Origin of the sequence: Streptomyces sp. NPDC015127 (genome assembly GCF_043080095.1) — a bacterium.
Lineage (GTDB): Bacteria > Actinomycetota > Actinomycetes > Streptomycetales > Streptomycetaceae > Streptomyces.
Genome location: NZ_JBIBVE010000021.1, coordinates 1 through 56,707 on the forward strand (window position 1 = coordinate 1; position 56,707 = coordinate 56,707).

The window sequence follows — 56,707 nt, forward strand, 5'->3', positions numbered from 1 at the left end:
GGGGGGGGGGGGGGGGGGGGGGGGGGGGGGGGGGGGGGGGGGGGGGGGGTGGGGGGGGCCCCCCCCCCCGCCCGCCGGGGGGGGGGGGGGGGGCGCGCCCCCCCGCCCCCCCCCCCCGCGACCCCCTTACGCCAGGGGCTCGATCCAGATGTTGCGGTACCGCACCTTGTTCCCGTGGTCCTGGAGGCGGATGGCGCCCGCCGTCGGTCCCTCGGGTGCGCCGGCGCCGGTCGCGCCCGTGATCGCCACGTCGTCGTGGACGGTCGTGCCGTTCCACACCACTGTGACGCGGGCGTCCTCGGTCTTCGCTCCCCTGTCGTCGAAGCGGGCCGCGCGGAAGGTGATGTCGTAGGTCTGCCAGGTCCCGGCCGGCTTGGCCGCGTTGGCGTCCGGGGCCTTCTGCCGGTAGATGGCGGCCGCCTCGTCGTCGGCGGGTGTGGTGTCGCCGTACGAGTCCAGGATCTGGATCTCGTAGCGCTCCTGGAGGTACACGCCGCTGTTGGCGCGGTTCTGGCCGGTCACGTCCGGCGGCAGCTCGGGCAGCCAGAACTCGACGTGGAGCCTGAAGTCACCGAACGCCTGCTTGGTGCGGATGTCTCCGCAGCAGACCTCCATCGCCCCGTCCGTCAGAGGCCACTGGGCGGCCCGTCCGTCGGTGTGCTGCCAGGGGCCGCGGTCCTCTCCGTCGAACAGGACGATGCGGCTGCCGTGGGGATGGACACTGATGAGGTCGAGGTTGACGTGGCCGGTGTCGCCGTCGTCGTGCCGGTAGGTGATCGTGTTGTGCCCGGCGCGCAGGGGCAGCCGCTCGGTCCGGGTGGACCAGCTGTTCCAGGCGCCTGTGCTGAGCAGCTTGGACTGCGTGACCTTCTCGCCGTTGACGTACACGCTCACGGACTTGGTGCCGGTGAACGGATGCGGCCCGTTGGCGTACCGCAGCCCGACGTCGTACGTGCCCTCCTGGTCCACCTCGACGTCGAACGCGGTGGCCGCACCCTTGCTCCCGTACCCGGCGACGAAACCGCTGCCGGAGTAGCCGGCGTGGTTCGTGGCGGTGCCGGCACCGCCCGCGAGGCGTGCCTCCTCCGCCTCGTAGAGGGTGGTCGGCGGCGTCTTCCCTGGCATGGCATTCAGTGTGTACCAGGCTTCGGTGCTCCACAGCGGCTCGCCGCTCGCGGAGCTGAAGGGGCGCGGCGAGCGCACGTGGACCACCCGGTCCGGTTTGAGGCCGGCGATGTCGAGGGTGACCTTCTTGCGGTCGTCGGACAGGGTGGCCGACCGCACGGCGAGGGGCTCCTCGTCGATCTTGGGGCCGCCGTACGAGGGCGTCGGGACGTACCGCCACTGCTCGACCTGGTAGCGGGCTGTCAGCGCGTCGGCCGTGGCCTGGGACAGCGGCTGCGTGTACTCCAGCTCGAAGCCGCCGGGCTTCGCACGCATCGCGAGGATGTCGAAGGCGTTGCCGCCGTTCGGCGTCAGTTTCTGCAGGCCGTGGGCGAGCTTGCCCTCCTGGCCCCAGTTGCCGCCCGCGCCGAGGCCGCCCGCGTAGATCGCGCCGTCCGGGCCGCGGCTGATCCGGTTGACGCCGGCTTCGAGTCCCTGGGTGTGCCGGAAGACGGCGCCCTGGTCCTGGCCCTTGACCTGTTCCAGGTAGGCGCGCTGGAGTCCGCCGTAGGTGACGTCGCCGAACAGCATCTGGCCGGCGAACGGTCCCTCGGTGAGATGGAGCGGTGTGCTGGGGGAGTTGGCGATCTCGTTCTGGGGCAGCCAGAGGACCGGTTTGGTCACCGGGTTCGTGTCGAACGGGCCGTCCGGGTTGGTGAAGTGGTTGAAGAAGCGGTCCTGCTTGATGCGCACCAGTTTGGACGCGGGTAGCCAGCCGCCCTGGTTGTCGGTGACGAAGATGTCGCCGCCGGGCCCCCATCCGATGCCGTTGGGGGTGCGCAGGCCGCCCGCGACGTACGCGATCCTTCCGGTCTTCCGGTTGACCTTGACGGTGGTGCCGCGGTTGGCCGCGGGCTGCGGATCGGTCGTGGCGCCGCCGTAGTTGATGGCCACCGACAGATTGAGGTAGAAGAATCCGTCCCGGTACAGCAGGCCGAAGGCGAACTCGTGGAAGTTGCCGCCGAAGGGCCAGGTCGCGACTGTCCTCGTCGCATCGACGACATCGTCCCCGTCGGTGTCGGTGAGCTCGGTCAGCTCGTGCTTCTGCGAAACGTACAGCTTGCCGTCGACGGCCTTGATCCCCATCGGCTCCTTGAGGCCGCCCGCCACCTTCTTGACCGTCACCTCGTCCGGGCCGGTGGTGCCGGTGACGTTGCCGAGGAGGTACACCTCGCCCTTCGTGTTGTCCGTGCCGCCCCAGGTGGTCACGGCCAGGCGGCCGTCCGGCAGCCAGTCCATCCCCGTGACCTGCGGCTCGAATCCGCGGGGGCGCAGGTCGGTCAGCCGGTAGCCGGGGTGGATGCCGGTCAGGGGCAGACCGTCGCCGGGGGAGTCGGTGCCGCTCTCGCACTCCTTGCGGCCGGGCGCCGTCACCCGTACGACACCGGCGTCGGTGCTCAGGACGGAGCCCGGGACGACGGAGAACTCCGAGGAGCCGGGCGGCCGCCAGGCCAGCGTGATCTGCTGACCGCCGGTCCGGTCGAAGTGGTCGATCCGCAGGGCATGGTGACCCTCGGTCAGATGAACCGTCCCGTCCTTGGGCTCGGCCGCGTGGAGGCCGTCGTGGTCGATGACCGGCTTGTCGTCGATCAGCAGGCGCGAGCCGTCGTCGCTGGTCAGCCGGAAGTCGTAGGAACCGTCCTGCGGGATGGCGATGTTGGCGGTCACCTGCGAGACGAAGTGGTCCTCGACACCGAAGTCGCCGGCCGCGCTCCAGTCGATGACGGGCATCAGCCTGTCGACGTTCGGGGTCTGTCCGGGCTTGAGGCTGCAGATCCTGCTCATGGGCAGCTGCACGTCGAAGACGCGCAGCGTGACGCCGGGCTCCTGCGGCGGCAGGTCACCCGCGGCGGAGTCCGCCGCGTACGACGGCGCCGAGGTGAAGCAGCCGGCGAGGAAGGAGACGACGACCAGGCCGGTCAGTCGTCTGCGAAGTCGGTGGTGCAGCCGTGCATGCATGCATCCTCCCGGGGCCCCCTGCGGGGAAGCGCGAAACGGTGACGGACGAACACGAGCGCGCCGCACACCCTAGGAGGCTTTCGCTTACGGTGTCCATACTTCGTCATCACAGTGCACAAAGTTCATGATGGGCAGGGCGAAGGCACGTCATTCCTGGCGTAGTTTGCTTTCAGGTCAACAAAGTTGACGACCTGTCACCTGCTGCTCGGTGCGGGGGGACGGGCACGGGCCTACGCGTGAGGGAACTCGCATGGCCTCTGTCCACCGCACCACCGTGACACCCACCAAGCCGGAGCTGCTCACCCGCCGGCTGCCGAAGCGGAGTTGGTACGCGGGCGACGCGGACACGCCGGAACTGGTCAAGGCCGGTGGGTTCCGTTCGGACGATCCGGAGGGTGCGGTTGGGATCGAGTTCATGGTGAGGGCGCAGTTGCGCGCCCTCCTGCGCGGTGAGGCGATACCGCAGCATCAGAGCAAGAGCGACACCCCTGACCTGACCGTCACCGTGCAGGGAACCGGCGCCGGCGGCGGGCTCGACGTCCAGGTCAACCGCGTCCTGCGGCCGGCGGAGGCCGCGCAGACGTCGTCCGCGCGCCTCGTCGCCGGGTGGACCTGGCCGGACGGAACGGCTGTACGTGGAGTACTGGCGGCCGTCGCGGCGCGATGGGACGTTGCGCGGATGCAGCCCGTTCCGCAGCCGAGATCCTTCACTTTGCCTCTCCGCGCAACCTCTTACTTGGTCTGGGCGATCTGGATCAGGTTGCCGCAGGTGTCGTCCAGCACCGCGGTGATGACCGGACCCATGTCCGCCGGCTCCTGGGTGAACTGCACACCGAGCCCGCGCAGGCGGGCGTACTCCGCGTGGACGTCGTCCACGGCGAAGGAGGTGAACGGGATGCCGTCCTTGGCCAGCGCGTCCTTGTACGGCTTGACGGCGGGGTGGCTGTCCGGCTCCAGCACCAGTTCGGTGCCGTCGGGGTCGTCGGGCGAGACCACGGTCAGCCACCGGTGCTCGCCGAGCGGGACCTCGGTCTTCTTCACGAAGCCCAGCACCTCCGTGTAGAAGCGCAGGGCCTTGTCCTGGTCGTCGACGCAGACGCTCGACAGGTGGATCTTCATTCTCCGGACTCCGGTGCATCGGGCTTGAGCCATCGGGCGACGATGCGCTCAAGCGGTTCGGTGGTGAGGTCGTGGAATTTGTAGCGGCCCTGGCGCCGTGTCCGGATCAGACCCGCCGATTCCAGCACGGCGAGGTGCTGGCTGATCGCCTGACGGGACGATCCCAGACCGTGCCTGGTCGTCAGCCGCGCGCAGATCTCGAACAGGGTCTGACCGTTCCGCTCCGTCAGCTCGTCGAGGATCTTTCTGCGGGTGGGATCGGCCAGGGCCTTGAAAACATCGTCCGCCACCACGCCACCATAGGCAAGCAGCGGCTTGCCTATCAAGTTGGGGGCCGGACCCACCAGGCGCCACCGCCCCGATGCCTATCCGGCGGTCGGCCGGGGTGGCGGCGGCGCCGTCGGGGGCGGGCGGTCCGGCCGGGACGCGGGGCGTCCCGGCCGGACGGATGTCACCGCCCCTTCGAGTAGGGCTTGTGGGACTTGACGGCGACGAACTGCGCGGTGCTCGGGACGCCGTTCTCGTCGAGCAGGAACAGCATGTAGTAGCCGGGCGGGGCGTCGTTGGCGGTCGGCGGGGCCTGGAGGGTCAGCTCGCCGCCCTCGCGGGAGACGATGCGCAGGTCCAGGTGGCGCTGGCTGAAGTTCACGGCGTGGGTCGCGGTCGTGGGCGCGAGCAGCACGGCGCGGTCGACGCGTTCCGGTGTCGAGGTGGTGACCTTGAAGCGGGCCCCGTGGGCGACCGGCCTCTTGGGGACGCTGTTGAGGACCGGGCGGGTGCCCTGGTGGAGGTAGGCGGGCTCGTAGATCTCGATGCTGCCGTTCATGCTGTCGGTGATGTCGGCGTCGTTGGCGAGCTGCTGGAGCTCGTCGCCGGTGAGCATGATGCGGCCGTCGGGCAGGACGACGGCGTTGGAGTGGTAGCCGCGCGGGAGCCGCTGGACCGGTCCGAGCTTCCACTCGCCGAGCGCGTCGCGCGTCTCGATCTGGCGGTACTTGAGGTCGGCCTCGGGGTTGTAGGGCCCGTTGCCGTAGTCGCGGATGTCGTAGGCGCCGTTGACGGTGAGCAGGCTCCCGTCCGGGAGGATCACGGTGTCGTCCTGCGTGCGGCCGAAGGCCCGGGGCTTCTCGGTCTCCCACTTGCCGTCGGCGAGCCGGTAGGTGTTGGGGTCGTCCCGGCTGCCGCCGAGGACGAGGACGGAGTCGGGACCGCGGAAGCCGGCCGGCAGGGGCACGGCGGAGCCGTAGTTGCGGCTGAAGTTGTCGGGCCGGTTCGGTAGGTCGCTGCGCGTCTCGGCAATGGGGTCGAAGACCCACTGCTCCTTGGGGTCACGGCCGAGGCCGTAGACCTTGCCGTCGCGCAGGGTGAACAGGTGCGGGTAGTCGCTCGTCGAGCTGAACGGGGCGTCCACCCTGAGCCGGTCCACGGGGACGTTCCTGGGGACGTCCGTCTTGTACCACGGCACGGGGTGGCTCTTCGCGGGGAAGCGCTCGACGACCGGAGTGGCGGTGCCCCACCCCTTCTCGGACTGCCCCGACATGATCAGCAGACGTCCGTCCGGCGCGGTGACGACGGACGGGTACCAGCGGCCGACCGACATGTCCTGGTTCAGCGACCAGCGCTCGGTCCACGGGTCGAACACGAGCGAGAGCTTGGCGCCACTGCCGCCCTTCCCGCCGAGGTTGCCGCCAAACACGCCGAGCATGCCGTTGGGCAGGAACGCGTGGCCCGCACAGAAGAACGGTGCCGGGCGGCTCTCGTTCTTGCCGTCGGGCATGATGACGTTCGGCGGTGTCACCTTCTTGAACGCCGCCGCGCTGGTTCCCTTGGCGGGATCCCACAGGTAGGCGCGGCCGGCGTTGGCCTTGCCGAGGGTGTCGGTGGGGGCCGGCTCCTGCGTCGGGTTCGACTCGATGCGCTCGAAGGAGAACAGCAGCACCTTGCCGGTGGGCAGCTGGGCGACGTGCGCGCCGAAGTCGGGGGAGGGGAAGTAGTCGGCGAACTGGCCGAAGACCTTGGGGTGGAACCGGGAGTTGGCCTCGGCCTGGGACGTGGCGAGGCTCTGCAGGCTCTGGATACGGGTCAGTTGCGAGTAGCCGTCCATGGCCTGGGCCTCGGAGCGGACGCGCGCGTGCGCCCGGGCGTGGTCCTGTCCGAGGACGGCGGCCTCGTCGGCGCGCACTCCGCCGCGGGTTTCGGACGCCGGGCCCGAGTCGTGGGCATGGGCCGGCAGCACTGTGGTCGTGAGCGCGCCGACCACGGCGCATGCCGAGATCACCGCCGACAGTCTCGTGCGTGACATGGAGCTCCTTGTGGGGGAAGGAACGGCGACAGGTCGCCAAAACGTTGACGGAGAGTGAGATTTCTTTGATCAATATCACTCATTGTCATATCTATGGCGATGTATGCGTCGCACGCACGTCCAAAAAATGGGCGCATGTTCGCCCGTCCGTGTGGCCGACCGGCTGCTGACCGCCGGGACGTCCCCTGCCGCCACTGGTAGATTTTCGCCATGACGGACACCCCCGGCACGGCACCCGGCCGGACGGTCGCACTCCGGCTGGACCGGCCGCCGCGCATCGCGAGCCTCGGTGTCGGAGTGCACGGCACGGCCGGCCTCACCGACGTCTTCCGCCTGCCGGACCTGTGGCAGCTCCATCTCTACGCGTACGACGGTGAACTCGTCGTGGACGGCGAGAAGTTCACGATCAGACCGGGCCGCGTCAGCCTCGTGCCGCCGGGGGCGCTCGTTCGCTACCGCTACCGGGGACGGTCGGAGCACCTGTACGTCCACCTGGAGCTGCCGGGAACGGGTGAGGCATGCCGGGTTCCGGTGATGCAGGACAGCGGTGCGCTGCTGCCCGTGCTCACGGACCTGCTGCGGCACGCCGTCTCCGCGGGGCCGGAACAGGCGGGCCGTGCGGCGGCCGACGTGTGGGCGGTGCTGTGGCGGGTGGCCGGACTGTCCTCGGCACCGGGCCCGGGCGGCGGCCCGCACCCGGCCGTCGCCGCGGCCGTCGCCCATGTGGAGTCGCATCTCGCGGGGCCGCTGACCGTCCCCGACGTCGCCGGAGCCGCGGGGATCTCGCACAACCACCTCACCCGGCTCTTCCGTGCCGAGACCGGGGACACCGTCGTGGCGTACATCAGACGCCGCCGGATGGAGCGGGCCCGGCATCTGCTGACGGAGTCCACCCTGACCATCCCGGCGATCGCGGCGGCGGTCGGTGTCGCCGATCTCCAGGCGTTCAACAAGGCGTGCCGGCGCGAACTCGGCGCCTCGCCGCGCGCCGTACGCGCCCGCAGCCGCCGGCGCGCCTGACGACGGGCCGGCGAGGGGCCGGCGTCAGGCCCGGCCGCTTCAGGGCCAAGCAGAGCTCCGGGGGAGCGGCCGGCTCCAGTCGCGCCCCGTCGGCCCCGCGGCCCGCACCGCTTCCGTCGCGGCCCGTGCGCCCGTCGGCCCCCGCGGCCCCACCGGCGGCGCGGCACCCGCGGCCCGCCCCGCCTCAGTCGCGGCCCGTGCCCCGGTACAGGTCGAGTTCACCGTCGAGTTCGACGGCCAGCACGGTCGCGTACGCGTCCACGTCCCGGGCCGCCGGAGCGTCGATCCAGGTCACGCCCGGTACCTCGGCCAGGCCGCCCACCACGCGATGCGTGAGCGGCGCGCCCGTGCCGAGCACCGAGACCCGCCGTACGCGATTGCGCAGCCCGCGCACGCCGACGCTGTCGCGCGGCGGATCGAAGCAGACCAGGTAGAGCGTGCGGCGGTCGGGCGACAGGGTGCTCGGCCCGTAGTGGTGCCCGGCGGGCAGCCCCGCGACCGTCCCGTACACGGCCTCGCGGTGCGCGGCGATCCACCCGCCGAGGCCCTCCAGGCGGGCCGCCTGCTCGTCCGTGATGGTCCCGTCCTCCCTCGGGCCCACGTCGAGCAGCAGGTTTCCGCCCATGCCGATCGTCTCCGCGAAGTAGCGCACCAACTGGCGCACCGACTTGTGGTTGGTGTCGCCGTGCTGGAACCCCCACGAGTCGTTGACAGTGAGGCACAGCTCCCAGGGGCCCTCCGGGGCCTGGAGCGGAACACCCTGTTCGGGCGTGGCGTAGTCCCCGTGGCCGAGCATGCGCGCGTTGAGCACCGTGTCGGGATTCCCGGCCAGGATGCGCGCGGCGAGCGCGTCCAGGCCCCACTGCTCCTCGGCCCGCTCCCACTCGCCGTCGAACCACAGCAGATCCGGGCGGTAACGGTCGACCAGCTCGCCGACCTGGCCGTCGCGGTAGGCCAGGTAGCGCGCCCAGGCCGCCGGGTCCTCGACCCCGTCCGCGGGCGCGACCCAGCGGCTGGTGTTCACGTCGTCGTGGGTGGGGCGGGGGTGCAGCACGCTCGCGTAGTCGGGGTGGTTCCAGTCCGAGTGCGAGTAGTACAGGCCCACCTTGAGCCCCTGCTCGCGCAGCGCGTCGGCGTAGGGGCCGACCAGGTCGCGGGCGGCGGGCGTGTGCCGTACGACGTCCAGATCGCCGAGCGCGGTGTCCCACAGGGCCACGCCGTCGTGGTGACGGGCTGTCATGACGGCGTACCTCGCGCCGGCCCGCGCGAACAGCGCGGCCGATTCCCTCGGGTCGTAGCGCGCGGCGGTGAAACCTTCGAGCTGCTTCATGTACTGCTCGTGGGACACCTGCCCGGTGTAGAACGACCAGGACTCGGGCACGCCGTCGACGGCGTAGATGCCGTAGTGGACGAAGATTCCGAGCTTCGCGTCGGAGAACCAGGACTGCAGGGGCATGAGGGCAACACCTCGGTCCGCGGTGACGGGAGGAGCGGCCGTGCGCCGCGCCGTGCCGACGCTATGCGGGACGCCGGTGCCTGCGCGTGGGGTGCGCTCACCTCAACTGGTCGATTTTCACCGAGGCAGAATCGCACCTGTCGCGCCGCCACACCGGGCGGGGACCGGGTGACGGCGCGCGGCCCTACTCGGTCAGCGAGGCGATCGTCGCGTCGAGGTCCGTGTCCTTGGGGCGGTTGTGGGGCAGCTTGGCCAGGACGTGGGCCATGCCGCAGGTGTCGGTGAGGGCGGAGAAGACCAGCCCGCCCGCGATGCCCGCGGACAGCAGCCGGGCGGCGGGCCGCATGCGGCCGAGGGCGAGACCTGCCAGGACCAGCGAGCCGGCCGCCAGCCGGACCTGCCGCTCCATGGCCCATGCCGTCCGCGCCCCTTCCGGACGGTGCAGGTCGTGACCGAGCTCGGCCCAGCCGCTGGTACCGCCGGTCAGCGTCGCCGCGCTGATGCCGTGGCCGGCGAGGGTCTCGCACGCCTGGGCCGAGCGGGTGCCCGAGGCGCAGACGAGGAGCAGATCGCCGCGGTCGGCAACGGTCCGCAGGGCAGGCAGCGCGCGGTCCAGACGGTCGAGCGGAATGTTGTGGGCGCCGGGCAGATGGCCGGAGGCGTACTCGCCCGGTGTCCGCACGTCGATGACGGTCAGCTCGTGCAGCCGGGGGCGGGCCTCGGAGGCGGTCAGGGAGGAGCTCGGCATGATCGGTTCCTTGTCTTCGGTGTCGGACGCAGCCGACCCGTACGGTACCCACGGCGGTGCCCGGGCCGACGCCACGGGCCGGATCCGTGAGCCCGCTCAGCCGGTCGGGGACGTGTCGATGCGGTAGCCCACCCCGGGCGTCGTCGTGATGACCGGCGGGCTTCCCAGCTTGCGGCGCAACCGGCCGATGGTGACGGTCACCGTGTTGGTGAACGGGTCGGCGTTCTCGTCCCACACCTGTTCCAGGAGTTCCTCGGCGCTCAGGAAGCCCGGACTGGCCCGCAGCAGCGCCTCCAGGACGGCGAACTCCTTGACGGACAGCCCCATCGGACAGCCGTCGCGGAAGGCGGTCCGGCGTACCGGGTCGAGTTCGAGGCCGGCGGCGCGCAGTGTGCGCGCCCGGGCCGCGGGCCTGCGGCGGGCCAGGGAACGGATGCGCAGGATCAGCTCCGGGAAGTGGAAGGGCTTGGCGAGGTAGTCGTCGGCGCCGAGGGTGAGACCGCTGACCCGGTCGCCGGGCGACCCGGCCGCGGTCAGCATCAGCACCATCGCGCGGTCGTCCCGCTCGGTGATCATCTGGCAGAGGGTGTCGCCGTGGATGCCGGGCAGGTCGCGGTCGAGGACCACCACGTCGTACGCATGGACGTCGAGCCTGGCGGCGGCGGCCAGCCCGTCGTGCGCGAGGTCGACGGCCATCCCCTGGTCGCGCAGCCCCTCGGCGACGACCTCGGCGAGCGACCGCGCGTCCTCGACGACCAGCACCCTCACGGTGTCGTCCCTTCGACCTGGTCGACATCTTCGAACCGGCCGCGTTCCGCATCGGCCGCCGGCGGCAACGCGGCCGTGACCCGCAGGCCGCCCTCCGGCCGGGCTCGGAGGGCGAGGCTGCCGCCGTGTGCGGCGGCGATCGCCGAGACGATCGACAACCCCAGGCCGGAACTCTCCTCCGACCCGGTCCGGTCGGCGCCCAGCCGCTCGAACGGCTGCCCCAGCCGGTCCACTTCGTCCTGGTCGAGGACGCGCCCGCCGGTCTCGACGACGAGATGTGCCGCGGTGTCGTCGTGACGGATGGCGATCCGGATCCAGCCGCCCTCGTCGTTGTGCACGATCGCGTTGTCGATCACGTTTTCCACCAGCCGCGACAGCAGGGCCGGACTGCCCCGCGTGAACGATTCCGGCCCCACCTCGTGGTGAACGGTGAGACCCTTCGCTGCAATGTCGGTGGCCCGGGCGGCCAGTGTTTCCCCGGCGAGTTCGCCGAGCGACACAACAGTCCGGTCGGCGAGGGCGCTGTGCTGGGCGCGGGCAAGGACGAGGAAGCCGTCCAACAGGCAGTCCACCCGGTCGAGTTCGGTCCGCAGGCGATGGGCGAGCGCCACGGTCGGTGCCGCGGGCTCCGGCTTGGCGACGGCCACGTCCAGCGACGCCCGCATCGTCGCCAGTGGAGTGCGCAGCTCGTGTGAGGCGTTGCCGACGAACCGGCGCTGCGCGGCGAATGAGGCTTCGAGGCGTTCCAGAAGACCGTCGATCGTGTCGGCGAGCTCCTTGACCTCGTCGGCAGGGCCGGTCACCGCAAGCCTTCGGTGCAGGTTCTCCGCGGAGATCCGCCGGGTCGCCGCGGTGATCAGCCGCAGCGGGCGCAGGACCCGGCCCGCGAGGGCCCGACCGAGCAGCAACGAGACGGCCGCCATCACCACCAGTGCGATCAGAGAGCCGACCAGCAGCTGGCGGGACTGCTGCGCATGCACGGCCGAGAGCTGCCCCTCCAGGTCGCGGATGTGCTGCTCGGCAGCGGCGAGGCCGGACCGGCCGGGCGGGGGCTGACCGGGAGCGACGCGGGTCGCCTGGCTGCCGGACAGCAGGTAGGTCAGCGCGAGGAGTCCCATTCCGGACAGGAGGAACACCACGGCGTACAAGAGCGTGAACCGCCGCCCGACCGTCCCATGCCGCAGCGTGCCCATGGTTGCTCCCCCTGTCGGTGCTGATCGAACCCAGGATGCCCCGCCGCACCTAACAACGACATGACAACAGCCGTTCGGACGGCGTGAGGGCCCGATCCGTAGAACCGGACCATGCCCTCGACCAAGAAACTGCTCCGTCAGGAGTGGACCACGTTCCGGCGTCCTGGCCGGCTGATCGCGATGGCGGCCGCGGCTCTGGTCGTCCTCGCCCTCGGTCTGCTCTACGCGGCCGGCAACCATGCGTCCTGCGACGGCTCGTGCGCGACCGACCCGAGAGGACCGGACGGCTCCCCGGTCAGCGACCAGTTCTTCTTCCTGCACCGGGATCTGGGCGAGAACGGCAGCATCACCGTCCGGATGACGTCCATGACCGGCACCGTCACCTACCCGCCGCCGGGCCATGACCAGATCGTCTCCGGGCTGGTGCCCTGGGCGAAGGCCGGGATCATCATCAAGGACGGTGTCCGTCGGGGATCCTCCTACGCGGCGCTGATGCTCACCGGCAGCCACGGCGTGCGGATGCAGCACGACTACCGCCATGACGTCGCCGGCCGCACCGGTGGGGTCTCGGCGCAGTCACCGCGGTGGCTGCGGCTGACGCGGTCGGGCGACACCATCACCGGCTACGAGTCCGACGATGGCAAGCAGTGGGCGAAGGTCGGCACGGCGAAACTGTCCGGGCTGCCCCCGACCGTACAGGTCGGCCTGTTCGCCACCTCCCCGGGCGACATGACGCTGCGGCGAACCGGCCTCGGCGGCGCCACCGAGCAAACACGCTTCACGCAGGCCGGCGGCGTCTTCGACCACGTGAGCCTGAAGGGCACGGATCCCGCCCAGGGCTGGAGCAGCGAGGCTGTCGGCGAGATGAACCGCTCCGACTGGGAGAAGTACCACAAGGCGTCGGAGGCGGTGGTCGGGACGAACGGCACGATCACCGTCACCGGCATCGGCGACATCGGTCCGACAGGGACCGAGGGCGGTCTCCCCGTGGAGCGTACCCTCACCGGCCTGACCGTCGCACTGCTCATCGTGCTGGTGGTCGCGGTGCGTTTTGCCGGCGCCGGGCACCACCGCGAACCCACCGGCGGCGCACCGGTCACCCGCCAGGTGCTCGCGGCGAAGGCGACCGTCGTCGGAGCCGTCACGTTCCTGACCGGTCTCCTCGCCGTGGGCACCGTGATCCCGGTCGGCCTGGCGATCCTGAGAGCGAACGGGATGCCCGTCATCGCGGTGTCCACGTCCACAGGAGTACGGGTCGTCGTCGGTACTGCCGCAGTGCTCGCCCTCGCGGCCGTGCTCGCACTCGCCCTGGGCGCCACGCTGCGCCGTGCCTGGCTCGCGATCCTCGTCGCCGTCTCGGCCGTCGTGGTCCCGTACGCCGTGGCCGCCGTCCCGCTGCTGCCCGACGGCCTGTCCCAGTGGCTGCTGCGGGTGACTCCGGCCGCCGGCTTCGCCGCCCAGCAGACCCTCACGGAATATCCGCAGGTCATCGCGCACTACGCGCCCTCCGCCGGATACTTCCCGCTGCCGTGGTGGGCCGGGATCGCCGTGCTGTGTGCGTACACGGTGATCGCCCTGGGTCTCGCTCTGCGCCGCCTGCCGCGCAGCGATGAGCGGGCCGCGCAGCCCGTCGACTGGAGATGACCCGTGACGGCGCAGGAGCCCGCGACCTCCTGCGCCGTCACCGGGGGCTCACCTGAACCAGGCGACGCGGTGGCCTGCACGCCGTCACCCGTACGGATGCCTCCGCATGGCACACGAGGCAGCCCCGCCCGACGCTCGAAACCCCGTGCGCGTCCGGCGTACGGCACCGTGCGAGGAGCGGATCATGAGCCAGCAAACGCCCCCGGTCGGCGCCACGCCGCCCGCACCCGACCCCGCCGCCGGCTGGGTGACCGGCGGAGTCGCCTTCGCGGGCGTGCTCATGCTCTGCGGCGGCGTCCTGGCCGTCCTCCAGGGCATCGCGGCGATCGTCGAGGACGCCTGGTACGTCAGGGTCGGTGACTACGCGTACCGGGTCAGTCTCACGGGCTGGGGCTGGATCCATCTCGTCATCGGGGTTCTCGTCGCGTGCACCGGCGCCGGGGTGCTCAAGGGCGCCGAGTGGGCCCGGCTCGCCGGCATCCTGCTCGCCTCCCTCAGCCTGGTCACGCAGTTCCTTTTCCTGCCGTACGCGCCGATCTGGTCGGTGATCATGATCGCGCTGGACGTCTTCGTGATCTGGGCGCTCGCCGCCTACCGCAGCCCCGGTCCGGTGCTCTGACCGGGGCCTGCGCCGCCCGGGACGCCGAACTCGCCTTCCCCCGGCCTCATTTCACTGTTGTGTCCTGCCCGAAGGGCCCCGTGTGCCGTGCACGCGCCCGGCGCGGACCGGGCGCGGCCCGGGCGCAATCCGAGGTCACAGATCGGTCCGAAGGGCTGCGGTCCGCGCTGGTACGGAGGGAATATGGGAGGTATCCCGTCATCCCGGTGTGAGGACGTGAGCGAACGGGCGTGCCTGTGCATCGTGACAGGGGAAGGAGCGATTGTGGGCAGCGCTGACGTGTTCCGTGCCGGCCTCGCAGGGGACCGTCGCGCGGACGTCGCGCTGTCGCCGCCGGGCGGGCTCATGGACGTGCTCGCGGTCGCCGCCGTCGTCCTCGACTCGCAGGGCCGCATCGTGCTGTGGAGCCCGCAGGCCGAGCAGCTCCTCGGCTACACCGCGCAGGAGGCCCTCGGACAGTACGCCGCCCAGCTGCTGGTCGCCGACGAGCACTTCGACCTGGTGCTGAGCCTGTTCCAGCAGGTCATGGAGAGCGGGCAGGGCTGGGAAGGCGTCTTCCGCGTCCGGCACAAGGACGGCTCCACCCGGCTGCTGGAATGGCGCAACATGCGCTTGCAGGACGACCTCGGCGGCTACTACGCGCTGGGGCTCGCCACCGACCAGGCGACGCTGCGCCGCGTGGAGCGCGACCTCGCGCTGTCCGTGCGCCTGGTGGACCAGTCGCCGATCGGGCTCGCGGTCCTCGGCAGCGACCTGCGGTACGTGGCGGTCAACCCCGCCCTGGAGCGGATCGGGGGGCTGCCGGCCGACGACCTGGTGGGCCGCAGCATCAGGGAGACCCTGCCGTTCGGCGACGCCGACAGCCTGGAGGCCTCGATGCACGAGGTCCTCGCCTCCGGCGCCCCGGTGCTCGACCGGCACGTGGTCGGCCGGGTCCTGGCCGATCCGGTCGGTGAGCGCGCCTGGTCGGTGTCCATGTACCGGCTGGAGGACCCCGGCGGGCGCGTCCTGGGGCTCGCCGTCTCCGTCGTGGACGTCACCGACCGGCACCGCGCGGCCACGGAGGCGGAACGCGCCCGCCGGCGCCTGGCCCTCGTCGCCGACGCATCCGTACGGATCGGCACGACCCTCGACCTGGAACAGACGGCCCGCGAGCTCGCCGACGTGGCGGTGCCGGAGCTCGCGGACGTGGCCGCCGTCGACGTCCTCGACAGCGTCCTCGCGGGCCCCGACGGCCGCCCGAACAGGGCTGACGACGGCCCGATGCTGATCCGCGCCCTCGCGGTGGCCGCCGCGTACCCCACCGTCGCCGTCGAGGCCGCCGACCGCCCCGGCGAACTCGCCCGATACGACGCCGGACGCCTGGTCACCCAGTGCGTCAACACCGCACGTCCCGTCACGATCCCGAGACTCGGCGAACAGGACCTGCGCGACGTCGCCCGCGACAGCAGGGCGGCGGGCATCCTCGCCGAGGCCGGTGTGCACTCCTACATGGCCGTGCCGCTGATCGCTCGCGGCGAGGTGCTCGGGGCGCTCGACCTCAAGCGGGCGCGCAATCCCGACCCGTTCACCGAGGACGACGTCCTGCTGGCGACCGAGTTCGCCGCGCGCGCCGCCGTCTGCATCGACAACGCACGGTGGTACCGCCAGCAGCGGGAGACCGCCCTCACACTCCAGCGCAGCATGCTGCCCGAGACGCCCGAGCATCTCGTCGGCCTCGAAGTGGCCTCCCGCTACCAGCCCGCGAGGGCGAACAGCGAGGTCGGCGGCGACTGGTTCGACATCATCCCCCTCGACAGGGAGCGCACCGCCCTCGTCGTCGGCGACGTCATGGGCAGCGGGATCAACGCCGCCACCGCCATGGGCCGGCTGCGCACCGCCACCCAGACCCTCGCCCGGCTCGCCCTGGACCCGGCCGTCGTGCTGCGCCACCTCGACGAGATCACCGCCGGACTCGACCCGTACATCGCCACCTGCATGTACGCCGTGTACGACCCGCACCGCGCGCAGTGCTGCATCGCCAACGCGGGCCACCTGCCCCCGGTCCTGGTGCGCAGCGGATGCGCGCCACGGCTGCTCGACCTGCCCACCGGCACCCCGCTCGGCGTCGGCGGCGTCGCACTGCGCAGCGTCACCGTCGGCATCGACCCCGGTGACGTACTCGTCCTGTACACGGACGGCCTCGTCGAGACGCGCGACCAGGACATCGACGTACGGCTGGACATGCTGCTCGGTCTGCTCCAGACCCCCGACGCGACGCTGGGCCAGACCTGCGACCGGCTGCTGCACGCTCTTCGCCGGCCCGACGCCTCGGACGACGTCGCACTCCTCCTCGCCCGCGTGACCGGCTCGTAGGCGCAGGTCACGCACGCGGCCGCCGTCCGGTTTCCCGTGGCCGGATGACAGGATGGCGGGGCGGTGCTGCGCCGACCACCGCCCTTTCCCCGTAGGCATGCACGACGCGAACGAGCAAGGAGGACGGGCCGTGCCCGCTCCCAGGATGAGCACGACACCCCTGCCAGGCATCGGAGTCCAGTACGACCTCACCACCCGCGAGCGACAGCACCTGTCGGTCATCGCCCACCGCGACGGCACCCGCTCGGTGAACGTCTACCGGCCCGACGACCCCGACGCCTGCGCACAGTCACTGCACCTGACGAGCGCCGAGGCGGCCTCGCTCATCGACGCCCTGATGCCCGACCACCACAGCCCCACCGTCCTGCACACCACCGACCTCGGACTGATCGCCGAACGCGTCGAGCTGTCCGCGCACTCGATGTGGAACGGGCGGGTCATGGGCGAGTTGCGGCTGCGGACCGAGACCGGTGCCTCGGTGGTGGCCGTGCTGCGCCGGGCCGAGGCCATCCCCTCGCCGGGGCCGGACTTCCGGCTGGCCGGCGGCGACACGCTGATCGTCATCGGCACCCGCGAGGGCGTCGAGGCGGCCGCGGCGATACTCGGACGGGAGTGATCGGTGCACTCCGCGGTCTTTCTCATCGAGTTCGGCGCCATCATCCTCGGCCTCGGCCTGCTCGGCAGATTCGCGGGACGGCTGCGGTTCTCGCCGATCCCGCTCTACCTGCTCGCCGGTCTCGCCTTCGGCACGGGCGGACTGCTGCCCCTGGGCGCGAGCGAGGAGTTCGTGGCCATCGGCGCCGAGATCGGCGTCATCCTGCTCCTGCTGATGCTCGGCCTCGAATACACGGCGAGCGACCTGGTCTCCAACCTCAGGACCCAGTACCCGGCCGGTCTCGTCGACTTCACCCTCAACGCCCTGCCGGGCGCGGCGGCGGCACTGCTGATGGGCTGGGGCCCGGTGGCCGCCGTCGTCCTCGCCGGCGTCACCTGGATCTCCTCGTCCGGCGTCATCGCCAAGGTGCTCGGCGACCTCGGACGGCTCGGCAACCGGGAAACGCCGGTGATCCTCAGCATCCTGGTCCTCGAAGACCTGGCGATGGCCGTCTACCTGCCGATCATCACCGCCCTGCTCGCCGGCGTCGGTCTCGCCACGGGCAGCGTGACGCTGGCGATCGCGCTGGGTGCCGCGGGGGCGGTGCTGTTCGTCGCCGTCCGCTACGGGCGGCTCATCTCACGCTTCGTCAGCAGCGACGACCCGGAGAAGCTGCTGCTCGTCGTGCTCGGCCTGACCCTGCTGGTCGCGGGTATCGCACAGCAGCTCCAGGTATCGGCCGCGGTCGGCGCGTTCCTCGTCGGCATCGCGCTGTCCGGCGAGGTGGCCGAGGGCGCGCACACCCTGCTGAGCCCGCTGCGGGATCTGTTCGCCGCGGTGTTCTTCGTCTTCTTCGGGCTGCACACCGACCCGTCGAGCATCCCGCCGGTGCTGCTGCCCGCGCTCGCTCTCGCCGTGGTGACGGCCCTCACCAAGATCGCCACCGGCTACTGGGCGGCGAAGCGTGCCGGTGTCGGACCCAAGGGCCGCTGGCGCGCGGGCGGCACGCTGGTGGCGCGGGGCGAGTTCTCCATCGTCATCGCGGGACTTGCCGTCTCGGCGGGGATCGAGCCGTCGCTGGGCCCGCTGGCGACGGCGTACGTCCTGATCCTGGTGGTCATCGGCCCGCTGACGGCGCGTTACACCGAGCCGGCCGCTGGCTGGCTGACATCCCGGCGCGCCAGGCCGGCTGCCGAGCCGGTCCCGGAGCCGGCGAAGGTGGAGGCCCGCGACTGAAGCGCCCTGCGCGGGCGGCGCTCCTTGCGCCGGGTCGCGGGCGGCGGCCGCATGGCTCCGCCAGGGACGGCGGCACCGCCTCGCGCGGGTCGGGGGCGGCGGCACAGTTCGTCGTCGCCCCACGCCGCGTCGTGGAAGACCAGGCCCAGTGAGCGGCGCAGGTCCGCGTGGACCGTGCTCACACCGTGGTGGACCTGGGTCGCGGACCAGCCGCGGCGGGCGACCGGGCGGTCCCGCGTCGTGAAGATCGGACCGTGGCCCTGTCACGAGCACGCGGACCGTGCCGCGGGACTGCGCCCGCGGGCGCTGCTCGACCAGGAGCAACTCACCGCCCGTGTAGTCGCGGTGCCAGGCGTCGGGAGCCCGGCAAGATCGGCGAGACACCCCCTAGCGCAGGAGAATCCGCGCGGACCGGTCCTGCCCCGCCGCGCGGCACATCGGTTGCCGCGTCAGAGCGCGCCCCACAGGTGCGCCCTGGTGCGCAGGTGGTCGTATACGAGTGCGAGCGGCGGGTGGATCAGCGCACCCGTGCGGACCGCGAGGTAGAGCGTGTTCAGCGGCGGTGCGGCCGGCTCGTGCAGCAGCTCCACCGACCCGGCGGCGAGGGCCGGTTCCGCCAGGTAGCGCGGGAGCGTGCTGACGCCCGCTCCCGCGACGACGGCGGCGAGTACGGCCCGCAGATCGGGGACGGTCACGGCGATGCCGTTCGGCGGACGCCGCCCGAACTCGCTCAGCCAGTAGCGCCGCACGATCGGCAGATCGTCCGCGTATGCGACGAGCGGCAGATGGGACAGTGCGCCGATCGGATCGGCGGCCAGCCGTACGGGGTCGATGCTGCGCGCCAGCGTCGGCGGCCCGATCAGGACGAACTCCTCGTCGACGAGCGGTGTGGCGGCGATCTCCTGCTGCGTCGGCCGCACGGCGGACACCACCAGGTCGACCCGCCCCGCCGACAGCGCATCCAGCAGGTCGGTGGCGAGTCCGAGCGTCACCTGCAGGCGCAGTCCGCGGGTGGTGAGCGGTGCCAGCGTGGGCAGGACGCGCATGGCCATCAGTTCGGCGGCGCCCGCGATGCGCACGGTGCCGACGTGGGCGGCGCCCTCGCCGGAGGTGTCCAGCGCGGCGCGGAGCTCGTCGAGATGGGTGCCGATGCGCGCGGCGAGATCGGCCGCCCGGGCCGTGGGCGTCGCCCCCTTGCGCGAGCGGACGAACAGCGGCTCGCCGAGCTCCTGCTCCAGCCGTGCGAGCTGGCCGCTGACCGCGGGCTGGGTCAGGCCCAGACGCTCGGCCGCAGCCGAGAGGGAGCCGCAGCGGTAGATCTCCAGGAATGTCGACAGCAGATCCAGTGCGGGCACGCAACCCTCATTCCATAAGAAAACTTATGACGTCCATGGTGCCCGTGGATGGTCCCGGGTGAAAGCTGTTGGTGTCCGCTTCGAGACCTCGAACAGCGTCGAGACCTCGAACAACCGACATCCCTCAGCGAAGGACCCCTTTCCCATGTCGAAGATCCTTATGGTCGTCTCCGGTGCCGACAGCCTGGAACTGGCCGACGGCTCCAGCCATCCGACCGGCTTCTGGGCCGAGGAGGTGGCCGCGTCGCACGAGGTGCTGCGCGCCGCGGGCCATGACGTGACCATCGCGACGCCGGGCGGCGTGCGGCCGACCGCCGACCCCATCAGCCTGGACGCGCGCGGCGGTGTCGAGGAGGCGGACGCCCGCCGCTTCGCCGCGTACCTGGAGGCGATCGACGGTGAACTCGCCGCGCCGCTCGACCTCGCGAAGGTCTCGGCGGACGACTACGACGCCGTCTACATCCCCGGCGGCCACGCACCGATGACGGACCTCGCCGACAACGCCGACCTCGGGCGCCTGCTGAACGACGCCGACCGCGGCGGCAGCCTCGTCGCGGCCCTCTGCCACGGCCTGGCGGCGCTGCTGAGCGCGCGCCGGGAGGACGGCTCGTTCACCTTCGCCGGCCGGGAGGTCACCTCGTTCAGCGATGAGGAGGAGCGCCAGGGCGGGCTCGGGGACCGGTCGCCGTACTTCGTCGAGTCGCGACTGCGCGAGCTCGGCGCGAAGGTCACCACGGGCCCGGCGTGGTCGAGCACCGTGGTCGAGGACGGCAACCTGATCAGCGGCCAGAACCCGCAGTCCAGCGCCGACACCGCACGGCGCGTGGTGGGCGCGCTCGCCGCGCGCTGACGCGGCCTACTCCGCGTCCGGAGCGGGCTCCAGCGTGAAGGAGTGACCGGCCGGGTCGGCGTAGACGCGGGCCCGGCCCGGACCCGGTCCGGCGCCGTTGTCCACGGGCACCGCCCCGAGGCCGACCGCCTCACGCTCGGCGGCGTCCAGGTCGCCCTCGGCCACGCGGATGTACAGGTGCGACTGCTGCGAGTCCTCGGGGCGCGGCCAGCTCGGCGGGGCGTACCCGTGGTCGCGCCGCACGGCGAGCCGCACGCCGCTGCGGCCGGCCACCTCCACGAGGTCGGGGTCGTGGCCGACGCGGACCTCCGCATGGAGCAACGCGGCGTAGAAATCGGCGAGTTGCCGGGGCTCTGCCGAGTCGAGGACGAGGACCGGTGTCTTCGTAACCGTCATGCGCTGCGTCTACCCCGACTGCTGCACCCCACACGACGGTCCCTGTCGCCACGACGCGGCCGGGACCGTCGTGTCATCGAGCGGAGGGGCGCCGGCGTTCACGCGGGGCTGCTCGGTGGACGCGCCCGCGGGTGTCATGCGGAGTGCCTCCGGTGCGGCGGGGCGGGGTGGCTGCGGGACGTCGCGGTCCGGTCGGCGCGGCTGCGGAAGCCCATCGCCGCCTCGCACCCGGGAGCGCGTACGACACGGCGGACGGCTCGGTCGCCTGCCGCGTGGGCGTGGGCTGGGGCGCGGCATGGCCGACGCGTCGAGTGCGTGGCGACCCGCCCCGTGCCCGGCCCAGCCGTCGCACGGGCCCTCGGTGCATGAAGCCCCATGGCCCGCCGGGGCGCGCCCGCGCCGCAGCTCCGCACCGGGGATTATCGATCCGTCGAGCGGGCACCCGCAGTGCGCACGGATCCGCACCCGCAGCCGGCCGTGGCGACACCGTCACATGGAGTGATCACAGGGCTAGCCTCTTCCCGCCGCACGGAGGAACATGGGTTCCGGGACGCGGCCAGCCAGGCGTCGGCGCCCCGATGACAGGTCCCAGCCGAGCCCACGACAGCCGGACATGGTGATGAACGACAAGACGACCCCGGCCCGGTCCGCGACCGCCGCGCAGAGCGCGGCGGTGTTCGGCGCACCCTGCTGGGTCAGCCTCATGGCCCGCGACCTCAAGGCCGCCCAGGACTTCTACGGCGCCGTGCTCGGATGGGAGTTCCGCAAGGGCAGGCTCGGCGAGGAGTTCAGCGTCGCCCTCGCCGACGGCGCGCCCGTCGCAGGTATCGGCGCTCTCGCCCCCCGGCTGACGGTCGCCGTCGCCTGGACCCCGTACTTCGCGGTCAGGGACGCCGACGAGGCGGCCGGACGGATCAGGGAGCGCAGCGGCACCATCGCGGTCGGCCCCCTCTCGCTGGCCACCGGCCGCGGGCTGCTCGCCGCCGACCGCGACGGCGCGGTGTTCGGCATCTGGGAGGGCGAGCTGGTCAGGGACTGGCCCGCCTGGCAGGACAACGCCCCCGCCTGGATCAGGCTGCTGGCCAGGGACGCCTTCGAATCCGCGATCTTCTACGGGGAGATCCTCGACTGGGCCACCGACAAGCCCGGGTGCTGCGAGGTCAGCTACGCGGAGGACGCGGTCCTTCTCCACCGTGCCGGACGCGTCCTCGCCCGGCTCACCTCCGGCGCCGACGGCACCGCGATCAACCCGCTCCTGCACCCGCGCTGGCACGTCCACTTCGCGGTCAAGGACGTCGAGGAGACCGCGCACACGGCCCGCAGACACGGTGCGACGCTGCTCGGCGAGCGCTCCACGTCCCGCGGGATGGAGGCCAGCCTGCGCGACCCGGACGGGGCGATCTTCACGGTCAGCTCGCTGGACGACACGGTGCCGGGCCCCGATCCGGACCTCGTCGGCCCATAGGCCGGAGGGGCGCCGCCCCGGCCCGGCAGACGCAGAGAGGCCCGCCATGGAACGAGCCGCCGTCTTCGACGTGGACGGGACCCTCGTCGACACGAACCATCTGCACGTCGTCGCCTGGTGGGAGGCCTTCCGGCAGGCGGGCCACCGCGTTGCCATGCACGACATCCACCGCGCCGTCGGCCTGCCGGGCGGCGACCTCGTGGCCCACCTGCTCGGCGACGACCGCGACAGCGCCCAGGACGATGCCGTCAAGGCTGCTCACAAGGCCCTGTACGCCACCTACTTCGACCGGCTGCCGACCCTGGAGCAGGCGGGGCAGTTGCTGCGTACCCTCTCCCGCTCCGGCTGGACCGTGGTGCTCGCGACCTCGGCGTCGGGCACGGAGCTCGCGGCCCTGCGGCGGGCCCTCGACGCGGACGACGCCGTCAGCGCCATGGCGAGCGCCGACGACGTCGCCGAGGGCAAGCCCGCGCCGGAGCCGGTCCAGCAGGCACTGGAGCTCGCCGGGGTGCCCGCCGAACGAGCCGTCTTCGTCGGCGACACGGTGTGGGACATGCGGGCCGCACGGCGCGCGGGCGTGCTGTGCGTCGGCCTCCTGTGCGGCGGCATCCCGCGCGCCGACCTCGTCGAGGCGGGTGCGGACGCGGTCCACGATCATCCGGCGGATCTGCTCCGCGCGCTGCACACCGGCCCGTTCGCGGAGATCGTGCGCCGCACCACTGGCTGAACCACCCGTGACGCGCACCCCACCACAGGGCGCGCCACGGTGCGGCCCGTGTCAGTGCGCCCGGTGACCCGCCAGCGGTGCCGTGTCCTCGCCGCTGCCCTCCCGCAGGCCCCGCAGGAACTCCTGCAGCGCCTCCACCGACGTGTGCTCCGGACGCCAGTCGAGCTCCTCCCGCGCACGCGAGGAGTCCATCAGCGGCAGACGCAGCACGGCGTCGAAGAGCTGGGGCGACGCCGGGACGAGGCGCATCGCCCAGGCCGCGGCCAGCGCGGCGTGCACGGGCCCCTTCGGCACCCGCACGACGCGCGCGTCGAGCAGTTCGCCGAGCACGTGCGCGTCGATCACCGGATCGGCGGTCAGGTTGAAGGCCCCGCGCGCGTCGAGCAGCACGGCGAGGAGATAGGCGCGCGCGGCGTCGTGGGTGTGCAGGACCTGGAACCGGAGCCCTTCGATGTCCGGCACCACGGGCACCAGCGACGGCCTGATCAGCGGGCCGGGCACGAAACGCCCGGCGAAGATGCGGCGCTGCTCGCTGGCGGAGCTCTCCTTGAACAGGAAGCCGGGGCGCATCCGCACCACCCGCACCTGCGGATGCCGCTCCTCGAAGGCGTCGAGCACCCGCTCCAGATATGCCTTCTCACGGCAGTACGCGGCCCCGGGCACGCCATGGGTGGGCCACGACTCGTCCACTCCCGGCGGGGACTTCGGCCCGGGGGCGTACGCGCCGACCGACGACGCGTGCACCAGCGCCGGGACACGCGCCGCGGCCACGGCGTCGAAGACCCGCAGCGAACCGAGGACGTTGCTCTGCCAGGTGGTGCCGGGATCGTGCGTGGGCTGGAACCGCCAGGCCAGGTGCACCACCGCATCGGCGTCCTCGAAATGCCGGGTGAGGTCGGCCGTCGCGTCCTCGGCCGCGAGGTCGACGGCGGCCCATTCCGTCCGGGACAGGCGCAGTCCGGGCGTGCGGCGCGCCAGCCCGAGGACCGATGCGATCCGCGAATCGTCCGAGAGCGCCCGCACCACACTCGTGCCGACGTTCCCCGTCGCCCCCGTGACCACCACTCGCAGCCCTGTCGTCGTACTCATGGGGCCTCCGTCGTGCCGTTGTTGAACAGTCGGATGTTCGGTGGCGTCCGAGTCCCCCCGGCGGTCCGGCCGAAACGGCCGGGATGCGCCCGGACTCGCCGGCCGGTCCCGCGAATGATCGGGATGAAAACCGCCGATGCGGGGCACCCGGGGATCACGGCCGGGCGACGACCGCCCGCACGAGACCCAGAGGTGGCGAGGATGGCAACGGCCGCGACGCCGGACAGGACTCTCTCGCCGGTGCTGCTGCGCACTCCGGGCGTGTACGTCCCGCAGAGGGACACGTTCCTGCTGGCCGACGCGATGGCGCGCGAGCCGCTGGGGCCCGGCGCCGACGTACTCGACGTCGGAACGGGCTCCGGAGCCCTGGCGCTCGCGGCCGCACGGCGCGGCGCCCGGGTGACCGCCGTCGACTCCTCCTGGCGTGCCGTGCTCACCACGCGCGCAAACGCGGTGCTCGCCGGTCACCGCGTCGAGGTGCTGCACGGCGACCTTCTCGCCCCCGCCGCCGGCCGCCGTTTCGATCTGATCGTCGCCAATCCGCCGTACGTGCCGGCACCCCGGACGCGGCCGCCCCGGCGCGGCCCGGCCGTCGCCTGGGACGCGGGCCCCGACGGGAGGGCGGTACTGGACCGGCTCTGTGACGGTGCCGCGGCGCTCCTGCGCCCCCGGGGGGCGCTGCTGATGGTGCAGTCCGCGCTGTGCGGCGTGGCGCCCACCCTGGAGCGGCTGCGGCGCACGGGGCTGGACCCGGTCGTCGTGGACCGCGAGCAGGTGCCGTTCGGCCCGGTGCTGAGGTCCCGTGCCGCATGGCTGCGACAGCGGGGGCTGATCGCCCCCGGCGAGGACAAGGAAGAGCTGGTGATCGTCCGTGCCGACAGGATCTGAGCGGCCCCGCCGCATCACGCCGACCCGTGAGGGCCCGCTGCTCGTCGAGGGCCCCGTCGAGGTCGTCCTCGACGACGGCACCGTCGCCACCTCGGACCGTTTCACGGTCGCGCTGTGCACCTGCCGTCGCAGCCGGGCCTACCCGTGGTGCGACACCAGCCACCGTCGACGGATGAGGGAGTGAGCGCCGTGCATGCCCCCACGCCCCTCGGACGGGGAACGACGGAGCGGGAACTGCCGCAGGCCCGCGGAGACCTGTCGGGTGCAGTCCTGGACGCCCTGCGCGGCGCGCCCGCCGTGGCCAGGCTTCCCGGCACCGGCGAGGCCGAACGAGCCGACCCGCTCGGCGACGACCTGCAACTCGCGCTCTACGCCTGTTACGAACTGCACTACCTGGGCTTCACCGCAGTCGACGCGGCCTGGGAGTGGGACCCCGACCTGCTGCGGCTGCGCGCGGCCATGGAGGAGACCTTCCTGTGCGCCCTGCGCGCCGGGACCACCGGCCACCCGGACCTCGCGGACGCGCTCGACGCCCTGCTCGTCGAGCCGGTCCGCGGCACCGGGGTCAGCCAGTACCTGCACGACGAAGGGTCGCTGTGGCAACTGCGCGAGTACGCGGCCCAGCGCTCCCTCTACCACCTGAAGGAGGCCGATCCGCACGTGTGGGTCGTTCCGCGTCTGCGCGGCCGGGCGAAAGCGGCCTTCGTCGCCGTCGAGTTCGACGAGTTCGGCGGCGGCCGACCCGAACGCATCCATGCCCGGCTCTTCGCCGACCTCATGACCGATCTCGGGCTCGACACCGCCTACGGCCGCTACGTGGACGCCGCGTCCGCGCAGATGCTGGCGACGGTCAACCTGATGTCCCTGCTGGGGTTGCACCGCGCCCACCGCGGCGCCCTGGTGGGGCACTTCGCGGCGGTCGAGGTGACCTCCCCGCCCGCCTCGCGGCGGCTGGCCGCGGCGATGCGCCGCACGGGGGCGGGCAGCGCGGCCCAGCGCTTCTACGACGAGCACGTCACCGCGGACGCCGTCCACGAACAGGTCGTACGCCGGGACGTCATCGGCGGGCTGCTCGAGGACGAGCCGTCCCTCGCGCCGGAGGTGGCGTTCGGCATCGCCGCCACGGCGTTCGTCGAGGACCGCTTCGGCGAGCAACTGCTGGGCGCCTGGCGGCAAGGGGCCACCAGCCTGCGGACGCAGGTGTGACGTGACACGGCGCTGCCGCGGGGTTCGGCCGTACGGATACGAACCACTACGCAAGGTGATCGTCTGCGTGGCGGACTTGGCTGCTCCGGATCACAATGAGGCACCGGACGGACGTCGATCCGCCGCGTGGCTGGGGGCCGCAGAAACCGGGAGACCACGATGCTGATGCCCGACACGAGCGTCATCACCAGGCTGATTGCCCGCTACCGGGCCCAGGAACACCACCTCCTCGCCGCTCCTCACGACGAGCACGCCCGAAGACGCTTCGAGGACACCGCGTACACGCTGTGCGTCCTGATGTGCGAGCGCACGGCCCGCGAGGCGGTACTGGCCGCCGAACGCTACGTACACCGCCGCATCCGCTCCGGCGCGCAGCCCATGGGCAAGCGTGCGGCGTCCGGCGGCTGCTGACGGAGCGGGCGTCCGCAGCGGCCGGCCGGACCGGCGAGGGAAGGCCGACCCGGCCCAGGAAGGACCAAGGTGCCCGAAGTCCGCAGAGCGCTTCCCGAGCCCGTCGTCGGTTTCGTGCGCCGGCGCAAGGAACCGGTCGTCACCCAGACTCTGCGCTCCACGGCGGCGGCGACCATCTCCTACGTCGTCGCCCTGCAGGCGGTCAGCAGCACCGCCCCGCCGCTGACCGCCCCCCTCACCGCGCTCCTGGTCGTCCAGGTCACCCTCTACTCCACGCTCACCACCGGTGTACGCCGGGTCAACTCGGTCGTCGTCGGTGTGCTCATCGCCATCGGGTTCAGCGTGCTCGTCGGACTGAGCTGGTGGAGCCTCGGACTGATCATCCTGGCGTCTCTGGTGATCGGGCACTTCGTGCGCGTCGACGAGTTCGTCCCCGAGGTCGCGATCAGCGCCATGCTCGTGCTCGGCGTGACCCAGGTCGCCGACACCGCCTGGGACCGGGTGCTGGAGACGCTGATCGGTGCCGTGGTGGGGCTGCTGTTCAACTTCGTCTTCGTACCGCCCGTGTGGGTCGAGACGGCGGGGAGCTCCATCGAGGACCTGGCGCGGCGCATGCGGCGGCTCCTGATGCTGATCGGCGAGGAACTGACCCGTCCCACGCCCGTCGAGCGGGCCGCGGCCCGTCTCCACGAGGCCCGCCGGCTCGACAACGACGTCGCCGACGTGGATGCGGCCCTGCGGCAGGCTGAGGACAGCCTGCGGTTCAACCCCCGGGTCAAGGAGGGGCTGCTGCACCGCATCGTGCTGCGCACCGGCCTGGACACGCTGGAGATCTGCGCGGTCGTCCTGCGCGTACTGGCCCGCACGATCACGGATCTCGCCAAGGAACGCAGGGACGAGGCCCTCTTCACGCACGAGGTGGGCGTCGCCCTCGAGGAACTCCTCGCGCATGTCGCCGACACGCTCGTCAGCTTCGCCGTCCTCGTCACCACCACGACCAGCGGCAGCGCGGACGCCGCCGAGGAGCGGCTGACCGGTGAACTCGCCGCCGCCCGTACCAGCCGCGACAACGTGGCCGAGCTGCTGCTCCAGGACGTACGGCAGCTGCCCCGCCACTGGCAGCTGTACGGCGCCCTGCTCACCGAGATCGACCGCATCCTCGACGAGCTCGATCTCGACCACCGCTCCCGACGCCTGATGGAGGAGCTCGACCGTCACACCCGGGAGCAGCGGGCGCGCCGTCCGAAGCTGTCCGCGTTGCTGGAGCGGGCGAGGGGCCGCGGGCCGAGCAGGTCCGCGGCCCGCTGACGCCGGTGTGTGTCAGTCCTCAGGGGCCGACCGCACGGTGATCACAAAGCCGTCCGCGGGGCGGGTGGGGATCCGGCTCAGCGGGATGGACAGATCCTGCGGCGGCACGTCGTACTCCAGCCGTGCCAGCCGTACCGCCAGCGTCGCGAGGAGCGCGACGGCGATGTCCTCACCGGGACAGCGGTGGCCGGTCGCCACGTCGCCGCCGCCCTGCGGAATGAACGTGTACGCGTCGGCGGGAGGGCCGTCGGCGAAACGCGCCGGATCGAAGATGTACGGATCGGGCCACAGTGCCGGGTCGTGCTGGTGGCCGTACACATCGAGGACGATCAGCGTGTCCTCGGGGATCTCCTCGCCCTCCCAGCGCACGTCCGACGCCGCCAGACCGGTCACGAAGGGCGTGAACGGGTAGAAGCGGCGCACTTCGTGGGTGAACGCCTCGGCGAACGCGGGACCGCCCGCGCGCAGTGCGTCGCGGTGCTGGGGCCAGCGGTGCAGCGCGTGCGCGGCGAACGTCAGGAACCAGGCGACGGCAGCCGTGGGGCGCAGGACGTTGAGGACTTCCACCGCCGCGGTGTGCGTGTCCAGCGGTTTGCCGTCTCCGTTCCGGTGCAGCGCGACGGCGCGCAGCGCCGAGCCGGGGTGGGCGCCGTCCTCGTCCGGGACCGCGTCCTGGCGCACCGCCTCGATCAGCTCCCCGACCCGGGCCTCCTGTCGGGCCCGGGCCTGCCGCGCCCGCCAGTGCCGGGGTCCCGGCGTCGCGAAACCGTCGACCATGGCCACCAGGTCGTCCGCGACGGCAGGGGCCTCGTCGTCGCCGAGCGGCATGCCCGCCCAGGAGGAGACCGCACGCGTGATCACCCGGGCGGCCTCGGTGAACAGCTCGGTCCGGGGCATCGCGGCCCACGACCGGGCCGCCAGGTCCCACTCGGTGCCGGCCTGCTCCGCGAGCGCGCTCACGGCTCTCTCATCCTTGAGGAGGGACACGAACAGTGCCTTGCGCACCCGGTGGCTCTCACCGTCCAGGGTGTGCACGGCCCCGTGCCCGAACAGTGTGTCGACCACGGGACCGGGCAGTGCCGTGCGGCGCTTGACGTGGCGTTCGTCGTAGAAGAAGCGTGCCGCGTCCCTACCGTGCAGGACGATGGCGCGGTGGCCCAGCAGGCGGGTGTGGACGGGCGCTCCGCCCTCCCGGCGCAGCAGGTCGGGGAGCCAGGCGTAACCCTGGGTCAGGACGGAGAGAGTGGCGTCGGGGCGCAGTGTCTCGCGGAGATCCATGCGCTCAGGGTTCCCCGGACGGTGGCCGGAATGCCCACTTTCGCGGCATTACCGCTCATGCGGCGTCCCGCATGACCTCGTTGCGCAGCTGGTCGCAGCAGCGGCTGATGAGCCGGGAGACGTGCATCTGCGAGATGCCGAGCGTCTGGGCGATGCTGCTCTGCGTCATGTCGCGGAAGAAACGCATGTACAGGATGTTCTGCTCGCGCTCCGGCAGCTTGCGCAGGCCGGGTTTGACCGCCTCGCGGTCGACCAGCACGTCGATGGCCGGATCGGCGGAGCCGAGGGTGTCCCCGAGTGAGTAGCCGTCGTCCGCGCCCGGCAGCTCGGCGTCCAGGGACAGGGCCGTGAAGCTCTCCAGGGCCTCCAGGCCGAGGAGTGCGTCCTCCTCGCAGACGCCGGCGCGATCGGCGATCTCGGCGACCGTGGGGGAGCGGCCCGAAATGGTCTGGGTCAGGTCCTGGCGTGCGAAGCGGACGCGGTTGCGCAGGTCCTGCACCCGGCGGGGCACGTGCAGGGCCCACATGTGGTCGCGGAAGTGACGTTTGACCTCACCGACGACCGTGGGGACGGCGAAACTCTCGAACGCCCCGCGCGAGGGATCGTAGCGGTCGACTGCCTTCACCAGGCCGAGTGCGGCGACCTGTTGGAGGTCTTCGAGGGATTCACCGCGGTTGCGGAACCGGCCCGCGATTCGTTCCGCCATGGGCAGCCACGCCGCGACGATCTCCTGCCGCAGCTCCTGCCGCTCCGGCCCGTCGTCCAGCTCGGCCATCTTCCGGAAGGCCTCTGTGGTGTCGGGGGCGTCGGAGTGCGAGTGCTTGCCTTGTGCCAGCGTGCGCATGATGTCGGGTCTTCCTGCAGGGTGTGGTGCCTTGAAGGATTCGACTCACCCGCAGAAACGGCTCTGGGCCGGTCTCCCGCACCCGGAGCTTCGGCTCCCGCGGGGCGTGCTTCCGTCCGAAGCACATCACGCGGCTGCCCGGGACTTCACGGCCAAAACGTGCCACACGGGGCACTTTCGCCGGGGGACCCGCTTACAGCACGGCCGGTGCGCGCACCGGCAGGTGGTACACGGCGAAGGCGTGCCCGATGACCGGCTGGGCGACGTTGCGCACCTTCACACCGCCGGCCGTCAGGCCGTGCTCCGTGCCCAGATGCGCGTGTCCGTGCACGGCGAGGTCGGCGCGACCCTCGTCCACCGCCTCGGCCAGCAGGTAGCTGCCCAGGAACGGGTAGATCTCCGGCGGCTCACCGGCGAGCGTGTCCGGTACGGGGGAGTAGTGCGTCAGCGCGATCCGCGCGGCGCAGCCGCGGTCCTCCAGCTCCAGCAGCGAACGGCACAGGTCCGCCGCGCACCGCCGGGTGTAGCGGACGAACGCCTTCATCTCCGGTTCGCCGAACTCGCCCGCGCTGCGCCCCGCGAACCCGCCGCAGAAGCCCTTCGTACCGGCGACCCCGAGCCGGGTGCCGTCGATGTCCAGCACGGTGCCCGAGCCCTCGAGCACCGTGACCCCGGCCCGCTGGAGGACCGTGGTGACCTTGTCCTCCTGGTCGCTCTGGTAGTCGTGGTTGCCCAGTACGGCGACGACGGGCACCGGCAGCCCCTCGACCTCCCCGGCCACGACCTCCGCCTCCTCCACCGTGCCGTGCCGGGTCAGATCACCGGCGAGCAGCAGGATGTCGGCGCTCTTGCCGAGGGTGTCGAAGGCCGGCCGCAGCGCTCCACGGCTGTCCGGGCCCAGATGGATGTCTCCGACGGCGGCTATGCGAATCACTCCAGCTCCTCGGGGCGTTCGGGGGCGGTCCCGGAGGCGATCACCAGATCGGCCCGCATCGGCAGTCCGGCGAGTTCGGCTTCGGCGATACGCAGGATCTGGGTCCTGCACGACGCGCTGGACACGGTGCCGTTCAGATGCACGTAGCCACCGCGCATGTCGATCTGGACGCCCAGTTCCGCGATGTCGTCCTCCGCGAGCCGCTCGCGCAGCCGCGCGATGCGGTACTCGGACGCCTCGAGGCCTTTCATGGCACACCTCCCGGGCCGCCGGTACGCGGCGAGATCACGTCGAGCCGTTCCAGCAGGTAGAGGAACGCGTCGGGCATCGGGGACCCACCGTGCTCACGGCGCAGCGCGTCCCAGTCGACCCGTTCCCGCAGGGCCCGTGCGACGGGCAGCAGCCGGCCGAAGTCGCAGTGGTGCTCGGACAGCGCCGCGAGCCTGCTGCTCATGAGGTCGGTCGGCGCCAGTACCGGCATGTGCACACTGTCCACCGGCAGGATCTCCGCCCGGTCCAGCATCTCCTTGGTGACCGGACGGTGCGCCAGCTCGAAGATCAGGTCGATCTCCTCTCCGCCGGTCCGCGCCTTCACGAGCCAGTCCTCCGGCGGGGACACGACCTCCACCCCTCCCCGGGTGAGGGCCTGGACGACGCCCTCCGCGTCCTTGCGCCGCAGACAGAAGTCCGAGTCGTGCTGCAGGCGCAACGGGACCCCGTACGCGTACACTGCGACGCTTCCGACCAGGGCGAACGGGTAACCCGACGCCTTGAGCAGCGCCGCCACCTCTTTGGTGGCCTCGAGGATGGCCTGGGTGTGGTCCTCGGGCAGCGGCGGGGGTTCCGTCCGGGACGCCGGGGCCCCCGCAGGGCCGCCCGCGCCCGCGACCCGGCCGGAGATCGGCCGCACCCGCGGAGTGCGGGGACTGTCCTGGATGGGGTTCATCGCCGGTGCTCCGTCCAACGTCGGGAACGTCTGGTACCCCTTCGGCGGCTGTTGACCCATGGTCCCACCAGTCCGGGTGGAATTGTCAGGGGACCGGTGTGCACGCGTCGCCGGCGGGTACCCGCAGCGTCTCCCGGTACGCCGTTCCCTGCCGGTCCGACGGCGTGGCGGCGCCAACGGGAGCGGTGGCCGCGACCGGTCGGCCGGGCAACAGTCGAAGAGCCGGAATCCGGCGCGAGGTGTCGAGGAGGCGGGAACCCATGGGCCCGGAAGCCACCACAGGGGCCGGGGACGAGGCGGCCGCCGGAGGCGGGCGGTTCTCCGTGACCACCGAGCGGCGGGCGGACGCCGTCGTCCTCACGCTCAGCGGCGAACTCGACCACGACACGGCCGAGCCGCTGCGCGAGGCACTGGAGCGGCACGTGCGCCAGGGAGCCAGGCGCATCCTCGTCGACTGCGGTCCCCTCGGCTTCTGCGACTCCACCGGCCTGAACATCCTGCTGCACGCGAGGCTTGCCGCGCAGGAGGCGGGAGGCCGTATCGAACTCGCAGGGCTGCGCCCGCCGGTGGCGCGGATGTTCGAGATCACCGGAGCGCACGCGGTCTTCCAGATGTACGCCGGCGTCGAGGAAGCGCTGGCGGACGAGCGGCCGGCATAGCGGGGGGCCCGATGAACACGACCCTCCGCGGCCCGGGCCAGACCCGGAGGCTGGCGCTGTACGGCACGCAGGGCGTGGTGAGCCGGTGCCGCGACTTCACGCAGGACGCGCTGTACGACTGGGGATGGACCGAGGCCAGGGACCTGATCGGACTCGACGACGAGAACGGTGAAGTCGTCGAGGACGTGCTGCTGCTCGTCTCCGAGATCGTGACCAACGCGTGCCTGCACGCGGGCGGCCCGCGGGAGCTCGTGCTCCACCAGGCCGGGCCGCGGCTGCGGATCGAGGTCGCGGACCCCAGCCCCGAGCCGCCGCGCCGCCGCGTGCCTAACGACCTCACGCAGCCCGGCGGCCACGGCCTGATCATCCTGGAACGTCTGGCCCACGACTGGGGCTCGGAACGCCGCGGCTCGGGGAAGGTGGTCTGGGTCGAGGTCCCCGTCCCCCCGCCCGCCCGCCGCGGCAGAGCAGCGGGCGGCGCGGCACCGACGGGACCGCTCGGGCCGTGAAACCCGTCGCGGCCGGTCAGGGCAGCCGGTCAGGCCATGATCCCTTCGCGCAGCGTGGCGAGGATCCGCGCGAGCAGGCGGGAGACGTGCATCTGCGAGATGCCCAGCCGCTCGCCTATCTCCGCCTGGGTGAGCTCCTCACGGAACCGCAGGGACAGGATGAGCCGGTCGCGCTCGTCCAGCATCGCGATGAGGGGCTTGAGCGCTTCCATGGACTCCACGATGTCGAAAGCGGGGTCCTCCACGCCCAGACGGCGCGAGACGCCGGTGGACGTGTCCTCCTCGTTGACCGCCGTGTCCAGCGACTGGGCGGTGTAGCCGTTGGACGCGCGCTCGCCCTCCAGCACCTCCTCCTCACTGACGTGCAGATGCGCGGCCAGCTCTGCGGTGGTCGGCCTGCGGCCGAGCTGCTGCTCCAGCACGTCGAGCGCCTTCGCGAGGTCGATGCGCAGCTCCTGCAGACGCCGCGGGACGCGGACCGACCAGCTGGAGTCGCGGAAGTACCGTTTGATCTCCCCGATCACGGTGGGCAGCGCGAAGGAGGCGAACTCGACCTCGCGGTGCACGTCGAACCGGTTGATCGCCTTGATGAGGCCGATCGTGCCGACCTGGATGATGTCGTCCATCGGCTCGGCCCGGTTGCCGAACCGCGCCGCCGCGAATTTCACCAGGCTCAGGTTGAGCTCGACCAGCGTGTTGCGGACGTACGCGTACTCCGCGGAGCCTTCGTCGAGCTCGGCCAGGCGCTGCAGAAGCGCCGTGGAGAGCGGACGGGCGTCCGCGGGACCGACAGCCCGCGGATCACGGATCTCCGGCAGCCCGGCCACCGCGGTGCGGGCGGCCCGTCCGGGCCACGGCGACGCGGCCGGTGCGTGGGGAGGCGGGGTTTCTGTGGGGCTGGACATCGGGTTTCCTTCGACGGGGGCGAGGCCGGCGCTGTCGGCTGCAGCGGGACCGTCGGGCGAATCCCTGTTCTGGTAGGCATTCCCCATTTTGCGTGCTTTGAAGCCGATTTGCTGGGCACTGGCACCGTATGGGAAGCCCACCGGAACTGAGCCCGGTCTCGACCGGCCGCCGGTTCGCCCTCGACGGCGGACCCGGGGTCGTGGCGCGCTGCCGCGACCTGACGCGCCAGGCCCTGTACGACTGGTTCCCGCTGACCCGGCCGGACGCGGCGGTGGCGGTCGGTGACGTGCTGCTGCTGGTGTCCGAGGTGGTCACCAACGCGTGCCGGCACGGTGGCTTTCCGTACGAGCTCGAACTCGACCGCGGCCCCGGCCGCATCTGGGTGCAGGTCAGCGACACCAGCGCGGTCCGACCCCGCCCCCTCCCGCACCGCGCGTCCCGCTCCTCGGGGCACGGCCTCTACCTGCTGGAGCGGCTCTCCGCCGACTGGGGATGGGCACGGCACGGCACCGGCAAGACGGTGTGGTTCGCCGTCGACCTCCCCGAGTGAGAGCCCCCGGCCGCGAGCACTCCCGCTGGGGTGTCCCGCCCATGCCTGCGTGCCACAGTGGAGGAAGCCGTAGACGACGCCGCCCGGCCGCATGGCCTGCGGTGCCGCGCCCCCCACAGCACGAGGTCTGCGATGGATGTGTCCGCCCCCACGCCCGGCCAGGACGAGGCCCGGCCACCGGCCGAGCTGAGCGAGGAGGGGCTGAGGAAACTGCTGGCCGGCCTCATCGCCGTACGCGACGGAGACCTCTCCGTCCGGTTGCCGAGCGATTCCTCGGGCCTGCTCGGTGAGATCGCGGGGATCTACAACGACATGGTCGAGCAGCTGTCGCTGGTGACCTCGGAGGTCACCCGCGTCGCCCGCGAGGTCGGCGGCCAAGGGCTGCTCGGCGGCCAGGCACGCGAACCGCGGGTCAGCGGAGCGTGGAGCGAGCTGACCTCCGGCGTGAACACCATGGCCGACAACCTCACCTCCCAGGTGCGCGCGATCGCCCAGGTCGCCACCGCCGTCGCCCGCGGCGACCTCACCCGCAAGATCGACGTCGATGCCCGGGGCGAGATCCTGGAGCTGAAGACCACCATCAACACGATGGTCGACCGGCTCTCCTCGTTCGCCGAGGAGGTCTCCCGGGTGGCCCGCGAGGTCGGTACCGACGGAAACCTCGGGGGACAGGCCACCGTCCACGGCGTCTCGGGCACCTGGAAGGACCTCACCGACAACGTCAACTCCATGGCGAACAACCTCACCAACCAGGTGCGCAACATCGCCGAGGTCACCACGGCCGTCGCCCGTGGCGACCTCACCCGCAAGATCGACGTCGATGCCCGGGGCGAGATCCTGGAGCTGAAGACCACCATCAACACGATGGTCGACCAGCTGTCCTCGTTCGCGGCCGAGGTCACCCGGGTGGCGCGCGAGGTCGGCAGCGAGGGCCGGCTCGGCGGGCAGGCGGAGGTGGAGGGCGTCTCGGGCACCTGGAAACGGCTCACCGAGAACGTCAACGAACTCGCCGGCAACCTGACCCGCCAGGTCCGCGCCATCGCCGAGGTCACCAGCGCCGTCGCCGAGGGCGACCTCACCCGCTCCATCACCGTCGAGGCCCCCGGCGAGGTCGGCGAACTCAAGGACAACATCAACGCGATGGTGGAGTCCCTGCGCGCCACCATCCGCGCCAACGAGGAGCAGGACTGGCTCAAGACCAACCTGGCCAGGATGTCCGGCCTGATGCAGGGCACCCGCAACCTCGACGTCGTCGCCGAACGGATCATGGAGGAGCTCCCGCCGCTGGTCCGGGCCCAGTACGGCGGCTTCTTCCTCGCCGAGGAGGGACCCGACGGGCCCGAGCTCGTCATGATCGCCTCGTACGGCTCTCCCGAGGGCCCGGACGCGCCGCCGCGCCGCTTCCGCGTCGGCCAGGGCCTCGTCGGCCAGGCCGCACGAAGCCGCCGCCCCGTCGAGGTGCACGACCTGCCGCCCGGCTACGCCACCGTCACCACCGGCACGGGCGGCACCGACCCGAGCCATCTGGTCGTGCTGCCCGTGGTCCTCGAGGAGCAGGTGCTCGCAGTCATCGAACTCGCCGCCGTCCGACCGCCGACCGTCGTCCACCGCGACTTCCTCGACCAGTTCATCGAGAGCGTCGGCGTCAACGTCAGCACCCTCCTCGCCAACACCCGCACCGACGAACTGCTGGAGCAGTCGCAGCGGCTCACCGCCGAACTCAGCGCGCGCTCCAAGGAGCTGACGGCACGTCAGGACGAGCTGCAGCGCTCCAACGCCGAGCTCAAGGAGAAGGCGGCCCTGCTGGCCGACCGCAACCGCGACATCGAGCGCAAGAACCTGGAGATCGAACAGGCCCGCCAGGAACTGGAGGCCCGCGCCCAGCAGTTGTCCCGGACCTCGATGTACAAATCGGAGTTCCTGGCCAACATGAGCCACGAACTGCGCACGCCGCTCAACAGCCTGCTCATCCTGGCCCAGCTCCTCGCGCAGAACGTCGAGGGCAACCTGACCGACAAGCAGGTCGACTACGCGCAGGTCATCCACTCCGCCGGCTCCGACCTGCTCCAGCTCATCAACGACATCCTGGACCTGTCGAAGGTCGAGGCCGGCAAGATGCCCGTCCACCCGGCCACTTTCGCGCTCGCGGACCTCATGGAGTACGTCGAGGCCACCTTCCGGCACGTCGCCGGGGAGCGCCAACTCGCCTTCGAGGTGATCGCGGAACCCGGCACCCCCGACCGGCTGACCACCGACGAGTCGCGACTGCGCCAGGTCCTGCGCAACCTGCTGTCCAACGCGCTGAAGTTCACCGAGGAGGGCCAGGTCGAACTGCGCGTCGCGAGCGTCCCCGCGGACAAGGTGCCCGCGCCCCTGCGCGGCACGGGGGAGGTCGTCGCCTTCCATGTCCGCGACACCGGCATCGGAATCCCCGCCGACCGCCTGGAGAGCATGTTCGGTGCCTTCCAGCAGGGCGACGGCACCACCTCACGCCACTACGGCGGCACCGGCCTCGGCCTGTCCATCAGCCGGGAGGTCGCCAGCCTGCTGGGCGGCGTGATCGAGGTGGACAGCACCCCGGGACGCGGCAGCTGCTTCACCCTCTACCTGCCGGTCCACGGGCGCGGTGGCTCGTCGGACGTTTCCACGGAGACCGGCACCGAACGGGAGGAGACCGGGGTGGCCGCCGCGGGCTCGCCGGCCGCCGGACACACGGTCCTGGTCGTGGACGACGACGTCCGCAACGTGTTCGCGCTCACCGAGATCCTCGAAAGGGAGGGCATCAGCGTCCTGACGGCGGGCAACGGCAGGGACGGCGTCGAACTGCTGCGGACCCACGACGAGATCGAACTCGTCGTGATGGACGTGATGATGGCCGGCATGGACGGATACGCCACGATGGCCGCCATGCGGGACCTCCCCCGCGCCGCACACGTGCCGGTCATCGTCGTCACCGCCAAGGCCATGCCGGGCGACCGGGCCGAGGCGCTCGCCGCCGGCGCGGACGACTACGTGGCCAAGCCCGTGGACGCCATCGAACTGCTGGCCAAGATCCGGACCCGGCTGGGACGCCCTCCCGGCGCGTGACCACGCGACACGAGCGGCGGGCCGTCAGCCCAGGCGGATGGCGATCAGGCTGGTGTCGTCGTCCGTGTCCCCGGTGGCGCCGCCGAGCAGCCGGTCCACCTGTTCCTCCACGGTGCACGGGCCGAGTTCCTCGGCGGTCAGCCGCAGGGCGTCCAGCCCCTTGTCCAGGCCGTCGTGCCGCCGCTCGATGAGGCCGTCCGTGAACATCAACAGCGTGTCACCGTGGACCAGTTGGGTCGTCCGCTCCTCGTACGAGGGCGACGGCAGGGCGCCCAGCAGGATGTCGTGCGGCGGTTCCAGCAGCCGCGCCCGGCCCTCGCGGACCAGCAGCAACGGCAGATGGCCGGCGCTCGCCCAGCGCAGGACCCGGTCAGAGGGGTCGTACAGCGCGCACACCGCCGTCGCCGTGGGATGCCCCGGCGCGTGCAGGGTCACCTCGTTGAGCCAGCCCATGAGCCGGCCGGGGGCATGGCCCGTGACCGCAAGGCCCCGCAGCGCGTTGCGCAGAGCGACCATGCCGGTCGCCGAGTCGATCCCGTGTCCCGCGACATCGCCCACCGCCATGAGCACCCGCCCGTCCGGCAGCGGCAGGATGTCGTACCAGTCACCGCCGACCCGGTACTCCGCCGCCGCCGGGCGGTAACGGGCCGCCGCGCTCAGCCCCGGCAGCATGGCCGGTGACGGGATCTCGGGCACGATCGCCTGCTGCAGCTGGAGCACCAGCCGGTGCCGCAGCACGGCCTGCGCGCGCACGGCGTTGAGCTGGTCGAACGTCGCGGTGAGCGCGACCTCGGTGTGGTACTCGGCGGAGATGTCCTGGTAGACGCCCGTGATCCCGGTGAGCACGGACTCGCGCAGCAGCGGCTCGGCGGCGATCCGCACATGGCGTGGACCGCCGTCGTGCCGCAGCACCCGGACCACCGCCGCGGCACCCTTGCGCCGCTCCACCACGTCGGTGAGCAGTTCCGCGAGGTCGGCCGCGTCCTCGGGATGCACGCGCGAACCCAGCTCGGACAGGGGGACCGGCGCCGCGTCCCGGGGCATGTCGAAGATCGCGTACGTCTGCTCGGTCCACGTCGTCCGGCCTGTCGTCAGGTCGTCCTCGAACAGCGCGAGCCCCTGCAGACGCCCCACCGCCCGGCCCACCGCCGTGCGGCGGTCGCTCGCCGTGTGCCACAGGACGACCACCCGGTCCCGGCCCGCAGGCAGGACCCGCACGTCGAGCAGGGGAGCGGGGGAATCACCGTTGTGCTCGGCGGGCAGCCGCGCCGCCCGCTGGAGGAAGCCCGCGTACTGGGCGCGCCGGGCCATCGCCGACAGGTCCCGGTGCACCAGAGGGAACGCCACCTCGATCGGACGGCCCGCCACGCGGTGGGCCCCGCCGAGTGCCTCGGCCGCCTGCGGGTTCACATGCTCGACCGTCAGCCCCGAGGCGCCGGAGTCCCGGTGCAGCGTCATGGCCGGATGGACGAGGCAGTCCAGCAGGTCGTCGAGCGCGGGCATGTCGGCGGGCGGCTCCGCCGCCGCGCCCAGCAGCCGGCCCGCGACCTCGACGAGGGCCGGCACCATGACCCGTACCTGTTCGTCCAGTTCGGCGCTGTCCGGCCAGACGGCCAGGGCCAGCCCCACCGCGGAGCCGCGCACCCGCAGCGGGAGGAGCGCCCGCGCCGCCCGCGTGGAGGGGCCCGGCAGCACGTGCCCGTCGGAGACCCCGGACGGCAGCCAGACCGGTTCACCGTCCAGCAGTGCCGTGCGCACCGGCAGCGGCGCGGCCGGCGGGATCCACCGCCACTGGGCCGCCTCCAGCGCACCGACTCCCGCATGCCCCATCAGCTCCAGGCAGCCGGACTCCGTCAGCCGCCACAGCCACAGTGCCTCCACCCCCAGCGGACGCAGCCCGCCCTCCAGCAGCGTGGCAGCGCCGCGGGACACGGACTCCTCGGCCTCCGCCGAGGCCGTGACCTGGCGCAGCCGGCGGGCATCGGTCCACAGGGTGCTCCCGTCCGTGCGGGAGGGCGGCGCGGACACGGCGAGGGACCCGGCCACACCGTTGACGATGTCGGCGGCGATGTCCTCCCGGCTCAGCACGGCGGACCGGGCCAGGCGCGCCAGATGCTCGGCGGCCTCGGACGGCGAGGTCTGCAGCTGCGCGGCGAGGATGCCGGTGGCCAGATCGGTCAGATGCCGCCGGGTGATGTCGTCCCGCAGCGCCGCGTTCTCCTCGGTGAGCCGCTGGAGGACGGCCGGCGTGTGGTTGTGCCCGCCGCCGCCTTCGAAGGGCCCGTGCGCAGGCATCGTCTCGACCACTCCCCTCTCGGGCAGCAGGGGCGACCGGGGAACGGTCGCCGCCCGCTGTGGAGTTTACGCGCGGCCGGGGGGCGTGGCACATGTGCGCCGAGGGGCCGGTGTGCCGATGTGCCGGTGGTGCGGGATTGCCGCAGGACGGCGCGGGTACCCGCAGTACCCGATCGCCGCAGCGTCCGGCCACGGCGATTGCGCCACCGTTCGGTGCGGCGCACGGTGGACGGGTCGGATTCCGTCCCGGTCGAAGGAGTAGTCATGCCCCGCGGTTCCAGTTCCAAGAGGGAACGGCAGTACGAGCACATCAAGGAGAGCGCCGAGCAGCGCGGAGAGAGCGGCAAGCGCGCCAAGGAGATCGCGGCACGCACGGTCAACAAGGAGCGGGCCCGCTCGGGCGAGTCCCGTACGGCGAGCAAGACGTCCACGCAGGACATGTCCTCCTCGAGCCGGGGCGGGAAGCGTTCGGGAAAGGGCTCCGAAGGCCCCACGTACGACCAGCTGTACGCGGAGGCGCAGCGCCGTAACGTGCACGGCCGCTCCTCCATGAACAAGGACGAGCTGAAGCGCTCCCTCGGCAAGTGACCGGCCTCTTCCCCCAGGTCACTGCCCACGATCCAGGTCACTGCCCACGATCCGGCCGGCCGGGTGCATCCCTGTCACCCGGTCGGCCGAACGCGTCGGCTTCTCGCCGCCGGCCCCTGACCCGCTCAGCTCTTGGTGGTCTTTTCACCGGCCCGCGACGTCACCTCATCGGCGACCTCGGTGTCCACCGCCGCCCGGACCAGCGCCGCCGCGAGATGCGCCGGGTCGTTGTGCCGCGCGGACTTCAGGTCCCGGGCGGTCTTCAGAAGGGCTTCCGCGTCTGCGGGCAGGCCCAGTCGGCGGGCACCGTCCAGCGCCTTGTCGTCCAGCAGCGGACCCGCCTCCGGCCACACGTCCTGCACCTCGCGCAGGAAGATCTCCACCCCGGCCGGTCCGAGACCGGGCACCTCACGCAACAGTTTCCGCAGCTCCCCGGCGTCCTTGCCGGCCTCCTCACGCATCCGGCGCAGGTCTCCGCCGTACTTCTCGAGCACCAGCTCGGCCGCCTTGCCCAGCTGTGTGGCCGTGCTCTCGTCGTACCGCCGGTAGCCGCCCCTGCCGAGGGCGTCGACCCTGTCCTGCCAGGACGCGTCGGCCATCGCGCGTGCGCTGCGCATGCCCGCCCCGCTCAGCTCACGCGCGGAGGCGACCGCGGCCGAGCTGCGGATACGGGCGCTCAGCAATGCGGTCAGCACCAGCAGCCGGTACAGCGGCTGGGGTGTGTCCCGCAGCCGGATCCCGGCCTCCTCGGCGTAGGTGCTGCCGTGCTCGTCGAGCAGCACCCGCAGCACCTCGCGCTGCTCGGCCGGGGCCGCGGTCTTCGACATCATGTCCGCTCACCGTCCCGTCTCGGCCTGCACGCTCGCCCACGGTCCGGGACGCTCGTGGAGAGGGGTGGGAAACGCCGGCTCCATGGTCTTTCCTCCCTCGGAGGCCGGATATCGCGTCACGAGCGGGTACCCGCGAGGTGGCGGGACACACGCCGGTCCGCGCCGCCGAGGCGGCGCGGGGCACAGCGAGAATCGGAAGGGACGGTTCGCCGTGAAGGAGACCGAGCACCACGGCCACCAGGGCGTCGACCCGGCACGCCTGGGCGAGCAGGACCTGCTGCGCGAGCTGGAGAGCATCCACCGCAGCCGCCACGACACGCTGCTGTACGGATCGGAGGCCGCGTTCGCGGCGCACGACGTGCGGATGAAGGACCTGGAGGCCGAGTACCTGCGCCGGCACCCCGAGCGCCCGGTCGCCTCGGGGCGTACTCGCGAGGGCGCCCGCTCCCGCCACAGCAGCCCTAGGGCTGACTGAGGCCGGGGCCCTGGCCACAGCGGGCCCCGGCCCCCGCAGGGATCAGTGCGCGGCGGCGACGCCGCGCGCGAACTCGGTGGTGAACGCCTCGCAGAACGCCTTGAGATCGCCCGGCTTGCGGCTGGTGATCAGCGTGCTCGGCGCGGCCTGGCACACCTGGACCCTTTCGTCGACCCAGTCGCCGCCCGCGTTCCGGATGTCGGTGCGCAGGCTGGGCCAGGACGTCAGCGTGCGCCCGCGTACGACTTCGGCCTCGACCAGCGTCCAGGGGGCGTGGCAGATCGCGGCGACCGGCTTGCCCGCCTCGAAGAAGGACCGGACGAAGGCAACCGCCTTGCCGTCCATGCGCAGGGCGTCCGGGTTCGCCACGCCGCCGGGCAGCACCAGCGCGTCGTAGTCGTCCGCGGAGGCGTCGGACACCGTCTCGTCCACCGGGAAGGTGTCCGCCTTGTCGAAATGATGGAAGGCCTGCACCGTTCCGGGGCGCGTCGCGATCAGCCTCGGCTCGTGGCCCGCGTCCTGCGCGGCCTTCCACGGGTCGGTGAGCTCGATCTGCTCCACGCCCTCGTGGGCCGTCAGAAATGCGATCCGCATGATGAACGCTCCTCGCTCTGTCCCGTCGGCTGCTTGACCAGGGCGAGTACCCGGAGCCCCAGGGGCGACACCACCGCCGGCCCGGAGGTTTGGAGCGCGGCTTGGCGGGGACTCGGCCGTCCGGTCGAGCGGCCGATGGGATGAGGCCGGGTGCGGACGGCGGACCGCACCCGGCTCCCGGCATGTGGGAGCGCCGGCGAGGCCTCTACTGCGGCCGTGCGAACGCTTCGAGCAGGCGTTCCGCCGCGAGCGTCGCGGTCAGCGTGCCCTCCCGGACCCGGCGCTCGACGTCCGGCGCGAGGTTCCGGACGGCCGGGTGGCGGTGCAGCCGCTCCACCAGCGCGTCGCGGACCATGGCCCACGTCCAGTCGATCTGCTGCTCGCGCCGCTTCGCCGCGAGCCGCCCCGTCGACTCCAGCACCGTCCGGTGCTGCTCCAGCCGCTCCCACACCGCGTCGAGCCCCGTGCCCTCGCGGGCGCTGCACGACAGCACCGGGGGAGTCCACGCCGCGTCGGCCGGGTGCATGAGCCGGAGCGCACCGGCCAGTTCACGGGCGGCGGAGCGGGCGTCGCGCTCGTGCGGGCCGTCCGCCTTGTTCACGGCGATCACGTCGGCGAGCTCCAGCACGCCCTTCTTGATGCCCTGGAGCTGGTCCCCGGTGCGGGCGAGGCTCAGCAGCAGGAACGAGTCGACCATGTCCGCCACCGCGGTCTCCGACTGGCCCACACCGACCGTCTCCACCAGGACCACGTCGTACCCGGCGGCCTCCATCACGATGATCGTCTCGCGGGTCGCCTTGGCCACACCGCCGAGCGTGCCCGCGCTGGGGGAGGGCCGCACGAACGCGGCCGGGTCCGTCGCGAGCCGCTCCATCCGGGTCTTGTCGCCCAGGATGGAGCCGCCGGTCCGCGTGGACGACGGGTCGACGGCGAGCACGGCCACCCGGTGGCCGAGGCCCGTGAGCATCGAGCCGAGCGCGTCGATGAACGTGGACTTGCCGACGCCGGGCACACCGCTGATGCCCACCCGCCGGGCCGTGCCCGCGTACGGCAGCAGCTCGGTGAGCAACTGCTGCGCGAGCACTTTGTGGTCGGCGCGGGTGGACTCGACGAGCGTGACGGCGCGGGCGACATACGCCCGCGACCCGTCCCGTACGCCCTTGACGTAGGCGTCGATGTCGATCTTCGGCGGCATGGCCTACAACTCGTGGCCGAGCGACTCGGCCAGTGTCGCGACGAGGTCACGGGCCGCGTCCGGGATCACCGTCCCCGGCGGGAACACCGCCGCCGCGCCCGCCTCGTGCAGTGCGTCGACGTCCTGGGGCGGGATCACACCACCGACGACGATCATGATGTCCTCGCGTCCCTCGGCCGCCAGCTCCTCCCGGAGCGCGGGCACCAGCGTCAGATGCCCCGCGGCCAGCGACGAGACGCCCACGATGTGCACGTCCGCCTCGACCGCCTGCCGGGCCACCTCGGCCGGCGTCTGGAACAGCGGGCCGACGTCCACGTCGAAACCGAGGTCGGCGAAAGCGGTCGCGATCACCTTCTGGCCGCGGTCGTGACCGTCCTGCCCCATCTTGGCGACCAGGATGCGCGGCCTGCGGCCCTCCGCCTCCTCGAACGCGTCCACCAGGGCACGGGTGCGGTCCACCGCGGGTGACATGCCTGCCTCGTTCCGGTACACGCCCGAGATCGTACGGATCTGGCCCGAGTGCCGGCCGTACACCTTCTCCAGGGCGTCGGAGATCTCCCCGACACTCGCCTTGGCGCGGGCCGCGTCGACCGCCAGCGCCAGCAGGTTGCCCTCCAGGCCGCCGTCCCGCGCGGGCCCGGCCTCCGCGGCCGCGGTCAGCGCGCGCAGCGCGTCCTGGCAGGCCGCCTCGTCGCGCTCGGCGCGCAGCCGGCGGAGCTTCTCCACCTGCTGGGCCCGTACCTGGGAGTTCTCGACCTTGAGGACCTCGATCTGCTCGTCGGACTCCACCCGGTACTTGTTGACACCGATCATCGGCTGGCGGCCGGAGTCGATCCGGGCCTGCGTCCGCGCGGCGGCCTCCTCGACCCGCAGCTTGGGGATGCCCGCGTCGATGGCCTTCGCCATGCCGCCCGCCGCCTCGACCTCCTCGATGTGCTGCCAGGCCCGGCGCGCGAGATCGTGGGTCAGCTTCTCCACGTACGCGCTGCCGCCCCACGGGTCGATGACCCGGCACGTGCCGGACTCCTGCTGGAGGAGGAGCTGCGTGTTGCGGGCGATGCGCGCCGAGAAGTCGGTCGGCAGGGCCAGCGCCTCGTCCAGGGCGTTGGTGTGCAGCGACTGCGTGTGCCCCTGCGTCGCGGCCATCGCCTCGATACAGGTACGCGTGACGTTGTTGAACACGTCCTGCGCGGTGAGCGACCAGCCCGACGTCTGCGAATGGGTGCGCAGCGACAGCGACTTGGGGTTCTTCGGGTCGAACTCCTTCACCAGTTTCGCCCACAGCAGCCGCGCCGCGCGCAGCTTGGCGATCTCCATGAAGAAGTTCATCCCGATCGCCCAGAAGAACGACAGCCGCGGCGCGAACGCGTCCACGTCCATGCCCGCCGCGATACCGGCCCGCAGGTACTCCAAGCCGTCGGCCAGCGTGTACGCGAGCTCCAGGTCGGCCGTCGCTCCGGCCTCCTGGATGTGGTAGCCGGAGATGGAGATCGAGTTGTAGCGGGGCATCTTCTGCGAGGTGTACGCGAAGATGTCCGAGATGATCCGCATCGAGGGAGCCGGCGGATAGATGTAGGTGTTGCGGACCATGAACTCCTTGAGGATGTCGTTCTGGATGGTCCCGGCCAGCTTCTCGGGCGGTACGCCCTGCTCCTCGGCGGCCACGATGTACAGCGCCAGCACGGGCAGCACCGCGCCGTTCATCGTCATCGACACGCTCATCCGGTCCAGCGGAATGCCGTCGAACAGCTGCCGCATGTCCAGGATCGAGTCGATCGCCACACCGGCCATGCCGACGTCACCGGTCACCCGGGGATGGTCGCTGTCGTAGCCCCGGTGCGTCGGCAGGTCGAAGGCCACCGACAGGCCCTTCTGCCCGGCGGCCAGATTGCGCCGGTAGAAGGCGTTCGACTCCTCGGCCGTGGAGAAACCGGCGTACTGGCGGATCGTCCAGGGCTGGTTGACGTACATCGTCGGGTACGGGCCGCGCAGGAACGGAGCGAGGCCCGGATACGTGCCGAGGAAGTCGACACCCTCCAGATCGCCGTCCGTGTACAGCGGCTTGACCGGAATCCCCTCCGGCGTCTCCCACACCAGCTGGTCCGCGTCCGTGCCGGTGGCCGCCTCGACCGCCTCGCGCCACGCGCCCTCGGTCGCCGGGCCCGCGGCGGCGGGGCCCAGCTCGATCCCCGTGAAGTCAGGGATGCCCATCACGCCACTCCGATCCGGTCGAGGACGGAGCCCAGGACGGCGACCGCGTCACCGCCCGCGACGACGAACTCGTCGACCCCGGCCTTCTCGTACGTCTCACGCTGCTCGCCGGGGCGGCCGGCGAGGAACACCCACCGTGCGCCCGCCGACTTGAGGGCCTCGGCGACCGGCCCCGCCTGCTCCGCGTACACGGCGTCGCTGGAGCACACACATGCCACCTGCGCGCCGCTCGCTGTGAACGCCGCCGCGGCCGACGCCGCGTCGACGCTCACCGGGTCGTGGACCGGCTCGATGCCGCCCGCCTGGAACAGGTTGGCCGCGAACGTCGCCCGCGTGGTGTGCGCGGACGCGGGCCCGAGCGCCGCCAGGAACACCCTCGGCCGCTCGCCCGTGGCCGCCAGGTGCGCGTCCGAACGGGCCCGCAGCGCCTCGAACGCCTCGTCGCGGCGCACCACCGGCAGTCCGCCCGACGGGCGCGCCGGAGCGGCGTCGCGCTCCACCGGCACCTCGGCGAGCAGCGGGAACTCGCTGACGCCGGTGACCGGTTCACGGCGTGTGGCGAGCCGACGGCGGCGGCTCTCCCACGCGGCACCGATACGCTCGCCGACCAGGCCGTCGCGGAGCGCGGCCGCCTGGCCGCCCGCCCGCTCGATCTCCTGGAACCACGCCCACGCGGCACGCGCCAGCTCGTCCGTCAGCCGCTCCACGTACCAGGAGCCGCCCGCCGGGTCGATCACCCGGCCCATGTGCGACTCCTCCAGCAGAATCGTGGACGTGTTGCGGGCGATCCGGCGCGCGAACGCGTCCGGCAGGCCCAGCGCATGGTCGAAAGGCAGCACGGTGACCGAGTCGGCGCCGCCCGCACCGGCGGCCAGCGACGCGACCGTGGTGCGCAGCATGTTCACCCACGGATCGCGGCGCGTCATCATCACAGGCGACGTCACCGCGTGCTGACGCTGCGCCCCGGCGCCCTCGGCGGCACCGCTCACCTCGGCGACACTGGACCACAGCCGCCGCGCGGCGCGCAGCTTCGCGATCGTCAGGAACTGGTCGGCGGTGGCCGCGTACCGGAACTCCAGCTGTCCGCAGGCGGCGTCCACGCCCAGTCCGGCGGCCGTCAGCTCACGCAGCCACGCGACCCCGCTCGCCAGGGAGCAGCCCAGTTCCTGTGCCGCCGTCGCGCCCGCCTCGTGGTACGGCAGGGCGTCCACGGTCACGGCACGCAGGCCGGGGTACGACGCCGCGCACCGCGCGGCGAGAGCGGCCGCGGCGGCCATCCTGCCGTCGAGACCGTCGTACCGGCCGGTGCGCGCGGCGAGCCCGAGCGGATCGGCGCCGAGGTTGCCGAGCGCCACCTCGGGGGCGAACCCGCGCTCCTCGTACAGCCGCAGCAGCGCCTCGGCCGCGGCCTCGAACTCCTCGCCGGCGTCGAGCACGACGGGAGCGAGATCGAGCAGGACGCCGTCCAGTGCGGCGCCGAGCGCGCCGACGGGCAGCCCGGAGGCGCCCACGGCCAGCCACAGCGACGTGACGCCGTTCTCCAGGTCGGTGAGCACCGCGTCGTTGACCGCCGCCGGGTCGGCCCGGTCGTGGCGCTGGCGCACGTCCCAGCCGGACACCACCCCGCCCGCGGGCGTGCCGCCCCGGGTGAAAGGGGCGAAGCCGGGAAGGCCGGAGCTGTCCGCACCGTCGCGGGCCGTGTACAGGGGACGGGTGGTGATCCCGTCCTCCAGGGCCGTGGACAGCGCGTCCTCGGCCGCCGTGCCCTGGGCGTCCTTGCCTGATTTGCGCAGCACGCCTTCGACCAGGCGCTGCCACTGCTCATGGGTCGCATCCGGGAACTCGGCGGCCAGTGAGAACCCGTCATCGGGGAGGACCGTCATGCTCGGATGTTAGGACAGCAGCGCAAAGGTGCAGCAGGGGAACAGGCTGTGACCTTGCCCTCTCCGGTCCGCTCTTGATCCTTTGCGCGGTGTGCCCTATCCGGGGCATGTCCGTACCGCGGTCGGGTACCCGCACCGGACCAGCCAAGCATCGCGACAGCAGAACAAGAAGAGGTGAGTCGCATGGGTCTGGGCGGGTGCATCATCCTGATCGCCGTCGGGGCAATACTCACGTTCGCCACCGACTGGGAGGTCAAGGGCGCGAACCTCGACGTCATCGGGGTGATCCTCATGGCCGTCGGCTTCATCGGCGTGGCCACCTTCACGAGCATCGCCAAGCGCCGCCGTGTTGTCGTACCCCCCTCGACACCGGTCGTCGACGAGAGGCCGGACCGCCGCCCCTACGAGTGACCTGCCCTTTTCGCCGCTGCCCGGCACAGGCCGGGCGGCGGGCCGCCGGTTTGACCACCGGACGTGCGGGCACCCGCACAGCGCTCCCCACGTCCGCGTGCGCGGCACCCCTTCCAAGGAGCGAAGAGATGCAAGTCCCATCAGCCCAGGCCGAACAACTGGCGGAGTTCGGACAGCAGTTGCGCGTCGACGCGGTCCGCGCGGCCGACGCAGCCGGCTCCGGACACCCCACGTCCTCCATGTCCGCGGCCGACCTCGCCGCCGTACTCCTTGCGCGCCACCTGCGCTACGACTTCACCCGGCCCGAGCACCCCGGGAACGACCGGCTCGTGCTCTCCAAGGGCCACGCGTCGCCCCTGCTGTACGCCCTCTACCGGGCCGCCGGGGCGATCGACGAGGAGGAGCTGCTCACGTTCCGCAAGCGCGACAGCCGCCTCGAAGGCCATCCGACACCACGGCTGCCCTGGGTGGACGTGGCCACCGGGTCCCTGGGCCAGGGACTGCCGGTCGGCGTCGGCATGGCCCTCGCCGGCAAGAGGCTGGACCAGATCCCCTACCGGGTGTGGGTCCTGTGCGGCGACAGCGAGATGGCGGAGGGCTCCGTGTGGGAGGCCGTCCAGCACGCCGCATACGAGCATCTCGACAATCTGGTCCTGATCGTCGACGTCAACCGGCTCGGACAGCGGGGCCCCACCCGGTTCGGCTGGGACCTCGACGCCTACGCCCGCCGGCTGGAGGCGTTCGGCTGGCACACCCTGCGCATCGACGGACACGACGTCGCCGCTGTCGACGCCGCGCTGACCGACGCGGACGCCACCACCGGCCGACCCACCGCCGTGCTCGCCCGCACCCACAAGGGCCACGGGGTGGCAGCCGTACAGGACCAGGAGGGCAAGCACGGCAAGCCGCTCCCGGACGCGGAGGAGGCGATCAGGGAACTCGGCGGCGTCCGCGACGCACGGATCGACGTGGCACGCCCGCCCGAGGTACGCGTACTCCACCGGCGCGGCGGCGGACTGACCCTGCCGGTGTACGAGACCGGTGCCGAGGTCGCCACCCGCACCGCCTACGGGCAGGCTCTCGCCGCCCTCGGCTCCGCACGCACCGACGTCGTCGCCCTCGACGCCGAGGTCGGCGACTCCACCCGCACCGACCTGTTCGCCAAGGAGCACCCGGGCCGCTACTTCCAGTGCTACATCGCCGAACAGCAGTTGGTCGCCGCCGCCGTCGGCATGGCCGCCCGCGGCTACGTCCCCTTCGCTTGCACCTTCGCCGCCTTCCTCACCCGCGCCCACGACTTCATCCGCATGGCCGCCGTGAGCCGCGCCTCGATCAACCTCGTCGGCTCGCACGCCGGCGTCGCCATCGGCGAGGACGGTCCCTCGCAGATGGGCCTGGAGGACCTGGCCCTGTTCCGCGCGGTGCCGGGCAGCACCGTGCTGTACCCCTGCGACGGCCCGCAGACCGCCCGCCTCGTCGCTGCCATGGCCGACCTGCCCAACATCACCTACCTGCGCACCAGCCGCTCCGACATGCCGGTGCTCTACGGCCGGGACGAGGAGTTCCCCGTCGGCGGCTCCAAGGTGCTGCGCTCCTCCGGCCGCGACCGCGCCTGCGTCATCGCCGCGGGGGTCACCGTGCACGAGGCGCTGGCCGCCGCCCACACACTCGAACGCGAAGGCATCGCCGTCCGTGTCGTGGACGCGTACAGCGTCAAGCCCGTCGACACCGCGACCCTGCAGACGGCCGCGGACGACACGGGCTGCCTCATGACCGTCGAGGACCACCACTCCGAGGGCGGTCTCGGTGACGCGGTGGCCGAGGCGTTCGGCGACGGCCGCCCCGCACCCCGCCTCGTCCGCCTCGGAGTACGCGGGGTGCCGGCGTCCGCCACGCCCCGGGAGCAACTGCACGCGGCGGGCATCGACGCCGAGTCGATCGCCGCCGCCGTGCGGCTGCTCGTCGCGGAGGCGATGGTGAGTCCATGAGCACCCAGCGCGTGGCGGCGGGCGGCCGCAGCGTCGAGATCAAGCGCGCCGAGAAGCTGCTGTTCCCCGACGACGGGATCAGCAAGGCGGACCTCGCCGCCTACTACCGCGGCATCGCGCCGTACATGCTTCCCCACCTGCGCGGCAGGCCGCTGATGCTGGAGCGGTACCCGGACGGCGTCGGCGGCCCCCGGTTCATGCAGAAGCACACCCCCGAGCACTACCCCGACTGGGTCGGCAGGGCGGAGGTCGGCAAGGAAGGCGGCACCGTCGTGCACACCGTGTGCGACACCACCGCCACCCTCATGTACCTCGTCGGCCAGGCGTGTGTCACCTTCCACCGCTGGCAGTCCCGCGTGAAGGCGCCCGACCGCCCCGACCGGCTCGTCTTCGACCTCGACCCGCCGGGCGACGACTTCGAGGCCGTCCGCAGCGCCGCCCACGGGCTCGGCGAACTCCTCGACGAACTGCGCCTGCCCTCCCAGCTGATGACCACCGGATCCCGCGGACTCCACGTCATCGTGCCGCTCCCCGGCACGTCCGGCTTCGACGAGACCCGGGCCTTCGCGCAGGAGGTGGCCGAGACGCTCGCCGCCCGCGACCCGCGGCATCTCACCACCGCGGTACGCAAACAGGCGCGCGGGGACCGCCTCTACCTCGACGTCCAGCGCAACGGATACGCGCAGACCGCCGTCGTCCCGTACTCGGTGCGGGCCAAGCCCGGCGCCCCGGTCGCCACACCCGTCGGCTGGGACCAGCTGGACGACCCCGGACTCACCGCACGGCGCTGGACGATCGCCGACGTGCTCGACCAGGCGCGCGCCGAGCCGTGGAAGGAGACCGCCGACGGCCGCAGGGCACTCGGCCCGGCCGGACGCCGGCTGGCGTCACTGCGTAGGTGACGCGCGTACGGGCGGTCCGTCGTGCACCCTCGAACCGGCAGTGCCCGCACCGTGCGGCGAGCACACTGCCCGAGGTGAAGGGAGGCCGTGATGGAAAGGGGCAAGGTAGGGGGCCGGCACGGCCGTGACGAGACGGAGGAGGAGCGGGCGGACCGCCGGTTCAGCGATCTGCTCCAGGAGTTGCGCGTCGCCCAGACGGGCGTGCAGATCCTCTTCGGCTTCCTGCTGACCGTCGCCTTTCAGCCACGCTTCACGGAGCTCTCCGGCACCGACCGCACCATCTACACCGTGACCGTCCTGCTGGGCGCCGCGACCACCGGCGTCCTCGTCGGACCGGTCTCCTTCCACCGCATGCTGACGGGCCGACGACTCAAGCCGCAGACCGTGACCTGGGCGTCCCGGCTGACCATGCTGGGACTGGTGCTCCTGCTGTGCACCATGGGATCGGCGCTGCTGCTCATCCTGCGCTTCGTCGTCGACGACGCGCACGCCGCCTGGCTCGTCGCCATGATGGTGGCGTGGTTCGTCATCTGCTGGTTCGTCCTGCCCGTGTGGACCCGTATGAAGGAACGGCCGAAGGGCTGACACGAATTCAGCCGCATTTCTCCATCAGGTTTTCGAGGTGCGTACGGCCGGCCGGCGCCCCGGCGGTACTCTGCGCCCACACGCCGGCAGTGGAGGCGTGTCACCCATGGAGGAACAGTGACAGAAATCAGCAGAACGCGGTGGCGTTCCGGGGCTCTCATAGCCGCCGCCGCGGTCGGCGCGCTCGGGGTGGGCCTCGCCGCCGCCCCCGCGCTCGCCCACACCCCCACGTGGTCGGTGACCTGCGACGAGGTCAGCCTCACCCTGACCAACTACGGCCACAACGCCCGGAACACCGTGACCGTCACGGTCGACGGCAAGGACCTGCTGCCGACCGAGACGTTCACGAACGACTTCAGCAGGACGCTGAAGCTGCCCGAGCACGACAAGGAGGTCGCGGTCCGTCTCGTCGTCACCGCGAGCGACGGCGACCAGTACGGGCGCGACGAGACGAAGACGGCGCCGGTGTGCGAGGAGGAGTCCCCCAGCCCCTCCACGACGCCGAGCCCCACCCCCACGCCTCCCTCGCCGACGCCGAGTGACACCCCCAGCCAGACGCCGAGCCAGACGCCGAGCACCTCCGCGCCCGCCACTCCGGCGCCCGCCACTCCGGCGCCCGCGCCGAGCACCTCCGAGCCCGGCCTGGCCGAGACCGGTTCCGCCAGCTCGACCCCGCTGATCGCGGGTGCGGCTGCCCTGGTCATCGCCGCCGGTGGCGGCATCACATGGGCGGCGCGCAGGCGCCGCGGCACGCAGGACTGACGCACCGCGACCCACGGGGCTGCCGGGCCGGCGACGGCCCGGCAGCCCCCGCTTTTTCGCCCGCCGGGCGGCGGCCGACACGGAGCGGCGCGCCTGAGCGCGGCCCACTCGGGCCCGGCGGCCGGTCCCGGCGGCCTGCCGCCGAGAGGCCGCACCGCGCCGACCCTCGATCACACAACTCCGCCCGCCGTCGACACCGACAGGACTCCGGCGGACCGGGACGCACCGGCGACTGTGCCAACTCCCCGTCGAACGAGCCGCATTAACGTGCCAAGTGGTAGGTCGCGGACGCCCTCGGCGCCGACCACGGCAGGCCCTGCGACTGCCCTTGACGACGCGGACGGCCACCCCCCAACCGGCCCAACGCCTCGCGCACCATCGCGTGGTGACGGCCGGTCGGCGTACCCGGTGGGGCGAAGATGCCCGGGTGAAGGGATCGCGCCGCCGCCTCGTCAACGACCATGACCGCAACCGTTCTCCCGCATGTTGCCCGCGCCCTCTGGTGCGCGCGCCGCCGCGCCGCGATGCTGTCCGCCGACAGCGCTTACCACGAGCTCAACCAGCCTGACTCCGGGAGAAGTTGTGGGCCTTGGCAGAGCAAGACACACCGTCGTGCTCCTTGCGACGCTGTCCGCACTGGCGGTTGGGGCGACCGTCCCCGCCGCCGCCGACTCCACACCCGATCCGCCGCCTCGCGAGACCGCCGAAATACTGCGGCCCATCGCGCCACCGCCCGCCAGCGACCCCGGCGGAACACATGCCGCGGTGGCCGACCAGGACGGCATCGAGACCGCCCGCAGCCGGCGGCCCGTCGCCCCCGGCATCGAACTCAGCTCCTACGACCGGCTCGAAGCCGCCAAGTGGCTGCGCGTCGACGAGCTCTCCGTCGACCTCGGCGGCAGTGACGTCCGGGCCGACTATCTCTCCTCCGGCAAGGTCGCCGACCGCAAGAGCGTCTCCGAGCTCGCCGCACGGCACGACCCCGGCACCGGCAGGCGCACCGTCGCCGCCATCAACGCCGACTTCTTCGACATCAACCAGACCGGCGCACCCCTGGGCGCCGGCATCCGCGACGGGAAGCTCACCCAGTCGCCCGCACCGGGCGTGCACCGGGCCGTCGGCATCGGTCCCGAGGGCGCGGGACGCGTCCTCCAGCTGTACTTCGACGGCACCCTGACCGTGCCCGGCGGGGCACACCCGCTCGGCGCCTACAACGCCGCCAACGTCCCCGCGGGCGGCATCGGCGCGTACACCGCCGCCTGGGGTGAGGCGGACCGTGCCCTCACCGTCGACGCCGCGACCCCCGTCGCGGAAGCCGTCGTACGCGACGGCACCGTCGTCTCCGTGCACACCCGGCCAGGCAGCGGCACCATCGCCGACGACACCACCGTCCTCGTCGGCCGCGAGGCCGGTGCCGCCGTGCTCTCCGCGCTGCGGCCCGGCGACCCCGTGTCGGTGGAGTACCGGCCCCGCACCGACAGCGGGCCCGTGCCGCGCACGGCCGTCGGCGGGCGCGAACTCCTCGTCGTCGACGGCGTACCGCAGAACCACGACGGCGCGGGCAACAACGCCACCGCGCCCCGCACCGCCGTCGGCTTCTCGAAGGACGGCCGCGCGATGCACATCATCACCGTCGACGGGCGGCAGGCCGACAGCGGCGGTGTGACCCTCACCGAACTCGGCCTGATGATGCAGAAGGCCGGCGCGCACAACGCCCTCAACCTCGACGGAGGCGGCTCCTCCACCCTCGTCGCCCGGGAACCCGGCAGCGACACCCTCCAGGTGGAGAACAGCCCCTCCGACGGCAGCGAACGCGACGTCCCCAACGGCCTCGCCCTCACCACACCCGACGGCAGCGGCCGGCTGCGCGGCTACTGGGTCGAGACCGCGATGCCCGCGGCCGGCGCGCCCACCGCCGACCCCGTCAGGGGCGGTCACCCCGAGCGGGTCTTCCCCGGCCTCACTCGCCGCCTCACCGCCGCCGGGTACGACGAAACCTACGCACCCGCCGCCGGCACGCCCCACTGGCTCTCGGTCAGGTCCTCCGTCGGGCGCGTCGACACCCGCGGTGTCTTCCACGCCCGCGACAGCGGAACCACCGACATCCGGGCCGAACGCGGCAGCGTCCACGGCAGCATCCGCCTGACCGTCCTCGACGACCTGGCCCGCATCGAACCGACCGTCCGGCGGGTCGGCCTCGCCGACGCGTCCGCCACCGGCACGTTCGGCATCGTCGGCTACGACGCCCAGGGCAACAGCGCCCCCGTCGAACCGGACGACGTCCGACTCGACTACGACCGCGAACAGTTCACCGTCCGCGCCGACAGCAGCGGCTCCTTCACCGTCGGCTCCCGCACCGGCGGCGACAGCGCGGGGCGCATCACCGCGACCGTCGACGGCGTCACCACCGTGCTCGCCGTCAGCGTCGGGCTCGCCGAGCAGGCCGTCAGCTCCTTCGACGACGCGGCGCAGTGGAAGTTCAGCCACGCCCGGGCCGGCGGCTCGCTCGCCCCGACGCCCGACGGGCACAACGGAACCGGGCTGGAGATCAGCTACGACTTCACCCGCTCGACCGCGACCCGCGCCGCCTACGCCGCCCCGCCGCAGCCGATCGCCGTCCCCGGACAGCCGCAGGCCTTCACACTCTGGATCAAGGGCGACGGCAACGGCGCCTGGCCCACCCTGCACCTCAAGGACGCCGCCGGATCCGACCACCTGCTGCGCGGGCCCTACGTCACCTGGACCGGCTGGCGACAGGTCACCTTCCCGATGCCACCGGGTGCCGCCATGCCGCTGTCCGTGTACCGCTTCTATCTCGCCGAGACGGCCCCGAACCGGCAGTACACCGGCCGGATCGTGATCGACGGCCTCGACGCACAGGTCCCGCCCGCCGTCGACCTGCCCGACCCGCCGCGCGTCACCGATCCGCTCGTGGACTCCGCCGCGGTGACGGGAGCACGGGACTGGCGCTTCGCCGTCATGTCGGACGCGCAGTTCGTCGCCCGCGACCCCGACAGCCCCCTCGTCGGTCAGGCACGCAGGACGCTCCGGGAGATCAAGGCGGCCCGGCCCGACTTCCTCGTCGTCAACGGCGACCTCGTGGACGAGGGCTCCCCGGCCGACCTCGCCTTCGCGCGCCGCGTGCTGACCGAGGAACTCGGCGACGCCCTGCCCTGGTACTACGTGCCCGGCAACCACGAGGTGATGGGCGGGAAGATCGAGAACTTCGTGGCCGAGTTCGGGCCCGCGCACCGGGTCTTCGACCACCGCGGCACGCGCTTCGTCACGCTCGACACCTCCAGCCTGAGCCTGCGCGGCGGCGGCCTCGCCCAGATCAAGGCGCTGCGCGCCCAGCTCGACGCCGCGGCCGCCGACCCCGGCATCGGGTCGGTCATGGTCATCGAACACGTACCGCCGCGGGACCCCACCGTCCAGAAGGGCAGCCAGCTCAGTGACCGCAAGGAGGCCGCGCTCGTCGAGGACTGGCTCGCGCAGTTCCGCCGTACGACGGGCAAGGGCGCGGCGCTGATCGGCAGCCACGTCGGGGTCTTCCACGCCGCGCACGTGGACGGCGTGCCCTACCTAGTCAACGGCAACTCCGGAAAGTCCCCCGCCGGCCCGGCGCACGAGGGAGGCTTCACCGGCTGGTCGCTCATCGGTGTCGACCAGGTCTCCCGCGCCGACCAGGCGGAGGGCCGCCGCGCCCCATGGGGCCCGCACCCGGACTGGGTCTCGGCCCAGACCCGCGCCCACGCCGACACGGTGACGCTGGAGGCGCCGTCGGTGCTCCAGCCCGGGGAGACGGGAGACGCCCGCGCGACGGTGCTCCAGGGCACGCGGCGCGTGCCGGCGGCGTGGCCGATGAGCGTGGACTGGTCGGGCTCGCCCAACCTGCACATCGGCCACGTACAGGACGCCCGCCCCCGGCACACCGCCTCGTTCGACCCGACGACGGGCCGACTCACGGCCCTCCGGCAGGGCAGCATCACCCTGGCGGTGACGGTGAACGGCACGACCCACTCGCTCCCGGTCGCGGTGACCACCTCCTCGGAGTCCCGCCACCGCAACGCGGCGTAGGGCCGAGCCGGGCCGGGGCCAGGGGCGACTCCGGGCCCCGGTCCGGCGGGCTCCGGCCACGATGCGCCCCGGGTGGCCCCGGGCGGTGCCGGCCGGCCTCCGGGGCGAGGGGGCCTGCGGCGCGCAGGCTGCCGCGTTGGAGGCGGCTGGGGACGTCAGCCCCCGGACCCGTTCCGCTCTCGGCGGGGTCCTGGGGGCGTAGCTCCCAGTTTCGGGAAGGGGCGGGGTGGAGGAGGACTCCCCGCCCTGCCCCCGGCCGCGAGCGGGGCCTGCGGCGCGAAGCTGCCGCGATGGAGGGGTTGGGGCCTCAGCCCTCGGATCGTTT

The 56,707-nt window shown here is 72.4% G+C and carries 49 protein-coding genes and 2 pseudogenes; 27 read left to right on the forward strand and 24 right to left on the reverse strand.

Annotation, left to right across the window (positions count from 1 at the left end; all coding sequences use genetic code 11):
• Nucleotides 1–126: 126 nt before the first annotated feature.
• Nucleotides 127–3,123: a family 16 glycoside hydrolase gene (locus ACF08N_RS32045; protein ID WP_392328225.1), complete on the reverse strand. Its 2,997-nt coding sequence runs from the start codon at nt 3,121–3,123 to the stop codon at nt 127–129.
• Between the two features lie 250 nt (nt 3,124–3,373).
• Between ACF08N_RS32045 and ACF08N_RS32050 the strand changes: the two are divergent.
• A pseudogene (locus tag ACF08N_RS32050) lies at nt 3,374–3,787 on the forward strand (1,4-alpha-glucan branching protein); the annotation flags it as partial.
• Between the two features lie 68 nt (nt 3,788–3,855).
• Here ACF08N_RS32050 and ACF08N_RS32055 read toward each other — a convergent pair.
• The 3 genes from ACF08N_RS32055 to ACF08N_RS32065 form a co-directional block, all read right to left on the reverse strand.
• Nucleotides 3,856–4,242, reverse strand: a complete 387-nt coding sequence (locus ACF08N_RS32055) for a VOC family protein (protein ID WP_392328226.1) — start codon at nt 4,240–4,242, stop codon at nt 3,856–3,858.
• Nucleotides 4,239–4,532 (reverse strand): ArsR/SmtB family transcription factor, encoded by a 294-nt coding sequence (locus tag ACF08N_RS32060; protein ID WP_392328289.1) that lies wholly within the window; start codon nt 4,530–4,532, stop codon nt 4,239–4,241. Before ACF08N_RS32060 ends, ACF08N_RS32055 begins: the two co-directional genes overlap by 4 nt.
• A 161-nt stretch (nt 4,533–4,693) precedes the next feature.
• Entirely contained in the window at nt 4,694–6,544 is a 1,851-nt protein-coding gene (locus tag ACF08N_RS32065) for a galactose oxidase-like domain-containing protein (protein WP_392328227.1), read from the reverse strand.
• Nucleotides 6,545–6,754: 210 nt separating this feature from the next.
• Here ACF08N_RS32065 and ACF08N_RS32070 point away from each other — a divergent pair, with 210 nt between their 5' ends.
• Nucleotides 6,755–7,564, forward strand: a complete 810-nt coding sequence (locus ACF08N_RS32070; protein ID WP_392328228.1) for a helix-turn-helix transcriptional regulator — start codon at nt 6,755–6,757, stop codon at nt 7,562–7,564.
• Nucleotides 7,565–7,748: 184 nt separating this feature from the next.
• Here the strand turns inward: ACF08N_RS32070 and ACF08N_RS32075 are convergent, their stop codons facing one another.
• The 4 genes from ACF08N_RS32075 to ACF08N_RS32090 all read right to left on the reverse strand — a co-directional run bounded on the left by ACF08N_RS32075 (nt 7,749) and on the right by ACF08N_RS32090 (nt 11,729).
• Nucleotides 7,749–9,020, reverse strand: a complete 1,272-nt coding sequence (locus ACF08N_RS32075; RefSeq protein ID WP_392328229.1) for an alpha-L-fucosidase — start codon at nt 9,018–9,020, stop codon at nt 7,749–7,751.
• Between the two features lie 184 nt (nt 9,021–9,204).
• Nucleotides 9,205–9,768: a rhodanese-like domain-containing protein gene (locus ACF08N_RS32080; RefSeq protein WP_392328230.1), complete on the reverse strand. Its 564-nt coding sequence runs from the start codon at nt 9,766–9,768 to the stop codon at nt 9,205–9,207.
• A gap of 96 nt (nt 9,769–9,864) precedes the next feature.
• The gene (locus ACF08N_RS32085) at nt 9,865–10,536 is read right to left on the reverse strand and encodes a response regulator transcription factor (RefSeq protein ID WP_392328231.1); all 672 of its coding nucleotides are present in this window, start codon (nt 10,534–10,536) and stop codon (nt 9,865–9,867) included.
• Nucleotides 10,533–11,729: a sensor histidine kinase gene (locus tag ACF08N_RS32090; RefSeq protein WP_392328232.1), complete on the reverse strand. Its 1,197-nt coding sequence runs from the start codon at nt 11,727–11,729 to the stop codon at nt 10,533–10,535. Before ACF08N_RS32090 ends, ACF08N_RS32085 begins: the two co-directional genes overlap by 4 nt.
• 111 nt (nt 11,730–11,840) lie before the next feature.
• Here ACF08N_RS32090 and ACF08N_RS32095 point away from each other — a divergent pair, with 111 nt between their 5' ends.
• From ACF08N_RS32095 to ACF08N_RS32115, 5 genes are all read left to right on the forward strand, one after another.
• Nucleotides 11,841–13,373 (forward strand): hypothetical protein, encoded by a 1,533-nt coding sequence (locus tag ACF08N_RS32095; RefSeq protein ID WP_392328233.1) that lies wholly within the window; start codon nt 11,841–11,843, stop codon nt 13,371–13,373.
• Between the two features lie 184 nt (nt 13,374–13,557).
• A complete protein-coding gene (locus ACF08N_RS32100) occupies nt 13,558–13,992 on the forward strand; it encodes a hypothetical protein (protein ID WP_392328234.1) in 435 nt (144 codons plus the stop codon).
• 264 nt (nt 13,993–14,256) lie between these two features.
• On the forward strand, nt 14,257–16,347 hold the full coding sequence (locus ACF08N_RS32105; protein WP_392328235.1) for a SpoIIE family protein phosphatase: 2,091 nt from the start codon (nt 14,257–14,259) through the stop codon (nt 16,345–16,347).
• A 145-nt stretch (nt 16,348–16,492) separates the two neighbouring features.
• Nucleotides 16,493–16,963, forward strand: a complete 471-nt coding sequence (locus tag ACF08N_RS32110; protein ID WP_392328236.1) for a cation:proton antiporter regulatory subunit — start codon at nt 16,493–16,495, stop codon at nt 16,961–16,963.
• Between the two features lie 3 nt (nt 16,964–16,966).
• Nucleotides 16,967–18,178, forward strand: coding sequence for a cation:proton antiporter (locus ACF08N_RS32115; RefSeq protein ID WP_392328237.1), 1,212 nt, complete (start codon nt 16,967–16,969; stop codon nt 18,176–18,178).
• Nucleotides 18,179–18,300: 122 nt separating this feature from the next.
• On the opposite strand, the pseudogene ACF08N_RS32120 reads toward ACF08N_RS32115, so the two are convergent.
• Together ACF08N_RS32120 and ACF08N_RS32125 are read right to left on the reverse strand one after the other, a co-directional pair.
• Nucleotides 18,301–18,526 (reverse strand): annotated as a pseudogene (locus tag ACF08N_RS32120) (2OG-Fe(II) oxygenase); the annotation flags it as partial.
• 101 nt (nt 18,527–18,627) lie between these two features.
• Complete coding sequence (locus ACF08N_RS32125) at nt 18,628–19,533, reverse strand: LysR family transcriptional regulator (RefSeq protein WP_392328238.1); 906 nt, start codon at nt 19,531–19,533, stop codon at nt 18,628–18,630.
• A 145-nt stretch (nt 19,534–19,678) separates the two neighbouring features.
• Between ACF08N_RS32125 and ACF08N_RS32130 the strand changes: the two genes are divergently transcribed.
• Nucleotides 19,679–20,383: a type 1 glutamine amidotransferase domain-containing protein gene (locus tag ACF08N_RS32130; protein ID WP_392328239.1), complete on the forward strand. Its 705-nt coding sequence runs from the start codon at nt 19,679–19,681 to the stop codon at nt 20,381–20,383.
• Between the two features lie 6 nt (nt 20,384–20,389).
• On the opposite strand, the gene ACF08N_RS32135 is transcribed toward ACF08N_RS32130, so the two are convergent.
• Nucleotides 20,390–20,779 carry a VOC family protein gene (locus ACF08N_RS32135; protein WP_392328240.1) on the reverse strand — a complete coding sequence of 130 codons (390 nt, stop codon included), beginning with the start codon at nt 20,777–20,779 and terminating at the stop codon, nt 20,390–20,392.
• A gap of 619 nt (nt 20,780–21,398) precedes the next feature.
• On the opposite strand from ACF08N_RS32135, the gene ACF08N_RS32140 reads away from it, so the two are divergent.
• Both ACF08N_RS32140 and ACF08N_RS32145 read left to right on the forward strand, forming a co-directional pair.
• Nucleotides 21,399–22,244, forward strand: a complete 846-nt coding sequence (locus ACF08N_RS32140; RefSeq protein ID WP_392328241.1) for a VOC family protein — start codon at nt 21,399–21,401, stop codon at nt 22,242–22,244.
• Between the two features lie 46 nt (nt 22,245–22,290).
• Nucleotides 22,291–22,971: an HAD family hydrolase gene (locus ACF08N_RS32145; RefSeq protein ID WP_392328242.1), complete on the forward strand. Its 681-nt coding sequence runs from the start codon at nt 22,291–22,293 to the stop codon at nt 22,969–22,971.
• Nucleotides 22,972–23,022: 51 nt separating this feature from the next.
• On the opposite strand, the gene ACF08N_RS32150 is transcribed toward ACF08N_RS32145, so the two are convergent.
• A complete protein-coding gene (locus ACF08N_RS32150; protein ID WP_392328243.1) occupies nt 23,023–24,060 on the reverse strand; it encodes an NAD-dependent epimerase/dehydratase family protein in 1,038 nt (345 codons plus the stop codon).
• 201 nt (nt 24,061–24,261) lie between these two features.
• On the opposite strand from ACF08N_RS32150, the gene ACF08N_RS32155 reads away from it, so the two are divergent.
• From ACF08N_RS32155 to ACF08N_RS32175, 5 genes are all read left to right on the forward strand, one after another.
• Nucleotides 24,262–24,948: a HemK2/MTQ2 family protein methyltransferase gene (locus tag ACF08N_RS32155; RefSeq protein WP_392328244.1), complete on the forward strand. Its 687-nt coding sequence runs from the start codon at nt 24,262–24,264 to the stop codon at nt 24,946–24,948.
• Nucleotides 24,932–25,132, forward strand: coding sequence for a CDGSH iron-sulfur domain-containing protein (locus ACF08N_RS32160; protein WP_392328245.1), 201 nt, complete (start codon nt 24,932–24,934; stop codon nt 25,130–25,132). The genes ACF08N_RS32155 and ACF08N_RS32160 overlap by 17 nt, the downstream gene beginning before the upstream one ends.
• Before the next feature lie 5 nt (nt 25,133–25,137).
• Nucleotides 25,138–26,154, forward strand: a complete 1,017-nt coding sequence (locus ACF08N_RS32165; protein ID WP_392328246.1) for an iron-containing redox enzyme family protein — start codon at nt 25,138–25,140, stop codon at nt 26,152–26,154.
• Nucleotides 26,155–26,319: 165 nt separating this feature from the next.
• A complete protein-coding gene (locus tag ACF08N_RS32170; RefSeq protein WP_392328247.1) occupies nt 26,320–26,565 on the forward strand; it encodes a DUF5133 domain-containing protein in 246 nt (81 codons plus the stop codon).
• Between the two features lie 69 nt (nt 26,566–26,634).
• Nucleotides 26,635–27,873, forward strand: coding sequence for an aromatic acid exporter family protein (locus ACF08N_RS32175; RefSeq protein ID WP_392328248.1), 1,239 nt, complete (start codon nt 26,635–26,637; stop codon nt 27,871–27,873).
• A 12-nt stretch (nt 27,874–27,885) separates the two neighbouring features.
• On the opposite strand, the gene ACF08N_RS32180 is transcribed toward ACF08N_RS32175, so the two are convergent.
• The 5 genes from ACF08N_RS32180 to ACF08N_RS32200 form a co-directional block, all read right to left on the reverse strand.
• Entirely contained in the window at nt 27,886–29,151 is a 1,266-nt protein-coding gene (locus tag ACF08N_RS32180; protein ID WP_392328249.1) for a cytochrome P450, read from the reverse strand.
• A gap of 55 nt (nt 29,152–29,206) precedes the next feature.
• Nucleotides 29,207–29,995, reverse strand: a complete 789-nt coding sequence (locus ACF08N_RS32185) for an RNA polymerase sigma factor SigF (RefSeq protein WP_392328250.1) — start codon at nt 29,993–29,995, stop codon at nt 29,207–29,209.
• 193 nt (nt 29,996–30,188) lie between these two features.
• Complete coding sequence (locus tag ACF08N_RS32190) at nt 30,189–30,929, reverse strand: metallophosphoesterase (RefSeq protein ID WP_392328251.1); 741 nt, start codon at nt 30,927–30,929, stop codon at nt 30,189–30,191.
• Nucleotides 30,926–31,180, reverse strand: coding sequence for a BON domain-containing protein (locus ACF08N_RS32195; protein ID WP_392328252.1), 255 nt, complete (start codon nt 31,178–31,180; stop codon nt 30,926–30,928). The genes ACF08N_RS32190 and ACF08N_RS32195 overlap by 4 nt, the downstream gene beginning before the upstream one ends.
• Nucleotides 31,177–31,875, reverse strand: a complete 699-nt coding sequence (locus tag ACF08N_RS32200; RefSeq protein WP_392328253.1) for a nucleotidyltransferase family protein — start codon at nt 31,873–31,875, stop codon at nt 31,177–31,179. The genes ACF08N_RS32195 and ACF08N_RS32200 overlap by 4 nt, the downstream gene beginning before the upstream one ends.
• 260 nt (nt 31,876–32,135) lie before the next feature.
• Here ACF08N_RS32200 and ACF08N_RS32205 point away from each other — a divergent pair, with 260 nt between their 5' ends.
• Both ACF08N_RS32205 and ACF08N_RS32210 read left to right on the forward strand, forming a co-directional pair.
• On the forward strand, nt 32,136–32,534 hold the full coding sequence (locus ACF08N_RS32205) for an STAS domain-containing protein (protein ID WP_392328254.1): 399 nt from the start codon (nt 32,136–32,138) through the stop codon (nt 32,532–32,534).
• A gap of 11 nt (nt 32,535–32,545) precedes the next feature.
• Nucleotides 32,546–33,043 carry an ATP-binding protein gene (locus ACF08N_RS32210; protein WP_392328255.1) on the forward strand — a complete coding sequence of 166 codons (498 nt, stop codon included), beginning with the start codon at nt 32,546–32,548 and terminating at the stop codon, nt 33,041–33,043.
• A gap of 29 nt (nt 33,044–33,072) precedes the next feature.
• Here ACF08N_RS32210 and ACF08N_RS32215 read toward each other — a convergent pair whose 3' ends face one another.
• On the reverse strand, nt 33,073–33,948 hold the full coding sequence (locus ACF08N_RS32215; RefSeq protein ID WP_392328256.1) for a SigB/SigF/SigG family RNA polymerase sigma factor: 876 nt from the start codon (nt 33,946–33,948) through the stop codon (nt 33,073–33,075).
• A gap of 128 nt (nt 33,949–34,076) precedes the next feature.
• Here ACF08N_RS32215 and ACF08N_RS32220 point away from each other — a divergent pair, with 128 nt between their 5' ends.
• Both ACF08N_RS32220 and ACF08N_RS32225 read left to right on the forward strand, forming a co-directional pair.
• Entirely contained in the window at nt 34,077–34,499 is a 423-nt protein-coding gene (locus ACF08N_RS32220; RefSeq protein ID WP_392328257.1) for an ATP-binding protein, read from the forward strand.
• Between the two features lie 132 nt (nt 34,500–34,631).
• Nucleotides 34,632–37,586, forward strand: coding sequence for a HAMP domain-containing protein (locus ACF08N_RS32225; protein ID WP_392328258.1), 2,955 nt, complete (start codon nt 34,632–34,634; stop codon nt 37,584–37,586).
• 24 nt (nt 37,587–37,610) lie between these two features.
• On the opposite strand, the gene ACF08N_RS32230 is transcribed toward ACF08N_RS32225, so the two are convergent.
• Complete coding sequence (locus ACF08N_RS32230; RefSeq protein WP_392328259.1) at nt 37,611–39,881, reverse strand: SpoIIE family protein phosphatase; 2,271 nt, start codon at nt 39,879–39,881, stop codon at nt 37,611–37,613.
• Between the two features lie 264 nt (nt 39,882–40,145).
• On the opposite strand from ACF08N_RS32230, the gene ACF08N_RS32235 reads away from it, so the two are divergent.
• A complete protein-coding gene (locus tag ACF08N_RS32235; RefSeq protein WP_392328260.1) occupies nt 40,146–40,469 on the forward strand; it encodes a plasmid stabilization protein in 324 nt (107 codons plus the stop codon).
• Nucleotides 40,470–40,594: 125 nt separating this feature from the next.
• Here ACF08N_RS32235 and ACF08N_RS32240 read toward each other — a convergent pair whose 3' ends face one another.
• The gene (locus ACF08N_RS32240) at nt 40,595–41,299 is read right to left on the reverse strand and encodes an endonuclease (protein WP_392328261.1); all 705 of its coding nucleotides are present in this window, start codon (nt 41,297–41,299) and stop codon (nt 40,595–40,597) included.
• A gap of 211 nt (nt 41,300–41,510) precedes the next feature.
• Here ACF08N_RS32240 and ACF08N_RS32245 point away from each other — a divergent pair, with 211 nt between their 5' ends.
• A complete protein-coding gene (locus ACF08N_RS32245) occupies nt 41,511–41,774 on the forward strand; it encodes a DUF6158 family protein (RefSeq protein WP_392328262.1) in 264 nt (87 codons plus the stop codon).
• Between the two features lie 42 nt (nt 41,775–41,816).
• Here ACF08N_RS32245 and ACF08N_RS32250 read toward each other — a convergent pair whose 3' ends face one another.
• From ACF08N_RS32250 to ACF08N_RS32265, 4 genes are all read right to left on the reverse strand, one after another.
• Nucleotides 41,817–42,368, reverse strand: a complete 552-nt coding sequence (locus ACF08N_RS32250; protein WP_392328263.1) for a type 1 glutamine amidotransferase domain-containing protein — start codon at nt 42,366–42,368, stop codon at nt 41,817–41,819.
• Between the two features lie 205 nt (nt 42,369–42,573).
• On the reverse strand, nt 42,574–43,563 hold the full coding sequence (gene meaB / locus ACF08N_RS32255; protein WP_392328264.1) for a methylmalonyl Co-A mutase-associated GTPase MeaB: 990 nt from the start codon (nt 43,561–43,563) through the stop codon (nt 42,574–42,576).
• A 3-nt stretch (nt 43,564–43,566) separates the two neighbouring features.
• Nucleotides 43,567–45,774, reverse strand: coding sequence for a methylmalonyl-CoA mutase (scpA, locus tag ACF08N_RS32260; RefSeq protein WP_392328265.1), 2,208 nt, complete (start codon nt 45,772–45,774; stop codon nt 43,567–43,569).
• The gene (locus tag ACF08N_RS32265) at nt 45,774–47,657 is read right to left on the reverse strand and encodes a methylmalonyl-CoA mutase family protein (RefSeq protein ID WP_392328266.1); all 1,884 of its coding nucleotides are present in this window, start codon (nt 47,655–47,657) and stop codon (nt 45,774–45,776) included. The genes scpA and ACF08N_RS32265 overlap by 1 nt, the downstream gene beginning before the upstream one ends.
• Nucleotides 47,658–47,840: 183 nt before the next feature.
• On the opposite strand from ACF08N_RS32265, the gene ACF08N_RS32270 reads away from it, so the two are divergent.
• The 6 genes from ACF08N_RS32270 (at nt 47,841) to ACF08N_RS32295 (ending at nt 56,382) form a co-directional block, all read left to right on the forward strand.
• Entirely contained in the window at nt 47,841–48,068 is a 228-nt protein-coding gene (locus tag ACF08N_RS32270; protein WP_392328267.1) for a DUF6458 family protein, read from the forward strand.
• Nucleotides 48,069–48,196: 128 nt separating this feature from the next.
• Nucleotides 48,197–50,056 (forward strand): transketolase, encoded by a 1,860-nt coding sequence (locus tag ACF08N_RS32275; RefSeq protein ID WP_392328268.1) that lies wholly within the window; start codon nt 48,197–48,199, stop codon nt 50,054–50,056.
• Nucleotides 50,053–50,958, forward strand: a complete 906-nt coding sequence (gene ligD, locus ACF08N_RS32280; RefSeq protein WP_392328269.1) for a non-homologous end-joining DNA ligase — start codon at nt 50,053–50,055, stop codon at nt 50,956–50,958. The genes ACF08N_RS32275 and ligD overlap by 4 nt, the downstream gene beginning before the upstream one ends.
• A 90-nt stretch (nt 50,959–51,048) precedes the next feature.
• A complete protein-coding gene (locus ACF08N_RS32285; RefSeq protein ID WP_392328270.1) occupies nt 51,049–51,543 on the forward strand; it encodes a DUF6328 family protein in 495 nt (164 codons plus the stop codon).
• A 117-nt stretch (nt 51,544–51,660) separates the two neighbouring features.
• Entirely contained in the window at nt 51,661–52,305 is a 645-nt protein-coding gene (locus ACF08N_RS32290; protein WP_392328271.1) for an LAETG motif-containing sortase-dependent surface protein, read from the forward strand.
• A gap of 612 nt (nt 52,306–52,917) precedes the next feature.
• Nucleotides 52,918–56,382, forward strand: a complete 3,465-nt coding sequence (locus ACF08N_RS32295) for a phosphodiester glycosidase family protein (protein WP_392328272.1) — start codon at nt 52,918–52,920, stop codon at nt 56,380–56,382.
• The last annotated feature ends 325 nt before the right edge of the window (nt 56,383–56,707 follow it).

Coding starts and splice junctions, on each gene's coding strand:
- ACF08N_RS32045 (WP_392328225.1), bottom strand. CDS start 3,123: ATGCATGCACGGCTGCACCACCGACTTCGCAGACGACTGACCGGCCTG.
- ACF08N_RS32055 (WP_392328226.1), bottom strand. CDS start 4,242: ATGAAGATCCACCTGTCGAGCGTCTGCGTCGACGACCAGGACAAGGCC.
- ACF08N_RS32065 (WP_392328227.1), bottom strand. CDS start 6,544: ATGTCACGCACGAGACTGTCGGCGGTGATCTCGGCATGCGCCGTGGTC.
- ACF08N_RS32070 (WP_392328228.1), top strand. CDS start 6,755: ATGACGGACACCCCCGGCACGGCACCCGGCCGGACGGTCGCACTCCGG.
- ACF08N_RS32075 (WP_392328229.1), bottom strand. CDS start 9,020: ATGCCCCTGCAGTCCTGGTTCTCCGACGCGAAGCTCGGAATCTTCGTC.
- ACF08N_RS32080 (WP_392328230.1), bottom strand. CDS start 9,768: ATGCCGAGCTCCTCCCTGACCGCCTCCGAGGCCCGCCCCCGGCTGCAC.
- ACF08N_RS32090 (WP_392328232.1), bottom strand. CDS start 11,729: ATGGGCACGCTGCGGCATGGGACGGTCGGGCGGCGGTTCACGCTCTTG.
- ACF08N_RS32095 (WP_392328233.1), top strand. CDS start 11,841: ATGCCCTCGACCAAGAAACTGCTCCGTCAGGAGTGGACCACGTTCCGG.
- ACF08N_RS32100 (WP_392328234.1), top strand. CDS start 13,558: ATGAGCCAGCAAACGCCCCCGGTCGGCGCCACGCCGCCCGCACCCGAC.
- ACF08N_RS32110 (WP_392328236.1), top strand. CDS start 16,493: ATGAGCACGACACCCCTGCCAGGCATCGGAGTCCAGTACGACCTCACC.
- ACF08N_RS32130 (WP_392328239.1), top strand. CDS start 19,679: ATGTCGAAGATCCTTATGGTCGTCTCCGGTGCCGACAGCCTGGAACTG.
- ACF08N_RS32135 (WP_392328240.1), bottom strand. CDS start 20,779: ATGACGGTTACGAAGACACCGGTCCTCGTCCTCGACTCGGCAGAGCCC.
- ACF08N_RS32140 (WP_392328241.1), top strand. CDS start 21,399: ATGAACGACAAGACGACCCCGGCCCGGTCCGCGACCGCCGCGCAGAGC.
- ACF08N_RS32145 (WP_392328242.1), top strand. CDS start 22,291: ATGGAACGAGCCGCCGTCTTCGACGTGGACGGGACCCTCGTCGACACG.
- ACF08N_RS32150 (WP_392328243.1), bottom strand. CDS start 24,060: ATGAGTACGACGACAGGGCTGCGAGTGGTGGTCACGGGGGCGACGGGG.
- ACF08N_RS32155 (WP_392328244.1), top strand. CDS start 24,262: ATGGCAACGGCCGCGACGCCGGACAGGACTCTCTCGCCGGTGCTGCTG.
- ACF08N_RS32170 (WP_392328247.1), top strand. CDS start 26,320: ATGCCCGACACGAGCGTCATCACCAGGCTGATTGCCCGCTACCGGGCC.
- ACF08N_RS32180 (WP_392328249.1), bottom strand. CDS start 29,151: ATGGATCTCCGCGAGACACTGCGCCCCGACGCCACTCTCTCCGTCCTG.
- ACF08N_RS32185 (WP_392328250.1), bottom strand. CDS start 29,995: ATGCGCACGCTGGCACAAGGCAAGCACTCGCACTCCGACGCCCCCGAC.
- ACF08N_RS32195 (WP_392328252.1), bottom strand. CDS start 31,180: ATGAAAGGCCTCGAGGCGTCCGAGTACCGCATCGCGCGGCTGCGCGAG.
- ACF08N_RS32200 (WP_392328253.1), bottom strand. CDS start 31,875: ATGAACCCCATCCAGGACAGTCCCCGCACTCCGCGGGTGCGGCCGATC.
- ACF08N_RS32205 (WP_392328254.1), top strand. CDS start 32,136: ATGGGCCCGGAAGCCACCACAGGGGCCGGGGACGAGGCGGCCGCCGGA.
- ACF08N_RS32210 (WP_392328255.1), top strand. CDS start 32,546: ATGAACACGACCCTCCGCGGCCCGGGCCAGACCCGGAGGCTGGCGCTG.
- ACF08N_RS32215 (WP_392328256.1), bottom strand. CDS start 33,948: ATGTCCAGCCCCACAGAAACCCCGCCTCCCCACGCACCGGCCGCGTCG.
- ACF08N_RS32220 (WP_392328257.1), top strand. CDS start 34,077: ATGGGAAGCCCACCGGAACTGAGCCCGGTCTCGACCGGCCGCCGGTTC.
- ACF08N_RS32225 (WP_392328258.1), top strand. CDS start 34,632: ATGGATGTGTCCGCCCCCACGCCCGGCCAGGACGAGGCCCGGCCACCG.
- ACF08N_RS32230 (WP_392328259.1), bottom strand. CDS start 39,881: ATGCCTGCGCACGGGCCCTTCGAAGGCGGCGGCGGGCACAACCACACG.
- ACF08N_RS32235 (WP_392328260.1), top strand. CDS start 40,146: ATGCCCCGCGGTTCCAGTTCCAAGAGGGAACGGCAGTACGAGCACATC.
- ACF08N_RS32240 (WP_392328261.1), bottom strand. CDS start 41,299: ATGATGTCGAAGACCGCGGCCCCGGCCGAGCAGCGCGAGGTGCTGCGG.
- ACF08N_RS32250 (WP_392328263.1), bottom strand. CDS start 42,368: ATGCGGATCGCATTTCTGACGGCCCACGAGGGCGTGGAGCAGATCGAG.
- meaB (WP_392328264.1), bottom strand. CDS start 43,563: ATGCCGCCGAAGATCGACATCGACGCCTACGTCAAGGGCGTACGGGAC.
- scpA (WP_392328265.1), bottom strand. CDS start 45,774: ATGGGCATCCCTGACTTCACGGGGATCGAGCTGGGCCCCGCCGCCGCG.
- ACF08N_RS32265 (WP_392328266.1), bottom strand. CDS start 47,657: ATGACGGTCCTCCCCGATGACGGGTTCTCACTGGCCGCCGAGTTCCCG.
- ACF08N_RS32270 (WP_392328267.1), top strand. CDS start 47,841: ATGGGTCTGGGCGGGTGCATCATCCTGATCGCCGTCGGGGCAATACTC.
- ACF08N_RS32275 (WP_392328268.1), top strand. CDS start 48,197: ATGCAAGTCCCATCAGCCCAGGCCGAACAACTGGCGGAGTTCGGACAG.
- ligD (WP_392328269.1), top strand. CDS start 50,053: ATGAGCACCCAGCGCGTGGCGGCGGGCGGCCGCAGCGTCGAGATCAAG.
- ACF08N_RS32285 (WP_392328270.1), top strand. CDS start 51,049: ATGGAAAGGGGCAAGGTAGGGGGCCGGCACGGCCGTGACGAGACGGAG.